Below are 56,614 nucleotides of genomic sequence, written 5' to 3'. Positions count from 1 at the left end.
GGCCGGCCGCGACGCCGTCGGAGCCCCGCGTCGTGCTCTACGGGCGGGCCGGCTGCCACCTGTGCGCGGACGCGCGCGAGGTGGTCGCGGCCGTCGCCGCCCGCACGGGCGCCGGCGTCCGCGAGGTCGACGTCGACGCGCCGGGGCCGGGGGAGGAGCCCGGCGGCCGCCCCGGCGCCCTCGCGGCCCGGTACGGCGAGCTCGTCCCGGTCGTCGTCGTGGACGGCGTCCAGCACGCCGTCTACCACGTGGACGCCGGCCGGCTGGAGGCGGTCCTGCTCGCGCCGCCGCGCTGAGGCGCCGCCCGCACCGCTCTCGACTTTGTGCGTGCGTTCACAAGTGCCTACTCTGGGGGGGTCCGCAGCGCCCTGGCCCCCGCGCGCGACATCCCCTGCCGCACGCGAAGGAGCCGGCTGACGCCGTGAGCACCCCCCGACACGACTCCGGGCAGGTCTCGGGCCGCGCCCCCGACACGGGAGCCGACGGCCCGCGGCACGCCGTGGCGGCCCCCGGCCCGGTCGCCGCGCGGCTCATCGCCGAGCGCGGCATCCCCGAGGCGACGGTCGGCCGGCTGCCCGTGTACCTGCGCGCGCTCACCGCCCTCGTCGAGCGGGGCGTCCCCACGGTGTCCTCCGAGGAGCTCGCGGCCGCGGCCGGCGTCGGCTCGGCGAAGCTCCGCAAGGACCTCAGCCACCTCGGCTCCTACGGCGTCCGCGGCGTGGGCTACGAGGTGAGCCCCCTGGTGACCCACATCTCCCGCGAGCTCGGCCTCACCCAGGAGTGGGGCGTCGTCATCGTCGGCCTCGGCAACCTGGGCCGGGCGCTCGCCAGCTACGGCGGCTTCGCCGAGCGCGGCATGGGGGTCACCGCCCTGTTCGACGCGGACCCGGCCGTCGTCGGCCGCGAGGTGGCCGGCCTGCCGGTCCGCCCGATGTCCGAGCTCGCCGAGGTCGTCCGGCGCGAGGGCGTCGTCATCGGCGTCCTCGCCGTGCCGGGGGCCGCCGCCCAGAGCGCCTGCGACGACCTCGTCGCCGCCGGCGTGACGGGCGTCCTGACGTTCGCGCCGGCCGTGCTGTCGGTGCCCGAGGGAGTGGACGTGCGCAAGGTCGACCTGGCCAGCGAGCTGCAGATCCTGGCCTTCCACGAGCAGCGCAAGGCCGCCGGCGACGCCGTGCGCGCCGCGGCGGTGCCCGGCCCCGCCGCCGTGCCGGCCGACGGCCACGGCCACGGCCGCGCCGGAGCGGTCGGCGGTGCGCCCGCCGCGCGCCCCGCGCCGGTCTCCCGGCCCGCCCGCCGCCGGGTGGGGGTGGCCCGGTGACCGCCCTCGTCGTGGGCCTGTCCCACCGCACCGCGCCGCTCGAGGTCCTCGAGCGCGCCACCCTGGACGCCGGCGCGGCCCGCGCGCTGGCGGTCGGCGCCTGCACCGCCGACGACGTCACCGAGGCCGTCGTGCTGTCCACGTGCAACCGGCTCGAGGTCTACAGCGAGGTCGCCACCTTCCACGGCGGCCTGGCCGACGTCGGGGCCGCGCTCGTCGAGGCCACGGGCGTGCCGCTGGCCGAGCTCACCGACCACCTCTACGTGCACTTCGCCGAGAGCGCGGTCGAGCACCTCTTCACGGTCGTCTGCGGCCTGGACTCCATGGCCGTCGGCGAGTCGCAGGTGCTCGGCCAGGTGCGCTCGGCGCTGCGCCGCGGCCAGGAGGACGGCAGCGTCGGCAGCGCCCTGGACGGCCTGCTGCAGCGCGCCCTGCGCGTCGGCAAGCGCGCCCACTCCGAGACGGGCCTGGACCACGCGGGCCACTCCCTGGTGGAGGCCGGGCTCGCCCACGCGGACGAGGTCGTGGGTCCCCTGGTCGACGCCCGCGTCCTGGTCGTCGGCGCCGGGGCCATGAGCGCCCTCGCCGCGACGACGGCCCACCGCCTCGGCGCGCGCGACATCACGGTCCTCAACCGCACCGCCGCCCGGGCGCAGCGCCTGGCCGAGGCGGTCGGCGGTCGCTGGGGCGCGCTGGGGGAGAGCGGCGGCCTGGAGCACGCCCTCGCCGAGGCCGACGTCGTCCTGTCCTGCACCGGCGCCGTGGGCCACGTCGTCGACGCCGCCACCGTCGGCGCCGCACGAGCCCTGCGGGGCGCCGGCGCGCCCGGCGGCTCCGGGGCGGCCGCACCCCAGCTCCTCGTCGACCTCGCCCTGCCGCGCGACGTCGCCCCCGAGGTGGGGCGCCTGCCCGGCGTCGTCGTGGTGGGCCTCGCCGAGCTCGGGGCGCAGCTGGCCGCCGAGGTGGGGGGAGCGGGGTCCGGCGTCGCCGCGGACCTGCGGGACGCCCGCGCGATCGTCGCCGAGGAGTCCGCCGCCTACCTGGCCGAGCGGCGCGCCGCCGCCGTCGCGCCGACCGTCGTCGCGCTGCGCACCCAGGCGCGCGAGGTCGCCGACGCCGAGCTCGACCGGCTGCGCCACCGCCTCGGCCCGGACCTCGACGCCCGCGTCGAGGCCGAGGTCGCCCAGACGCTCCACCGGGTCGTCTCCACCCTGCTGCACACGCCCACCGTGCGCATGAAGCACCTCGCCGCGGACGCCTCCAGCGGTCCCGCCTACGTCGAGGCGGTGCGCGAGCTCTTCGACCTCGACCCGGCCGGCACGCGGGCGCCCGAGGCCGTCACCGAGGCGCTGCGGGCGGTCCCGGAGGCGCGAGGGCAGGCCCCGACCGGTGGGGCCGCCGCGACGGCCGACGCGCTGCGCGACCTGCTCACCGGCGCCGTCGTCCCGCCCCGGCGGCCGCGGCCCGGCGACGCGGGGACCCGCTCGTGAGCGCCGACGAGCCGCTGCGGCTCGGCACGCGACGCAGCGCCCTCGCCCGCGCCCAGTCCGAGGTCGTCGCGCAGCGGCTGCGCGAGACGAGCGGCCGCGAGGTCGTCCTCGTGGAGGTCACCACGCGCGGCGACGTCGACCGGGCCCCCCTGGCCCAGATCGGCGGCACGGGCGTCTTCGTCACGGCGCTGCGGGAGGCGCTGCTCGAGGGCCGGGTCGACCTCGCCGTGCACTCCATGAAGGACCTGCCCACGGCGGCGGCAGAGGGCCTCGTGCTGGCCGCCGTGCCGCCGCGCGAGGACCCCCGCGACGTGCTCGTCGCCGCCGGCGGCGCCGGGCTCGGCGACCTGCCCCCGGGCGCGCGCATCGGGACCGGGTCGCCCCGCCGGGCCGCCCAGCTGCGCGCCCTCGGGCTGGGCCTGGAGGTCGTGGAGGTGCGCGGCAACGTCGACACGCGCGTCGGCATGGTGACCTCCGGGCGGCTCGACGCCGTCGTCCTGGCCGCTGCGGGCCTGCGGCGGCTCGGGCGCGCCGACGAGATCACCGAGGTGGTGGACGTCGAGCAGATGGTGCCGGCGCCCGCCCAGGGCGCGCTGGCCCTCGAGTGCCGGGCCGACGACCTGGTGACGGCGCAGGCCTGCGCCGCCCTCGACGACCCGCTGACCCGCTCGGCCACCACCGCCGAGCGCGCCCTCCTGGGCGCGCTCGAGGCGGGCTGCAGCGCCCCCGTGGGCGCCCTCGCGCGGACCGACGGCGGCGAGGGCGGCGGCGAGCTCGTGCTGCAGGCCGTCGCCGCGGCCGTCGACGGCTCGCGCGTGCTGCGCCGCTCGGCCCGCGGCGACGACACCGACCCGATCGGCCTCGGACGGCGCCTGGCCGCCGAGCTCCTGGCCGAGGGGGCCGCCGACCTCGTCGCCGTCGGCCCCGCCTCGCCCGCCGCCGCGCGGCGCGAGGAGCAGCTCCCGCTGCCCGGCAGCACCCCTCCCGCGCCCTCGCAGGGCGCACCCGCACCCGGGGCGGACGGGCTCGCGCCCGCCGCCGCCGACCCCTCCGCGTCGACCCCGGCGCCGTCCCCGGCCCTGCCTCCCGCCGGCTCCCCGACCTCGTCCGCGCAGCCCTCGCAGGCCGCGCCGCACGAGGACGGCCGTGAGTCCCCCGTGTCCGCACCGACCGGTCCGTCCGCGCCCGCGCGGCGGACCAGCTCTCAGGAGAGTGAAGCGTGACCGCGCGCACCGGCCTCGAGCTCGACCAGCGACCCGCCAGCGGCGGGCTGGACGTCCCCGTCCCCGCCGACCCGGCTCCGGGGGACGACGTCCCGCGCCACGACGAGGGCGACCTCGTCGCGGCCCCCGACCCCCTGCCCGCGCCGCCGCCCCCCGGTGCGACGGCCGAGGGCGCAGGCGCCGCCCCCCGGCGGCGCGCCTCGACGCCGCTCGGCTCGGTGGCCTTCGTCGGCGCCGGCCCGGGCGACCCGGGGCTGCTCACCGTGCGGGCCGCCGAGCTGCTCGCCCGCGCGGAGGTCGTCGTCGTCGACGGCCCCGTCGGGGCGGCCCTCGTCGGGAGCCTGCCGACCGAGGGCCCGGAGGTGCTCGACGCCCGCCAGGTGCAGGAGGCGAGCGACCCGACGCCGTCGGCGCGCGCCCGGGCCACCACCCGCCTGCTCACCCGCGCCGCCCGCGCGGGGCGCCGCGTCGTCCGCGTGCTGCCCGGCGACGCGGCGACGTTCGAGGGGCTCGCCGAGGAGCTGCTGGCGTGCCACCGCGCGTCGGTGCCCTTCGAGGTCGTCCCCGGCGTGTCCCCGGCCGTCGCGGTGCCCGTCTACGCGGGCGTGCCCGTCACCACGGCCGGCGTCGACCGCGTCCACGTCGTCGACACGGCGACGGAGTCGCCCGACGCGGCCGGCCTCGCCGCGGCGCGGGAGACGGTCGTGCTGCTGGGCTCGCGCGAGGGCCTGGCCGCCGCGGCGCGCGCCCTCGTGGCGGCGGGCCGCAGCGCCTCGTCGGCCGTCGCCGTCACCTCCGGGGGGACGACGACCGCGCAGCGCACGGCCACGGCGTCCCTCGCCGAGCTGCCGGGCCTGCTCGAGGGCAGCGGGGACGACGCGTGGCCGAGCCCGCTCGTCGCCGTCACCGGCCCGGGCGTCGCGCTGCGCGAGCGCGCCTCCTGGTACGAGAACCGCCCGCTGTTCGGCTGGCGCGTGCTCGTCCCCCGCACGCAGGCCCAAGCGGCTGGCATGGGCGCGCTGCTCGCCGAGGCCGGCGCGGTGGGCGAGGTCGTCCCGACCATCTCCGTCGAGCCGCCGCGGACCCCGCACCAGATGGAGAAGGCCGTCACCGGCCTCGTGACCGGCCGCTACGAGTGGATCGGCTTCACCTCCGCGAACGCCGTCCGCGCCGTGCGCGAGAAGTTCGTCGAGTACGGCCTGGACGCCCGCGCCTTCGCCGGGCTGAAGGTCGCCGCCGTCGGCGGCGTGACGGCGCAGGCGCTGCGGGAGTGGGGCATCGAGCCCGACCTGGTGCCGAGCGGCGAGGAGTCCGCCAAGGGGCTGCTGGCCGACTGGCCGGCCTACGACGACGTGCTCGACCCGATCAACCGGGTCCTGCTGCCGCGGGCCGACATCGCCACCGACACCCTGGTGGCGGGCCTCACCGAGCTGGGCTGGGAGGTCGACGACGTCACCGCCTACCGGACCGTGCGGGCGGCGCCGCCGGCCGCCCCGGTGCGCGACGCCATCAAGAACGGCGCCTTCGACGCGGTCGTGTTCACCTCGTCCTCCACGGTGCGCAACCTCGTCGGCATCGCGGGCAAGCCCAACCCCAGCACCGTGGTGGCGTGCATCGGCCCGGCGACGGCCCAGACCGCGGTGGAGCACGGCCTGCGCGTCGACGTGCTGGCGCCCGAGCCCAGCGCGGCCTCGCTCGTGAGCGCGCTGGCCGACCACGGGAGCGGGCTCGCCGCGGCCGCGGCGCAGGCGGGCGAGCCGCTCCAGCGCCCCAGCGAGCGCCGCGTGCCGGCGCGCCGCCGGGCCCGCTGAGGCGCCCCCGCGAGACGACCAGCACGGCACCACCAGCACGGCACCGCCCGAACGGCACCGCCGGAACGGCGCCACCAGCACGGCACCACCAGCACGGCACCATCCGAACGGCGCCCGGCCCCTCACCGAGGGCCGGGCGCCGGCCTGCGAGAGGACCTGCCCCGTGCCCTTCCCGATCGAGCGCCCCCGCCGCCTGCGCGCCACCCCCGCTCTGCGCTCCCTCGTGCGCGAGCAGCGGCTGCACCCCTCCCAGCTCGTGCTGCCGATGTTCGTCAAGGAGGGCCTGGACTCCCCGCGCGAGGTCACGAGCCTGCCCGGCGTCGTCCAGCACTCGCGGGCCTCGCTCGTCGACGCCGCGCACGAGGCGGTCGAGGCGGGCGTCGGCGGCCTCATGCTCTTCGGCGTCCCCGCCGAGCGCGACGCCCGGGGCAGCGGCGCCGACGACCCCGAGGGGATCCTCAACCTCGGGCTGCGCGACCTCGCCGACGCCGTCGGGGACCGCACCGTCGTCATGGCGGACCTGTGCCTGGACGAGTTCACCGACCACGGCCACTGCGGCGTCCTGGTGCCCGACGGCCCCCGGGCCGGGACCGTCGACAACGACGCGACGCTCGCGCGCTACACCGCCATGGCGCTGGCGCAGGCCGAGGCCGGGGCCACCGTGCTCGGCCTCTCGGGGATGATGGACGGCCAGGTCGGCGTCGTGCGCGCCGCCCTCGACGAGGCGGGGCGCGACGACGTCGTGCTGCTCGCCTACGCGGCGAAGTACGCCTCCGCCTTCTTCGGCCCCTTCCGCGAGGCCGTGGAGTCGACCCTCGTCGGGGACCGCCGCGGCTACCAGCAGGACCCGGCGAACCGGCGCGAGGCGCTGCGTGAGGTGCGCCTGGACGTCGAGGAGGGCGCCGACGTCGTCATGGTCAAGCCGGCGCTGCCGTACCTGGACGTCCTCTCCGACGTGGCGCAGGCCGTCGACGTGCCGGTGTGGGCCTACCAGGTCTCCGGCGAGATGGCGATGGTCGAGGCCGCCGCCGCCAACGGCTGGCTCGACCGGGAGCGGACGATCCTCGAGACGCTGGCGTCGGTGCAGCGCGCCGGGGCGGACGCCGTCCTCACCTACTGGGCCGTGGAGGCCGCGCGCTGGCTGCGCCGGGGCTGACCGGCGGACGCCGCGGACGACGCGGCGGAGCCGGCCAGGTGCTCGGAGCACCCGTTCGGGGGTCTCGGCGGGGCCCGGCGGAGTAAGGTCACCCTCATGAGCACCGCGCCTGTCGACGTCGACGGGGCAGCGACTCCGGCCGCGGTCGGGGGGCTGTCCTGGCTGGACCCGCGGGAGCAGCGGGTCTGGCGCAGCTACCTCGAGGGCACCCAGCGCCTGTGGGAGCACCTGGGCACCGTGCTGGACGCCGACGGCGACGTCCCGCTCCAGGAGTACGAGGTGCTGGTGCGCCTGTCCGAGGCGCCGGGCGGCTCCCTGCGCATGTCCGAGCTGGCGCACGCCCTCGTGCACTCCCGCAGCCGGCTCACGCACACGGTCGGCCGGATGGAGGCCCGGGGCCTCGTCGAGCGGCGCGCCTGCCCCGACGACGGCCGCGGCGTCCTGTGCGTGGTCACCGAGGACGGGCGCGACGCGCTGGCCCGCCAGGCACCGGCGCACGTGGCCAGCGTCCGCGCCGCGCTGTTCGACCTCCTCGAGCCCGCGGAGGTCGACGCCCTCGGCAGCGCCCTGGAGAAGGTCGCGGCCAACCTCCGCGGCTGAGGGCCCGCGCCGCGCCGCGCCGCGCCGCGGCCGCGGCCCGTGGTCGCCGGGGCCCGGGCCGCCCGGGCCGTCGTCGGTCCCGGGCGGCAGGATGGCGGGCATGAGCACCTCCCCGTCCGACCCCTCCGCAGCAGCGGGCCCCGTCGCGCCGCCCTACCCCTTCGAGGCCCCCGCCTCCGAGGAGCTGTTCGCCCACGCCCGCGCCGTGACGCCGGGCGGGGTCAACTCCCCGGTCCGCGCCTTCGGCGCCGTCGGCGGCACGCCCCGCTTCATGACCTCGGCCCGGGGTCCCTACCTGCGCGACGCGGACGGCCGCGAGTACGTCGACCTGGTGTGCTCCTGGGGGCCGATGATCCTCGGGCACGCCCACCCGGAGGTCCTCGAGGCCGTGACGCGCGCCGCGTCGCTCGGCTTCTCCTTCGGCACGCCGACGCCGCGCGAGTACGAGCTGGCGCAGGAGATCATCGACCGGGTCGAGCCGGTCGAGCGGGTGCGCCTCGTCAGCTCGGGCACGGAGGCCGTCATGAGCGCCGTGCGCCTGGCGCGCGGCGCGACCGGCCGCTCCCTGGTCGTGAAGTTCTCGGGGCACTACCACGGCCACGTCGACGCCCTGCTGGCCTCGGCGGGCTCCGGACTGGCCACCTTCGCCCTGCCGGACACCCCGGGGGTCACGGGCGCGACCGCCGCGGACACGCTCGTCGTCCCCTACAACGACCCCGAGGCCCTCGAGGCCGTCTTCGCCGAGCACGGCGACCGGGTCGCGGCGCTGGTCACCGAGGCCGCGGCGGGCAACATGGGCGTCGTCGCCCCGCGGCCGGGCTTCACCGCGCTCATGCGCCGGCTGACGCGCGAGCACGGCGCGCTGCTCGTCAGCGACGAGGTGATGACGGGCTTCCGCGTCTCCGCCGCCGGCTGGTACGGCCTCGAGGGCCCCCAGGGCGCGGACGGCGACGACGACGTCCACGCGGGCGCGCCCGACCTCATGACGTTCGGCAAGGTGATGGGCGGCGGCTTCCCGGCCGCGGCCTTCGGCGGTCGCGCCGACGTCATGGCCCAGCTCGCCCCGGAGGGGCCCGTCTACCAGGCGGGCACGCTCTCGGGGAACCCCGTCGCCACGGCGGCCGGGCTGGCGACCCTGCAGCGCTGCACCCCCGAGGTGTACGCCCACCTGGACGCGACGGCCGCCCGCCTGTCGTCCGCGGCGTCGCAGGCGCTCACCGACGCGGGGGTGCCGCACACCGTCTCCAGCGCGGGGTCGATGTTCACCGTCTTCTTCGGGCCCGACCCGGTGCACGACTACGCCGGAGCCCGCAGCCAGGACCTGGGCGCGTACGCCGCCTTCTTCCAGTCGATGCTCTCCTCGGGCGTGCACCTGCCCCCGAGCGCCTTCGAGGCGTGGTTCGTCTCGGCGGCCCACGACGACGAGGCCGTCGGCCGGGTGCTCGAGGCGCTCCCGGCCGCCGCGGAGGCGGCGGCGCGCGCCCAGAGCAGCCTGTCCGGCCAGACCGGCACCTGACCGAGCGGGCGCGGGGACGGGTGGGGGAGCGGGTGCCGCGGCGCGAGGCGCCCCGCGGCGGGGCGGACGAGCGCCCCTCGCCGTGGGGCCTGCCCGTGCGCCGGGTCGAGGAGCACCCCGAGCACCCCGCCGACCGGGCCTCGTGGCCGGCGATCCTCGCGCCCGTCCGCCAGGTCCTCGACGAGGGGCTCGACCTCGGACCGGCCACCGTGCTGGTGGGGGAGAACGGCTCGGGGAAGTCGACGCTCGTCGAGGCGCTGGCCCGGGCCTTCGGCCTGCCGCCGGAGGGCGGCACCACGAACACCGCGCACTGGGCCGACGACGCGGCGCGGGACGCCTCGCCGCTGCACGGCTCGCTGCGGCTGGTGCGGGGCGCGGGCGCCTCGCGGTGGGGCTACTTCCTGCGCGCCGAGACGATGCACGCCACCTTCGGCGCGCTGCTCGAGCAGGTCCAGGGCAGCCCCGACCGGCTGACGGTGTCGCACGGGGAGTCCTACCTGTCCGTGCTCGAGGACCACTTCGACGACTCCGGCCTCTACCTGCTCGACGAGCCCGAGTCGGCGCTGTCCTTCACGAGCCAGCTCGCGCTCGTCGGCGTGCTCGCGGCGCAGGTGGCCACCGGCCGCGCCCAGGTCGTCGTCGCGACGCACTCGCCCCTGGTCGCCGCGCTGCCGGGCGCCCGGCTGCTCGAGGTCTCCGAGGACGGCCTCGTCGAGCGGGCGTGGGAGGACCTCGACGTCGTCGGGCACTGGCGCGCCTTCCTCGACGCCCCTGAGCGCTACCTGCGGCACGTCCGACCCTCCTAGCCGGGGCCGGCCCCCGCCGGCGCGGCTGCGCCCGGGGCCCGCGGCGGGCTCGGGCAGGATGGGCGCCATGGCGCAGCCCCCGTCCTCCTCCGACCGACCCAGCCGGCAGGAGCAGGAGCAGACCGGGCGCCCCGGCCCGGCACGGCTGCCCGACCCGTCGGTGCGCACGGTGGTGCACCTGCTGCGCCACGGCGAGGTGCACAACCCCGAGGGGCTGCTCTACGGGCGGCTGCCGGGCTACCACCTGTCCGAGCGCGGCCGGGCCATGGCCGACCGCGTCGCCGAGCACCTGCTGGACGTCGGGGCGGACATCGCGCTCGTCGTCGCCTCCCCGCTCGAGCGGGCGCAGGAGACGGCGAGGGCGTCCGCCGACGTCCTGGGCCTCGAGGTCGGCACGGACGAGCGGCTGATCGAGTCGGGCAACCAGTTCCAGGGCCTCACGGTCGGCGTGGGCGACGGCGCCCTCCGGCGTCCCGAGCACTGGTGGAAGATGCGCAACCCGTTCCGGCCCAGCTGGGGGGAGCCCTACGCCGAGCAGGCGGCGCGCATGCACGCCGCCGCCGACGAGGCGCGCGTGCGCGCCGAGGGGCGCGAGGCCCTGCTCGTCAGCCACCAGCTGCCGGTCTGGGTGGCGCGCCTGGCCGCGGAGGGCCGCCGCTACGTCCACGACCCGCGCCGGCGGCAGTGCTCGCTCGCGAGCCTCACCTCCCTGCACTACGTCGGCCACCGGCTCGAGGGCGTCACCTACCGCGAGCCCGCCGCCGACCTGCTGCCCGGCGCGAACCAGGTGTCCGGGGCCTGACACCCCGCCCGTCCGCCGGGAGCCGGGGGAGCGCGGGCGGCTCCCAGCGGCCTGCCAGGTTGCGTGTGGAACCCTGGAGGCTGTGGGAGACGGCAGCAGGACCAGCAGCCGGGTGCGCGCGGGACGCGCGGCCCGGGCCGCCCTCGCGACCGCCGCCCTCGTCGGCGCGGCCGCCCTGGCCGGGTGCTCCACCAGCGGCGCCCAGACCGAGGTGGTGGACTCCGGCTACGTGGCGGGGGACGGCAGCGTCGTCCAGCTGCCGCCGGACGAGCGCGGTGAGCCGGTCGAGCTCTCCGGCACCACGCTCGAGGGCGAGGAGGTCGACGTCACCGAGTGGCGCGGTGCCCCCGTCGTGCTGAACACCTGGTACGCCGCTTGCGGCCCGTGCCGGGTGGAGGCCCCCGACCTCGCGGAGATCTCCGCCGAGACCGCCGCCGACGGCGTGCGCTTCCTCGGCATCAACACGCGCGACGGCGCCGCGCAGGCCCTGGCCTTCGAGGAGGAGTTCGGCATCGACTACCCCTCGCTGCTGGACCGCGACGGCGAGGGCGTCCTGGCGCTGCGCGGCGACCTGCCGCCGTCGGCGACCCCCACGACGCTCGTCCTGGACGCGCAGGGGCGCGTGGCGGCGCGCTTCCTCGGCGCCGTCGAGCCGTCCACGCTGCGCACGGTCGTCGGCGACGCCGTCGCCGAGGGCGCATGACCACCCGCTCCCGAGGTCCCCGACCGTGACGACCGCCCCCGTCCTGCTGGCGGCGCCGGTGCCGGCCGCGACCGACGCGCTCGGCGCCGTGGCCTTCGCCGGCCCGGTGCTCCTGGCGCTGCCGGTGGCCGCCCTCGCGGGCCTGGTCTCCTTCGCCTCGCCGTGCGTGCTGCCGCTCGTGCCCGGCTACCTGGGGTACGTCACCGGCCTGACGGGCGTTGCCCTGGAGCGCCAGCGCCGCGGGCGCGTGCTGCTGGGGGCCGTGCTCTTCGTCCTCGGCTTCAGCGCCGTCTTCGTCGTCGTCGGCTTCACCGCGGGCGTGCTCGGCGGGCTGCTGCAGCAGTGGGGCGACGAGGTGGCGCGCGTGCTGGGCGTCGTCGTCGTCCTCCTGGGCCTGTCCTTCGCGGGCGTGCTGCCCGGGCTGCGCCGCGAGGTGGCGGTTCGCCGGCGCCCGCCCCCGGGGCTCGCGGGAGCGCCGCTGCTCGGGGTCGTCTTCGGACTGGGGTGGACCCCGTGCATGGGGCCCACGCTGGCGGCGATCTCCTCGCTGGCCCTCGTCTCGGGCTCGGGCCCGCGCAGCGTCGTGCTCGCGCTGGCCTACTGCCTGGGCCTGGGCGTGCCGTTCGTCCTCGTGGCGCTGGCCGCCAGCCGCGGAGCGCGCGGCCTCGACGTGCTGCGCCGCCACCGCACGGCCCTGGCCCGCGCCGGCGGGGGGATGCTCGTCGTCGTCGGCGTGCTGCTCGTGACGGGGGTCTGGACCCAGTGGACCAGCGCCGTCGGCGCCCGCTTCTCCGACTGGGCGCTGCTGTGAGCGCGCCGGCCCGGGCCCCGCAGGACCGCGCGCCCGTCCAGCCGCGCCTGGGCGCCGTGGGCACCGCGCGCTTCGTCTGGCGCCAGCTCACGAGCATGCGCACGGCGCTGCTGCTCCTGCTGCTGCTCGCCGTGGGGGCCGTGCCCGGGTCCGTCGTCCCCCAGGAGGACGTCGACCCCGCCGCGGTGGTGACCTTCCGCGAGGAGCACCCGGTGCTCGCGCCGTGGCTGGACCGGTTGAGCTTCTTCGACGTCTACGCCTCGCCGTGGTTCTCGGCGGTGTACCTCCTGCTCTTCGTCTCGCTCGTCGGCTGCGTGCTCCCGCGCAGCCGCCAGCAGTGGACGGCGTGGCGCTCGCGCCCGCCGCGCACGCCCTCGCGCCTGGAGCGCCTCCCCGAGCACCGCGTCGTCACCGCACCGACCGAGCCCTCGCCGCTGGTCGCGGCGGGAGGGGCGCTGCGCCGACGTCGCTACCGGGTGGACGTGCGCCCCGACGCGCCCGGTGCGGCCACCGGCTCGGTGGCCGCCGAGCGCGGGCACCTGCGCGAGACGGGCAACCTCGTCTTCCACCTCGCCCTCGTGGGCCTGCTCCTGGCGCTCGCCGCCTCGAGCCTCCTGAGCTACCGCGCGCAGGTCGTCGTCCCGGTCGGCCAGGGCTTCTCCAACACGGTCGCCCGCTACGACACCTTCGACCCGGGGGCGTGGGTGGCCCCCGACGACCTGCCCCCCTTCGCCGTCGGCCTCGACGGCCTCGACGTCGAGTTCGAGGAGGCCCCGGGCAGCCAGCTCGGCGCCCCGCGGGACTTCGAGGCGCAGGTGCAGGTCGTCTCGCCGGGGGAGGAGACGCGCGAGGACGTCATCCGCGTCAACGAGCCCCTGCACGCCGGCGGTGCGGAGGTCTACCTCGCCGGCAACGGGTACGCGCCCGTCATCACCGTCACCGACGCCCAGGGCCGGGTCGTCTACTCCGAGCCGACGCCGTTCCTCGCCCAGGACGCGGCCTACACCTCGACGGGGGTCGTCAAGGTGCTCGGGTCGCTGCCGGAGCAGCTGGGCTTCACCGGCGCGTTCCTGCCGACCGCCGTCATCGACGAGCGCGGCCCGCGCTCGATCTTCCCCGACGCCCGGGACCCGCTGCTGCTGCTCACCGGCTACCGCGGCGACCTCGGCGCCGTCAACGACGGGCTGCCGGTCAACGTCTACGAGCTCGACACGACGTCGATGGATCAGCTCACGACGGACGAGGGCGCGCCCTGGTCGGTGGCGCTGCGCCCGGGCGACGCCGTGGACCTGCCGGGCGGGCTCGGCGAGCTGCGCTTCGGGTACCCGCCCGGGGCGGCCGCCCCGGGCGGTGCCGCGACCGCGGCGGAGGGCGACCCGCTGCCCCGCTTCGCCGGGCTGACGGTGCGCCACGACCCGGGCCGCGTCCCCGCCCTCGTCTTCTCCGTGCTCGCCATGCTCGGCCTCGTCGCGTCGCTGTTCACGGCGCGGCGCCGGGTGTTCGTCCGCGTGGGCCCGGGCGAGGGCGGCGCCGCCCGCGTGGAGGTCGCCGGCCTCACCCGCGGGGAGGACGCCGGCCTGGCGGCGGAGGTCGACGCGCTCGCCCGTACCCTCGGGAGCAGCGCGCAGGACCAGGCCCGGCACCCCGCCGCGTCCGACCGCACGACGTCCCAGCCCGCGGTGCCCCAGCCCGCGGCACCCCAGCCCACGGCCTCCCAGCCCGCTGCGTCCGAGCCCGCGGCGGACGCGGCGCCCGACGCCGACGGGTCGCCGGCGGGGAGCCCGACCTCCACCAGCACCACGACCACCAGGAGCTGAAGCCATGGGCGAGTCGCTCGCCGCGACGAGCAACCTGCTCGTCTACTCCGCGATGACGGTGTACGCCGTCGCGCTCCTCGCCTTCGCGCTCGACCTCTCGGGCCGCGGCCGCACGGCCGCGGCGCCGGCGCGGCAGGAGGCCCTCGTCGGCGCCGGGGCCGGGCGCGGCAGCGCCCCGGTGCGGGACGACGCCGAGACGGGCGTGCGGCGTCGGGCCGCCGCGGTCGGCGTCTCCACGACGTGGCTCGCGCTGGCGCTGCACACCGCGGCGGTCGTCACGCGCGGGGTGTCCGCGGGGCGCGTGCCCTGGGGCAACATGTACGAGTTCACGCTGACGGGCGCCGCCGTGGTCACGGCCGTGTTCTGCGTCGTGCTCCTGCGCCGGGACCTGCGGTACCTGGGCGTCTTCGTCGTGGGCCCCGTGCTGCTGACGCTCGGCATCGCGCTGTCGGTCCTGTACACCGAGTCGGCCCAGCTGGTGCCCGCGCTCCAGAGCTACTGGCTCGTCATCCACGTCTCGGTGGCGACGGTCAGCTCGGCCCTGTTCGTCATCGCCTTCTCGCTCAACGTGCTCCAGCTCGTGCAGGACCGCCGCGAGCGCCTGGCCGCCGCCGGCCGCCCGCCCCGGCGCGGGCGCTTCATGGAGCGGCTGCCCGGCTCGGAGGAGCTCGAGCGGGCCGCCTACCGCCTCATCGCGGTGTCCTTCCCGCTGTGGTCCTTCACCCTGGTCGCGGGGGCCATCTGGGCCGAGCGCGCGTGGGGTCGCTACTGGGGCTGGGACCCCAAGGAGGTCTGGACCTTCGTCATCTGGGTCGTCTACGCGGCCTACCTGCACGCCCGCGCGACCCGCGGGTGGGACGGGCGCCGGTCGGCCTACGTGGCCATCGCCGGGTTCGCCTGCATCCTCGTCAACTGGGGCGTCGTCAACGTCTTCTTCCCCGGCAACCACTCCTACGCCGGCATCGGCTGACCGCCGCGCCGCGCCGAGCGCAGCGCAGAGGTCGACGCGACGAGGCCCCCACCCCCGCCGGGGGACGGGGGCCTCGTCGCGTCGGGCACGGGCCATCCCGTCAGGAGGACCGGTCCGGGACGTCGAGGGCGAAGCGCTCCTCCAGCCAGCTCGCGCAGAGCCCGAACCACGCCGCCGCGCGCGGCTCGAGGTCCGCGGGCGACCCGGCGCTGGCGCGGGTGGCGAGGGAGAGGCCGTGGGTCCCCTCCTCGAAGACGTGCAGCTCGAAGGGCACCCCCACCGCGGCCAGCCGGAGCGCGACCGCGAGGCTGTGACGGGGCGGGACGACCCGGTCGCCCGCGGTGGCCCAGACGAAGGCGGGCGGCGCGTCCGCGTCGAGGACCCGCGCGGGGCTGACCCGGACGAGCACCTCCTCGTCGACGTCGGTGCCGCCGAGGTGGGCGGTGACGAGGGCCGAGTGGTCGGTGCCCCCCGGCTCGGAGGAGTCGCGAAGGGACGCCACGACGTCCACGAGGTCCGTCACGGCGTAGCCGAGGACCATCGCCGCCGGACGGAGCTGCTCGGCGGGCACGCCGACGGCGTCGGTCACCAGCGGCTTGCTCCAGTACGCCCCGTACAGGGCGGCGACGTGGCCGCCGGCCGAGAAGCCGCACACGGCGATGCGGTCGACGTCGACGCGCCAGTCGCCGGCGCGCGCCCGGACCTCCCGCATCGCCAGGCCCACCTCGACGAGCGGCCCGGGGAACTGCGAGTGCTCCCGCGGCTCGACCGCGCCCGCGGTCGGGCTGCCGTGCACGGAGTACCGGAGCACGAAGGCGTGGTACCCGAGGGAGGCGAAGGCCATCGCCACCGGCTCGCCCTCGCGGTCGGAGACGAACCGGTAGCCCCCGCCGGGCAGGACGAGCACGGCCGGTCGCGGCCGCCGGTCGAGCATCACCGCCGAGTCGTCCAGGACGTAGGTCGTCAGGGTGACGTCGTCGCGCCCCTCGCGCAGGGGGATGGTCTCGACCCTCATGTCGTGCTCCTCGCCGTCGTGCTGGGCTCCGCGCGCAGAGGTCCGGCCCCCGGCGCAGGTGGGTCAGGCGGCGCGGTGGGTCAGGCGCGGGTGCCGTCGTCGCGCCGACCGCGGAGGTCGCGCAGGAAGCCCGGGTCGTCGTCGGGACCGAGGGGACCGGGCGGTCGCCCGCCGCCGCCGCCGCCACCGCCGGCGCGCTGGCGGCCGACGGTGATCCACAGGACGGGCCCGAGGACGGGCAGCACCACCGAGATCACCACCCAGGAGGTGCGGCCGAGCACGCTGATCTCCTCGTCCCGGCTGCGCAGGACGTCGAGGACGGCGTAGACGGCTAGTCCGACAGCCAGGAGGACGACGACGGCGCGCAGCATCTCCTGATGGTACGGACCTCGCGCCCGGGAGGCAGGGGCAGGCCTGCGGCGCCGGGCACGTGCCCGGCGGCCGAGGGGCGGGGCAGGGGGCGGGGCGGGGCCGGTCGCCGGCGCGTCGGGCGGTGGCGCGGGACGCCGGGGGCCCCGCCTACCCTGGAGGGGTGTCGGTCGTCCTGCGCTACAGCCTCCTGCGGCTCTCCCTGCTCGCCGCCGTCGGGCTCGTCCTGTACGCCGTGGGCCTCAGCGGCCTCTGGTGGCTGGTGCTCACGGCCGTCCTGTCGATCCTGCTCTCGCTCGTGCTCCTGCGCGGGCCGCGGGAGCAGATGACGCAGGCGATCATCGACCGGCAGCAGCAGCGCCAGCAGGGCGGTGCGCGGACCTCCGGGCGGCCGGCGCGGCGGGGGGTCGCCGACGAGGACGTCGAGGACGCCGCCGACGACGCGCGGCGCGAGGGGCGCTCGGGGCCCGGCCCCCAGGTCTGAGCCCCACAGCTCGGAGCCCCACAGGTCGGACCCCGCAGCTCTGAGCCCTCTGGTCTGAGCTGTCCGGCCCGAGCTCGCTCCGGTCCTGAGCCCTCCGGTGCAGGCGCGCCGGCGCGCGCGGGCAGCAGGCGCCGGGGACGCCGTCGCGGGTGCCGGCCGGCTCAGCGTCCGGCGAGGTGCCGGACGCGCTCGAGGAAGCCGGGGCGGTCGCGGTCGAGGTCGACGAGGGAGACCTCGTCGGGGACGTGCTGCCACGCGCGGTCGGAGGCGAGGAGGTCCGCAGCCGCGCGCGCGAGGAAGGGCCCGTCGACGGCCCGCAGGCCCATCCCCTCGAGCAGCTCCGCCGGGACGAGGAGGCGCAGCCTCCGGTCACCCGCGCCCGCCTCACCGGGCTCGGCGAGGGCGTCGGCGCCCTCCTGCGTCGTCACCGCGGCGAGGTACGCGCCGTCGCCGTCCGCCCGCACGTCCACGTCTGCCATGGGTCGATGGTCGCAGCCGCGACGGCCCGGGTCGTCGCGGGCGCGCCGGGCGAGACGGCCGCGGAGGAGCCGGGTGCGCCTACGCGGCGAGCGCCAGGCCGAGGGCCAGGAGGGCGGCGTGCACGAGCTCCAGGCGACCGGTGTCGCGCAGGACCGGCACGAGGGCCCGCCCCGCCGCGCCCCCGCCGACGACGCGCGCGGGCGGCACGGCCAGCGCCAGGGCCGCCAGCGCCAGCAGGGGCCACGCCGAGCCGACCAGCAGAGCCGTCAGCGCCGAGAGCAGCGGCGGTGCGAGCACCAGGACGGCGTACAGGCGCCGGGTGCGCGGAGCGCCGAGGCGCACGGCGAGCGTGCGCTTGCCCGCGACGGCGTCGGTGGGGACGTCGCGCAGGTTGTTCGCCACGAGGATCGCGCAGGCGTGCAGGCCCACCCCGACCGCGGCGAGCACGGCGACCAGGTCGACCCGCCCCGCCTGCACCAGCGTCGTGCCGAGCACGGCCACGAGGCCGAAGAAGACGAAGACGAAGACCTCGCCCAGGCCGAGGTAGCCGTAGGGGCGCCGGCCACCGGTGTAGGTCCAGGCCGCGACGACGCACGCGGCGCCCACGAGCAGCAGCCACCAGATCCCGGTCAGCGCGACGAGGAGCACGCCCGCGACGCCCGCGACCCCGAAGGCGACGAGGGCCGCGCGCTTCACCGCGCCGGGGCTCGCGGCGCCCGATCCCACCAGGCGCAGCGGGCCGACGCGGTCGGCGTCCGTGCCGCGCACGCCGTCGGAGTAGTCGTTCGCGTAGTTGACGGCCACCTGCAGCGCCAGCGCCACGACGAGCGCGAGCAGCGCCCGTCCGAGGTGCACCTGGCCCAGCGCAGCGGCGGCTCCCGTGCCCGCCAGCACCGGCGAGACCGCCGCCGGGAGCGTCCTGGGGCGCGCGCCCTCCACCCACTGAGCCCGCGTCGCCACGATCGTCGAACCTACCCGCCGGCCGGCGCGGGCCCGCCGCCCGCCTCCCTGCCGCCCGCCTCCCTGCCGCCCGCCTCCTCGCCGCTCGCGTCCTCGCCGCCCGCCTCCTCGGGCAGCGCTCCCGCGTCGCCCGATCCGGCGGGGGCGACCCCCGGGCTCTCGGGCGCCGACGGCGCACCCCGCTCGCGGCGGGCCAGGGCGGCGGCGGCGCGGCGGTCGGGCTTGCCGAGCGCCCGGCGGGGGAGGTCCTCGACGAGCACCAGCGCGCGCGGCGCGGCGGCGCGGCCCAGCGCCGCGGCCGCGGCCGCTCGCAGGTCCTCCAGCGCGGGAGGAGCGGAGGGCGACGCCCGCACCACCGCGACGACGGCGGCGCCCCACCGCTCGTCGGGCACGCCGACGACGAGGACCTCGGCGACCCCGACGACGTCGGCGAGCACCGCCTCGACGGCCGCCGGGGCGACCTTCTCCCCGCCCGTCACGACGACGTCGTCGAGGCGCCCGAGCACGCGCAGGCGACGCCCGCCCGGGGCCGCCGGGTCGTCCTCGAGGACCCCGGCGTCCGCGGTCTCGACCCAGCGCACCCCGACCGCGTCAGGGGCGAAGGGGGCGGATCCGACGTACCCGCGGGCCAGGACGTCCCCGCCCAGCACCACGCGGTCGCCGGACAGCCGCACCCGCGCACCCGGCAGCGGGACGCCGTCGTAGACGCACCCCCCGCACGTCTCCGTGGCGCCGTAGGTGGTGACCACGCGCACCCCCGCCGCGGCCGCGCGGGCCAGCAGGGCCGGCGCCGCCGCGGCGCCGCCGAGCAGGACGGCGTCGAGGTCGGCCAGCGCCGTCGTGGCGTCCTGGTCCTCCAGCAGCCGCACGAGCTGGGTCGGCACGAGGGCCGTGCGCGCCGCTCCGGCGCCAGCCCGCCGCCGCACCCGCCGGGCGGCCGCCGTGAACGCCGCCGCGGTGAAGGGCCGCCCGGGCGGCAGGGCCGTCGGGGCCGTGCCGGCCACCGCGCCGCGGGCCAGGACGTTCCACCCGGCCACGTGGGCCAGCGGCAGGGCCAGGAGCCAGTGCGCCGGTCCGCCGAGGAGGGTCTCGCCGCCCCGGGCGCTCGCGGCGACGGCGCCCGCGCCCAGGGCGACCAGCCGAGGGGCGCCGGTGCTGCCCGAGGTGGGCACGAGCAGGGCCGCCGCGGCCAGGGCGTCGTCGTCCCCCGGGACGGGGGCGACCTGGTCCCGCAGGGCGTCGTCACCCGGCCCGCCCGGCAGGGGCAGGAGGGCCGGGGGCAGGAGGGGCGGGGGCAGGAGGGACGGCGGCGTCCCCGCCCCGGCGGGGCGTCCGACGGCCAGCCGCTCGGCCAGCAGCTCCTGGAGCCCTGCGGCCCAGCGGTCGGGGTCCGCGGCGGCCCCGGGCGGCGCCGCCGCGTCCACGGGCACCTCGAGGGGCGCGGGAGACGCCCCCGACCCCTCCGGGAGGGGCTGCTCCGGGGTCGGGGACGACCCGCCGTGCGCGCTCCAGCTGGACACCGGGTGAACGCTACGCAGCGGCCGGTCGCGGTGCGGCGCCACGGCCGGCGCCGGGCTACCGTGGAGGAGACGGGTCCGGGCACCGGGCTCCAGGGAACCGGCGACGCCTGTGGTGGGGAGGCTCGCGAGCACTGGAGCGCGCCCTGATGAGCACCCGGCCCACGACGCGGCCCTCGTCCCGGCCGGCGGAGCCCGTCCCGCCCGGCACCGCCTCGACCCCCGGCGCGGTGGTCCGCGGACGCTGGCGGACCTTCACGTCCTCCTTCGCCCAGTACCGCGACCTGCCGCAGGTCGCCGGGCGCACCTACCTGCCGATCACCTTCCTCGCCCGGCTGCCGATCACGATGGTGCCGATCGCGGTGCTGACGCTCGGCGAGGTCGCCACCGGGTCGACCGCCGTGGCAGGGGTGGCGGCGGCGTCGGCGGCCCTCGGCGAGGCCGTGGGGGCGCCCGTCAGCGGGGCGCTGGCCGACCGCCGGGGCCAGCGGCCGGTGCTGCTGTCGGTCGCGGGGCTGCACGTCGTCGCCCTCGTCGCGCTGCTGCTCGCGGCGGCCTCCGCCGACCCCGTCGCGCTCGTGGCGGCCGCGGCGGGCGTGGGCCTGACCGTCCCGCAGATCGGCCCGATGTCGCGCGTGCGGTGGATGGCGATGTCGCCGCGCCACGTGCGCACCGCCTTCGCCTTCGAGGGGACGGCGGACGAGGTCGGCTTCGCGCTCGGCCCCGCGGTCGTCGGCATCACCGCGACCCTGGTGGGCGGCTCGGCGCCCGTCGTCGTCGCGGCCGCCCTGGTCGCGGTGCTGGTGACGGCCTTCGCGCTGCACCCCTCGGTGCGCTCCGTCCCGTCCCGGTCGGCCGAGGACCGCGCGCGGGAGCGCGACGCGCGCCGGGCCGCCACGGCCGCCGGCCGTCGCCGGGAGCCCCTGGTGCTCGTCCCGCTCGTCGGCATGCTCGCGATCGGCACCTTCTTCGGCGGCAGCAACACCGCGCTGACGGCGTCGGCCGCCGACGCCGGCGTCCCGACGGCGGGCGGCCTGCTGGCCGCGGCCATGGCCGTCGGGTCGGCCATCACCGCGCTCGCCGTCGTCGCCCTGCCCGCCTCGCTCGGGCCGTGGCGCCGCTGGGCCGGCGCGGCCGTCCTGCTCGTCGTCGGGTCCTCGCTGATGCTCTGGGCCGCCCCGGGCATCCCGCTGCTGGTGGCCACGACCGTCCTGGCCGGCTTCGCCGTCGGGCCGCTGCTCGTGACCATCACCGACGTCGCCGGCCGCCTGGCCCCGGAGGGCGGCGCCGGGCTGGCCCTGACGCTCCTGACCAGCGGCATCGTGCTGGGCGTGGCGCTCGGGTCGGCGCTCGCGGGGCTCCTCGCCGAGAGCGTGAGCACGTCGGCCGGCTTCGGCGTCGGCGTGGTCGCGGCGGTCGTCCTGCTGGTGCTCGTCCTGGTCGCGGCGGCCACCCGCCGACCGCTCCCCGCGCCCGCGGGCGACTAGCGCCTCGCTGGCGGCCCCCCAGCGGGCGAACAGCCCACGACCCGCCCTCCGGGGGCCTCGTCCGGGGGCGAGCAGGCGACGACTCGCCCCGGTGGGGCGGGCGGGCGGTCAGTAGTACCAGGGGTAGGGCGACCAGTCGGGGGAGCGCTTCTCCAGGAAGGCGTCGCGACCTTCGACGGCCTCGTCGGTCATGTACGCCAGCCGCGTGGCCTCCCCGGCGAACAGCTGCTGGCCGACGAGCCCGTCGTCGGGCAGGTTCATGGCGAACTTCAGCATCCGCTGCGCCGTCGGCGACTTGGAGTTGACCTCCGCGGCGACGACGAGCGCCTCCTCCTCCAGGTGGGCGTGGTCGACGACGAGGTTCACCGCGCCCATGCGCTGCATGGTCTCGGCGTCGTAGGTGCGCCCCAGGAAGAAGATCTCGCGGGCGTTCTTCTGCCCGACCATCCGCGCGAGGTAGGCGGAGCCGTAGCCGGCGTCGAAGCTGCCGACGTCGGCGTCGGTCTGCTTGAAGCGGGCGTGCTCGCGGCTGGCGACCGTGAGGTCGCACACGACGTGGAGGCTGTGCCCCCCGCCGGCGGCCCAGCCGGGCACGACGGCGACGACGACCTTCGGCATCGTCCGGATCATCCGCTGCACCTCCAAGATGTGCAGCCGCCCGCCCTCGGCGCGGGTGCGCACCGCGTCGACGGTGTCCGCGGTGTCGCCCTCGGCGTACTGGTAGCCCGAGCGGCCGCGGATGCGCTGGTCGCCCCCGGAGCAGAAGGCCCAGCCGCCGTCGCGCGGGCTCGGGCCGTTGCCGGTGAGCAGCACGCAGCCCACGTCGGAGGTGCGCCGCGCGTGGTCCAGGACGGCGAGCAGCTCGTCCACCGTCCCGGGGCGGAAGGCGTTGCGGACCTCGGGGCGGTCCAGGGCCACCCGGACGGTGCCGCTCTCGGGGCCGGGCCGCACGCACCGGTGGTAGGTGACGTCGACGAGGTCCTCGAAGCCCGGCACGGGAGCCCAGGAGTCGTCGTCGAAGAGGTCGGAGACGCGGCGCTGGCCGGCCTCGGGGCGGTCGTCGGCGTCCACCCGCGGAGGATCGCACGCGCGGGCGCGCGACGGCCCCGCCCCGGCGGGTGCTGCGCGCGAGCGCGGGCGCGGCGCAGCACCGGCGAGGATGTCCCCATGTCACTGGGCTGGGAGATCGTCCTCGTCGTCGCCTTCGTGCTCGTGGGCGGCGTCTTCGCGATGTCCGAGCTCGCGCTGGTGTCGCTGCGCGACGGCCAGGTGCGGGCGATGGTGGGGGACAGGCTGCGCGGTGCCGCGGCCGTCGAGCGCCTGCGGGCCTCCACGAACCGCTTCCTGTCGGCCGTCCAGATCGGCGTCACGGCCGCCGGCTTCTTCGCCTCGGCCTACGGCGGCGCGACCATCGCCGCGCGGCTGACACCCGTCCTCGTGGAGCGGGGCGTGCCGCAGGGGCTGGCCACGACGATCTCGCTCGTCGTCATCACGGCGCTGGTCTCCTACGTCTCCCTCGTCCTCGGCGAGCTGGTGCCCAAGCGCATCGCGCTGCAGAAGCCCGAGGCCGTCTCCCGCCTCGTGGCGCCGATGCTTGAGTGGGTCGCCAAGCTGGCCACGCCCGTCATCTGGCTGCTCGGCAAGTCGACCGACCTCGTCGTCCGCCTGCTGGGGATGGACCCGGACGAGGAGCGCGACGAGGTCAGCGAGGAGGAGCTGCGCGAGATGGTCTCGACGCACGAGGACCTCGACGACGACGAGCGCCGCCTCATCGACGACGTCTTCGCGGCGGCCGACCGCCGCGTGGCCGAGGTGATGATCCCGCGCACGGAGGTGGAGTTCCTCGACAGCGGGCTCACCCTCGAGGAGGCCGCGGGGCAGATCGAGCACCACGCGCACTCGCGGTACCCCGTCACGGGGGAGGGCGTCGACGACATCATCGGCTTCGTCCACGTCCGCGACGTCCTCACCGCCCTGCGGCACGAGGATCCCGGCGCGCTGCTGACGACCGTCATGCGGCCCGTGACCCTGGTGACGGGCACGCAGTCGGTCCTGCCGGCCCTGTCCGAGATGCGGCGGGCGCGCCGGCACATCGCCGTCGTCGTCGACGAGTACGGCGGCACGGACGGGATCGTCACGCTCGAGGACCTCGTCGAGGAGCTCGTGGGCGACATCCAGGACGAGCACGACCGGGCGGAGGCGGGTGCCGGGGACGCCGACCGCGGCCAGGTCGAGCTCTCCGGTCTGCTGCACCGCGACGAGGTCGTCGACGAGACCGGCGTCCAGCTGCCCGAGGGCAGCTTCGAGACCCTCGGCGGCTACGTCATGGCCGAGCTGGGGCGCGTGCCCGCCGAGGGCGACGCCGTCGAGGCGCTGGGGCACCGCTTCACCGTGCTGCGCCTGGACGGGCGCCGCGCCGACCGGATCTGCGTCGAGCGGCTCCAGGACGAGGACGGCGGGTCGGAGGAGGGCGACGACGGCCGGGTGCCGGTCGGCCGCTCGGGCAGCGGCGACGTCGCCACCGGGGCCACGGCCGGCCCGGCCCGCGAGGACGGGGACCACCCCCGGTGAGCCGCTGGACGGGGGGCACGCGCGCGGCGGCGGCGTGGCCGCCGCCGGGCGTCGAGCACCCGCCACCGCTGCCGTCGGCCGCGGAGCTCCTCGACGGGGCGCTCGCCGTCGTGCTGCCGCTGCGCACCCGCTTCCGCGGCCTGGTCGAGCGCGAGGCGCTGCTGCTGCGCGGCCCGGCCGGGTGGGCCGAGCTCGCGCCCTTCGTCGAGTACGACGACGACGAGGCCGCCTGGTGGCTCGCCGCGGCGCTCGAGGCGGCGTGGGTCGGGCTGCCCGCGCCGGTGCGCGAGGTCGTGCCCGTCAACGCCACCGTCCCCGCGGTGCGCGCCGACGAGGTCGCGGGCGTGCTCGCCCGCACGCCCGGTGCCCGCACGGCCAAGGTGAAGGTCGCCGAGCCCGGTCTGCCCCCGCAGGAGTCGCTGGCCCGCGACCTCGACCGGCTGGCGGCCGTCCGGGCCGAGCTCGGCCCCGCCGGTCTCGTGCGCGTGGACGCCAACGGCGCCTGGAGCGCGGAGGAGGCGCAGCGCGCCCTGACGGCGATGCGCGCCCAGGGGCCCCTGGAGTACGCCGAGCAGCCCTGCGCCGACGTCGCCGGGCTGGTGGACCTGCGCGCGCGGCTGGCCGCGGCCGGCGTCGACGTGCCGGTGGCCGCCGACGAGAGCGTCCGGCGCGCCGAGGACCCCCTCGCCGTCGTGCGCGCCGGCGCGGCCGACGTCGCCGTCCTCAAGGTGCCGCCGCTCGGGGGCGCGCGCGCCGTCGTGGCCCTGGCGCAGCGGCTGGAGCGCGAGCACGGCGTCCCCGTCGTCGTCTCCAGCGCCCTGGACACCGGCGTCGGCCTGGCCGCGGGCGTGCGGGCGGCCGCCGCCGTGCCCGGGCTCCGGCACGCCTGCGGGCTGGCCACCGGGTCGCTGCTGGCGCGCGACGTCACGACGACCATGCCGGTCCGCGACGGGGCGGTCGCCGTCGCGGACGCCGACCGGGCCCTCGCCGCGGTGAGCCCCGAGCGCCTGGCCGCGGTGGCCGCCCCGCCGGAGCGGCAGCGCTGGTGGCGCGAGCGGTGCGCCCGCGCGCTCAGCCGCCTCGCCGCCGTGCCAGGGCGGCCAGGCCCCGGCTGAGCGCGGGCGCCGCGAGGAGCATGACGAGCAGGCGCAGGACCTGGACGGCGAGCACGAAGGTGACGTCGGAGCCGGTCGACAGGGAGGCGGCGAGGACGGCGTAGATGCCGCCGGGCGTCGTCGCGAGGTACCCGTCGAGCGCGCTCGCGCCCGTCAGCGCCGACAGCAGCACCCCCAGGCCGGCGCACGCGACGATCACGCCGACGATGAGCAGGAGCGCCACGGGGAGCACCCGCCGGAGCACGGACACCGTCTCCCGCGTGAAGGACACCCCGGCCTGCAGCCCGATGACGCCGTAGGAGACGTGCACCAGGGCGGCGGGCACCTGCGCCCCGGCGGACAGCCCGAGGGCCCCGACGACGGCCGCCAGCACGAGCGGGCCCAGCAGCGAGCCGGCCGGCACGCGCGAGAGGCGGCCCAGGACCGTGCCGAGCGGCCCGACGACGGCGACGAGGACCAGGCCCGTCCACCACGGGGCCCCACCACCGGACGGTCCCCCCGCCCCGGTGCCGGAGCCGCCCGTGTCGACCCCGGTGGCCAGCAGGACGAGCGGCAGCGTCGCGGTGATCACCAGGACGCGCAGGTACTGCACGACGGCGACCAGGCGCTGGTCGGCGTGCAGCTCGGCCGCGATGGCGACGAGCCCGGAGGCGCCCCCGGCGGTCAGCGCGAAGCACCCGGTGAGCAGGTCGACGTCGCGGTGGCGCCCCAGCAGCAGCCCGGCGCCGACGCTGACGGCCAGCGTGAGCACCGTGATGACGAGCACGGGCAGCCAGTCGGCGGCCAGGCCCGCCAGCGTCGACGGCTGCACGAGCGTCCCGATGAGCACCCCGAGCACGGCCTGGGCCGCCAGCGCCGCCGGCCGCGGGACGGCGCCGGGCCCGCGCGGGGAGGTGCCCACCAGCCCCGTCAGGGCCGCGGCGACGCCGACCACGAGCCCGGCGAACAGGACGCCGGAGGGCACGCCGACCAGCTCGAGCGCGGCGCCCAGCGCGGCGGTCAGCGCGACGACGGCGGCCCACCGCCACCAGGGGACCGACGCGAGGACCCGCAGCACCCGCCGCGGACGGCCGGGGCGGCGCTCGTCGCCCGGACCCGGCTCTCGCACGCCGGGGATGCTGCCACCCCGCCGGAGCCCGCTCGCTGCGCGGTGACCGGCCCGACCCGCCACGATGAGCGGGTGCCCCACCCCGCCCAGACCTGCGCCGCCGCCGTGGTGGCCGCGCTCGTCGCCCGCGGCGTCCGGCACGTCGTGCTCTGCCCGGGCTCGCGCTCGGCGCCCCTGGCCTACGCGCTCGCCGACGCCGAGCGCGCCGGGGACCTCGTCGTCCACGTGCGCACCGACGAGCGCGCCGCGGGCTTCACCGCGCTCGGGGCGGGCCGCGCCACGGGCGTCCCGGCGGCCGTGGTGACGACGTCGGGCACGGCCGTGGCCAACCTGCACCCCGCCGTCCTCGAGGCCCACCACGGCGGCGTGCCGCTGCTCGTGCTGACGGCCGACCGACCGCACGCGCTGCGCGGCACGTGGGCCAACCAGACCAGCGAGCTGCAGGCCGGCCTCTTCGGCGCCGCCGTGCGCCTCGCGCTGGACCTGCGCGCGCCCGAGGGCGAGGACGCCGCGGCGCTGGAGGAGACCGCCCGCTCCTGGGCCGGGGCCGTGGCCGACGCGGCGGACGCCGCCCGCGGGCTGGCGCCGCGGGGGACCGGCGCGCAGGAGCCGGGCCCGGCGGGGCGGCCCGGACCGGCGCACGTCGACCTGGCCTTCGCCGACCCGCTCGTCCCGACGCCGGACGCCGCGCCGCGCCCCCCGGTGCTCCCGCGCCGGCTGGCCCCGCCCGCGCGCGGCGAGGAGGTGCTGGAGCTTCCCCTCGGCCCGCGCACCGTCGTCGTCGCGGGCGACGCCCCGGCGCGCACCGGGTGGACGGCGCGCTGGCTCGCCGAGGCGGGCGGCTGGCCGCTGCTCGCCGAGCCCAGCTCGGGCGCCCGCTCGGGACCGTGCGCCATCGGCCCCTACCGGCTGCTCCTCGGGCGCCCCGAGCTCGGCGGGCGGGTCGAGCGGGCCGTCGTCGTCGGGCGCCCGACGCTCTCGCGCCCCGTGACCGCGCTGCTCGCCGACCCCGCGGTCGAGGTGGTCCAGCTCGTCGAGCACGCGGGCGACCCGGGCCCCGCGGCGCGCCCGGGGCTGCGCCGCGTCGTCGGCGCCGCGGTGCCGGCCGACCTCACGGGCGCGCCCCGCGGGTGGCACGCCCGGCGGGCGCTGGCCCCCGACGCGTGGCTCGCCGCGTGGCAGCGCGCCGGGGCGCTCGCGGCGCAGGCGCTCGACGGCGTGCTCGACGCGGGCCCCGAGACGGACGACGCGGGGGGCGGTGCGGGGGATGGCGCCGTGCTGAGCGGGCCCCTGCTGGCCCGCGAGGTGGTCGCGGCCACGCGACCGGAGGACCTCCTCGTCCTCGCGGCGTCCAACGCCGTGCGGGACGCCGACCTGGCCGGCGCCCCGGTGGCCGAGCCCGCGCTGGACGCCCAGCGGGCGACGTCCCCACCGCCCCTGCGCGTCCCCGAGGACGTGCGCCTGGTCCTCGCCGGGCGCGGCCTCGCCGGCATCGACGGCACCCTCTCCGGGGCGGTCGGCGCCGCGCTCGCCACCGGGCGCCGCGCCCGGGCGCTCGTCGGGGACCTGGCGGCCCTGCACGACCTCGCCGGTCTCGTGGTGCCCGCCGACGAGCGGGCGCGGCGGACCCCCTGGTCGTCCCCGCTGCAGCTGCAGGTCGTCGTCCTCGACGACGGCGGCGGCGGGATCTTCGGCCTGCTCGAGCACGGCGGCCTCGCGGGCAGCTCGCCCGGGCGCGCCGCCGACGTCGAGCGGCTGTTCGGGACGCCGACCGGCGCCGACCTCGTCGCGCTGGCGCGGGGCCTCGGGGTGCCGGCCCGCCGGGTCACCGGCGTCGGCGACCTGCGCGCGGCCCTGCGCGCCCCGGAGCCCGGCCTCTCGGTGCTCGTCGTGCCCGCCGACCGCGCCGCCCTGCGCGCCCTGCACGCCCGGGTCCGCGGGGCCGTCGACGAGGCCCTCGACGGCCTCGCCTGACGGCGCGCCGCGCAGACCAGCACCGCAGCCCGACCCCGCCGGACCGCCGCTGCAGCCCGACCCGCCCGACCAGCACCGCAGACCGACCCGAGCGCCCGGCGTCCGCCGAGCCTCGTCCGCACCCCGAGGAGGACGGCCGTGACCGCACGCACGCACGAGAGCCAGGGCACGGGCGCGTCCGACCCCGGGAGCGACACCGACCCCTCGGCCCGCGCGGAGCTCGGCGAGGGCGACTCGCCGCTGGAGGACGAGCTCGACGAGGAGGTGGACGAGCTCGTCAGCGAGGGGGCGCAGCGGCTGCACCGCACCTGGGTGGAGCTGCTGGTCACGGGCTTCTTCGGCGGCCTCGAGGTGGGGCTCGGCGTGCTCGCGCTGCTGGCCGTCTACGAGGCGACCGGCAGCCACCTGCTGGCGGGGATCGCCTTCGGCATCGGCTTCCTGGCGCTGATGCTCGCGCACTCGGAGCTGTTCACCGAGGGCTTCCTCGTCCCCGTCACCGCGGTGGCGGCCAAGCGCGCCTCCGGGCGCCAGCTGCTGCGCTTCTGGGGCGGCACCCTCGTCACCAACCTCCTGGGCGGGGCGCTGTTCATGGCGCTCGCGATGACGGCCTTCCCGGCGCTGCGCTCGACGGCCGTCGAGTCCGGCGCCCACTTCGTGAACTCCTCCTGGTCGGCCGAGACCGTCGTCCTCGCGGTGCTCGCGGGCAGCACCATCACGCTGATGACGCGCATGCAGCACGGCGCGACCTCGGAGGTGGGCAAGGTCGCCGCCGCCTTCGCCGGCGCCTTCCTGCTCGCCGGGCTCCAGATGTGGCACTCGGTCCTGGACTCCCTGCTCGCCTTCGGGGCCCTCTTCGCGGGCGCGCCCTTCGGCTGGGTGGACTGGCTCCTGTGGTTCGTCCCGACGGCGCTGCTCAACGTGGCGGGCGGGCTCCTGCTGGTCACCGCCCTGCGGCTGCTGCGCACCAAGGTGGCCCTCGACGAGGAGCGCGAGGAGGTCGAGCGGGAGCAGGCGGCGTGAGCCGCAGCCGGCGCGGCGAGCCCGCCGCGCCGGCGTGCTGGCAGACTCCCCGACCGTGACGCGCGCCGACCTCGACAAGCTCCCCTCCGAGGTGGCGGCCATGTTCGACGCCGTGGCGCTGCGCTACGACCTCACGAACGACGTGCTGTCCCTCGGCCAGGACCGCCGCTGGCGCCGGGCCGTGGTGCGCGCCCTCGACGTGCGACCGGGGGAGCGGGTCCTCGACCTCGCGGCCGGCACCGGCACGAGCAGCGAGCCGCTGGCCGCGCTGGGGGCGCACGTCGTGGCCTGCGACTTCTCCCTCGGGATGCTGCGCGCGGGCGCCGCCCGGCGGACCCTGCCCTTCGCCGCGGGGGACGCGACCCGGCTGCCCTTCGCCGACGGCGCCTTCGACGCCGCGACGATCTCCTTCGGCCTGCGCAACGTGAGCGATCCGGACGCCGGGCTGGCGGAGATGCTGCGGGTCGTGCGCCCCGGCGGGCGGCTGGTGGTCTGCGAGTTCTCCGCGCCGACCTGGCGCCTCTTCCGGACCCTCTACACCGAGTACCTCATGCGCGCGCTGCCGGCGGTCGCCCGGCGCACCAGCTCCAACCCCGAGGCGTACGTCTACCTCGCCGAGTCGATCCGGGCCTGGCCCGACCAGCGCGCGCTCGCGGGGCGCCTCGAGGCGGCCGGCTGGTCGCAGGTGGTCTGGCGCGACCTCACCGGCGGCGTCGTGGCGCTGCACCGGGCGGTCCGCCCGCAGGACTGAGGTGCCGCCGGTCCCTCGTCCGCCCATGGGCCCCCCGTGGCCGAGGAGACCCGGCCCGCTCGTAGGATCGACCCCTGGGGCACCGCTTCCCGGTGGCCCCCCACCCGACCTGCGAGGCGACGTGCCGACACCTGCCGACCGCTCCGCCGACGTCCTCGTCGTGGGAGCCGGTCCCGCCGGCGCCACGGCCGCGCGGCACCTGGCCGCCGCCGGCGTCGACGTGCTCGTCCTGGAGAAGACGTCCTTCCCCCGCGAGAAGGTCTGCGGCGACGGCCTGACGCCGCGCGCGGTGCGCGAGCTGCTGGCGCTGGGCCTGGACCTGTCCGCCGACGCGGGCTGGGTGCGCAACAAGGGCCTGCGGATCATCGGCGGCGGCATGCGCGTCGAGCTGCCGTGGCCGGAGCTGGCGTCCTTCCCCTCCTACGGCCTGGTGCGGCCGCGGCTCGACATGGACCAGGTCCTCGTCGAGCACGCCCGCGCCGCCGGCGCCCGCGTGCAGGAGCGCACCGCCGTCGTCGGCGCCGTGGTGGACGAGGCCAGCGGCCGCGTGGTCGGCGTGCGCGCGCACCCGGTCGACGAGCGCGGGCGGCGCAGCGGCGAGGACGTCGAGCACCGCGCGCGCGTCGTGCTCGCCGCGGACGGCGTCTCCGCCCGCCTGGCGCTCTCGGTCGGCCTCGCCCGCCGCGAGGAGCGCCCCATGGGCGTCGCGGTGCGCACGTACTACCGCTCGCCGCGGCACGACGACGACTGGATGGAGAGCTGGCTGGAGCTCTGGGACGGCGAGCCCGGGCGCTCGCGCCTGCTCCCGGGCTACGGCTGGGTCTTCGGCGTCGGGGACGGCACGAGCAACGTCGGCCTCGGCGTCCTGAACTCCTCCACCGCCTACGGCAAGGTCGACTACCGCGACCTGCTGCGCCGCTGGACGGCCACGATGCCGGGCGAGTGGCAGTTCGACGAGGAGCACCGCGAGGGGCCCGTGCGCAGCGCGGCGCTGCCCATGGGCTTCAACCGCACGCCCCACCACCACGCCGGGATGCTGCTGCTCGGCGACTCCGGCGGCATGGTCAACCCCTTCAACGGCGAGGGCATCGCCTACGCCATGGAGTCCGCGCGCATCGCCTCCGACGTCGTCGTCCAGGCGCTCGGACGCCCGGACGCCGCGTCGCGGCTGCGGGCCCTGGACGCCTACCCGGAGGCGCTGCGGTCGGCGTGGGGCGGCTACTTCACCCTCGGCGCCGTCTTCGTGAAGATGATCGGCCACCCCGCCGTGATGGAGATGGCCACCCGCCACGGGCTGCCGCGGCCGCTGGTCATGCGCCTGGTCGTCAAGCTGCTGGCCAACCTCACCGACCCCCGCGGCGGGGACGCGCTGGACCGGGTCGTCAACGGCCTGCAGCGCCTGGCCCCGGCGGCCTGAGGTGCCCGTGCACCAGGCGCCGGCGGCGTCCGCGACACTGGGGGGCGTGAGCCCGCGCAGACCCCTCCAGAGCACGCCCTCGGCCGGGGCGGGCGCGGGGTGGGGCGTCCCGGGTCCCTCCGGGGCCCTGGCCGAGCGCGTCGGCGCCCGGATGGAGCGCGTCGAGGCGCTGCTGCGCACCGCCGTCGCGCACTCCGACCGGCTGGCCGACAGCACCTCCCGCCACCTCGTCGAGGCCGGGGGCAAGCGGGTGCGCCCGCTGCTCGTGCTGCTGGCGGGGGAGCTGGGGGACGGCGCGGCGCCCGAGGTGGTGGAGGCGGCCGTCGTCGTCGAGCTGACGCACCTCGCCACGCTCTACCACGACGACGTCATGGACTCGGCCCCGCTGCGCCGAGGAGCGCCTGCGGCGCAGCAGGTCTGGGGCAACAACGTCGCGATCCTCACGGGCGACCTCCTCTTCGCGCGCGCCTCGCGGCTCGTGGCGGCCCTCGGGCCCGAGGCCGTGGAGATCCAGGCGGCGACCTTCGAGCGCCTGTGCCTGGGCCAGCTGCACGAGACCGTCGGGCCCGAGGACGACGAGGACCCGGTCGCCCACTACCTGCAGGTCCTCTCGGACAAGACCGGCTCGCTCATCGCCACCTCGGCGCTCTTCGGCGCCATGTTCGGCGGCTGCGACCAGCAGGTCCGGGACGTGGTCGTCGCCTACGGCGAGCGCGTCGGCGTCGCCTTCCAGCTGGCCGACGACGTGCTAGACCTCCTGGGCGACGACAGCGGCAAGCGCGCCGGCACCGACCTGCGCGAGCGCGTGCCCACGCTGCCCGTGCTGCTGGCGCGCGACGCCGCCGCGTCGGGCGACGAGCGCGCCGCGGCCGCCGTCGCGCTGCTGGACGGGCCCCTGGACGCCGACGAGGAGCTCGCCCGCGCGGTCGACGCGCTGCGCACCCTGCCGTCGACCGACGTCGCCCGCGCCCGCGCCCAGCACTGCGCCCAGGAGGCGGTCGACGCCCTGGCGCCGCTGCCCGACGGCGAGGCGAAGCAGGCGCTGGCGGCCTTCGCCGGGGCGATCGCCGACCGCACGCGCTGAGCAGCTCCGGCGCGAGGAGGGGGACCCCCGGGTCTCCTCCGGGGCCGGCGTCCTCACCGCAGCGCGACCACCTGCGGTCGACCCGCTGCGAGGACGGCGAGGGCGTCTCGGCCCTGGCCGTGCCAGTCCCCGGCGGCGACGCGCGCGCCGGCGGGCACGGTCGCCCGCCGGGCGCCGGTCGCCGGCGAGGGGGACCCGACCGGGCTGTCGGTGACGACGACGCGGCCGTCCGGGGCCACGACGCCGAGCGTGTCGCGCCCGTCGCCGTCCCAGTCGCCGGCGAGCACCTGGTCACGGCTGCCGCCGAGGTCCTGCACCCACGAGGAGGTGCCGGTCCGCAGCTCCCGGGCGAGGAAGGTCCGCGTCCCGCGCCGCAGCCCGGGGGTGTCCCGGCCGTCGCCGTCCCAGTCCCCGGCCAGGGGGACGTCCCCGGGCGAGCCGTAGCGCACGACCACCTGGGCCGGCCCGGCGGTGGCCGTCTGCCGGAGGTGGAGGACGCCGCGGCGGGCGACGCCGATGCCGTCCCGGCCGTCGCCGTCCCAGTCGCCGACCAGCGGTGCGTCACCGGCGGTCCCGTGCGAGACGAGCACGGGGAGCCCCGTCCGGGAGCTGAGGAAGGACCAGCGGCCGGCGCTGAAGAGCCCTGGGTCGTCACGCCCGTCGCCGTCGACGTCAGCGGCCACCGGCACCTCGGGCGCCGCCGGGCGCGGGCTCGGGAAGGGGCGGCCGTCGGGCGTCGTGAAGCGGTGCCCGCGCGCGGTGTAGGCGTCGATGATCCTCGGCAGGGCGGCGACCGTGCTCCCGCGGTGGGCCTCGGGGTCCTGCCGCGCGGTCGCCTGGCCGTCGTGCAGGAGCACGACGGGCCGGCTGCCCCCGCCCGTGGTCGCCGCCCGCACGACGGCGTCGACGGCCCCGCGCGACGGCCCTGCGGGCTGCTCCCAGTCCCGGGAGTCCACGGTCCAGTGGACGTTGCCCAGACGGCGCTCGCGCAGCAGCGCACGGGTCGTGGCGCTGCTCTGGTGGCCGCCCGGCCCGCGGAACAGGCACGGCACGACCCCGGTGACGTCGCGGACGGCGCGCGTCGCGCGGTCCAGCTGGTCGCGCTGCGCCGAGGCCGGCAGCTGGTCGAAGCGCCCCCGCGGCACCGACCCCGGGACGTCCTGCGGGTGCGTCTGCGTGTGGTTGGCGATGACGTGGCCCTCGGCGACGATCCGTCGCGCGACGTCGGGGTGGCGCGCCACGTGGTCACCGGTCACGAAGAACGTCGCCCGCACGCCCTTCGACCGCAGCACGTCGAGGACCTGCGGCGTCCAGGTCGAGGGGCCGTCGTCGAACGTCAGCGCGACGGCCCGACCGCTGCCCGGGACGCCGTGCAGCACCTCGCCGCTGGACGCGGGGCACGTCGCGGCCGCAGCCGCCGGAGCCCCGCCGGCGCTCACGGGGACGAGCGCGACGGCGGCGACGAGCGCGGCGAGCAGGCCCCCCGCCGCGGTCCGGCGGCGGGCGGTCGTCCGGGAGGGCGAGCAGGGCGGGCGCGGCGGCATGCGAGCCCCTCGGTCGCCGTGGCCGGTCGCTGCAGCGCCCGGCGCCCGGCGCACCCCGACGCCCGGCGCGGTCGCCCGGCCGGCCCAGCGCGCGCGGCCGAGGGCGCCTCAGCCCTGCGCCGAGGCGACCGCCGAGCGCGCGAGGGCGGAGCGGCGCCGGGCCGCCCGCAGCGTGTCGGCGGACAGGACGACGAGGGCGAGCCACACCAGCGCGAACCCGACCCAGCGCGTGGGGGGCATCTCCTCGCCGAGCAGCAGCACCCCGCAGAGGAGCTGCAGGACGGGGGTGAGGTACTGCAGCAGCCCGATGGTCGTCAGCGGGATCCGCCGGGCGGCGGCCCCGAAGAGCAGCAGCGGGACCGTCGTGGCGACGCCGGTCGTCACGAGCAGCGCGGTGTGGAGGGGCCCGGCCGTGGTGAACGTGCCGTCACCCGCGAGCTCGAGGACGACGAGCGCGACGAGGGCGAAGGGCGCCAGCACGAGCGTCTCGCCGGTGAGGGAGACCAGGGCCGGCGTCCCGCGCCCGACGCGGTTCTTGGCCAGCCCGTACGTGGCGAAGGTGAGCGCGAGCACCAGGGCGATCCAGGGCACCCGGCCGTAGTCGGCGGTGATGACGCCCACGGCCACGACGCCGATGCCGACGGCGGCCCACTGCGCCCGGCGCAGGCGCTCGCGCAGCAGCACGACGCCGAGCAGCACGGTCACGAGCGGGTTCACGAAGTACCCCAGCGACGCCTCGATGACGTTGCCGGACTGCACGCCGTAGATGTAGACGCCCCAGTTCGCCGCGATGGTGACCGAGGCCACCGCCAGCCACCCGGTGCGCTGCCGGTCCCCGAGCAGGGCGCGCAGCTGCGGCAGGCCCCGCAGGGCGACCAGCACCACGGCGCACAGCACCAGCGACCAGAGCACCCGGTGCACGAGCACCTCGAGGGAGCCGGCGGGCGCGAGCGCCGTGAAGTAGAGCGGGAAGGACCCCCACAGCGCGTACGCCGCGGCACCCATGAGGGTGCCGCGGCGGACGTCGGCGGGGTCGGCCGTCCCCGCACCGGGGGGTGCCGGCGCGGGGGGCGCGCTCAGCGGACGACCCAGGTGTCGCCGCCGGCGATGAGCGCGTCGAGGTCGGCGTCGGAGGCGGGGCCACCGGACTCCTCGCGCGCGGAGTCGACCTGGTCGCGCACGAGGTCGTCGTAGGTCGGCCGCGAGACGGAGCGGAAGACGCCGACCGGCACGTGCGCCATCGACGGGCCGTCCAGGCGCGAGAGGGAGAACGCCTGCGACGGGTCGAGGGCGCCGGTGTCGTGGACGACGACCTCGCGGCCGCCGGCCTCCGCCGCGGGGACCGCCTCGACGCCGCCCCCGGCGGTGCGGACGACGACCTTCTCCTCGCCCTCGCGGCCGAAGCGGACCTGCTCGCCGTCGGTGAGGCGGACCAGGCGCGCCTGGGCCTCGTCGCGGTCCTTGAGGACGTCGAAGGCGCCGTCGTTGAAGATCGGGCAGTTCTGGTAGATCTCCACCAGCGAGGTGCCGCGGTGCTCGGCCGCGGCGCGCAGCACCGAGGTGAGGTGCTTGCGGTCGGAGTCCAGGGTGCGGGCCACGAACGTCGCCTCGGCGCCCAGCGCCAGCGACACCGGGTTGAACGGCGCGTCCACGGAGCCGGCCGGCGTGGACTTGGTGACCTTGCCGACCTCGGACGTGGGGGAGTACTGCCCCTTGGTCAGGCCGTAGATGCGGTTGTTGAACAGCAGGATCGTCATGTTCACGTTGCGGCGCATCGCGTGGATGAGGTGGTTGCCGCCGATGGACAGCGCGTCGCCGTCGCCGGTGACGACCCAGACCGACAGGTCGGCCCGCGAGGTGGCCAGGCCCGTCGCGATGGCCGGGGCGCGCCCGTGGATCGAGTGCATCCCGTAGGTGTCCAGGTAGTACGGGAAGCGGGAGGAGCACCCGATCCCGGAGACGCAGACGATGTTCTCCTTGCGCAGCCCGAGCTCGGGCATGAACCCCTGCACCGCCGCGAGCACGGCGTAGTCGCCGCAGCCGGGGCACCAGCGCACCTCGTTGGCGGCCGTGAAGTCCTTCTTGGTGAGGTTCGTGCCCTCGGGGAGGCGGGGGACGCCCTCGGTGCCGGTGCGGACGCCGGGCAGGCCGAGGGACGTCGTGCGGGTCGGGGTGGTGGTCATCGACGGGCCTCCTGGGGGCTCTCCGTGACGCCGCCCGCGGACGGGGCGGCGGCAGAGGCGGGGCGAGGGTCGGGCAGCTGGGGGTCGGGCAGCTGGGTGACGGCGTCGCGGACGACGTCGGTGAGCTCACCGGCGGTGAAGGGCCGGCCGCGCACGCGGCCGTGGCTCTGGACGTCGACGAGGTAGCGCGCGCGCAGGAGCAGGGCGAGCTGGCCGCCGTTCATCTCCGGCAGGACGACGCGGTCGTAGGAGCGCAGGACGTCGCCCAGGCCGGGGGGGAAGGGGTTGAGGTGCCGCAGGTGGGCGCGGGCGACCTGGAGCCCCTCGGCGCGGGCGTCGCGGACGGCCGCGGCGATGGGCCCGTACGTCGAGCCCCAGCCGAGGACGAGCACGCGGGCGCGGCTGCCGTCGGGGGCGACCGGGTCGTCCACCTCGAGCGGCGGGACCGAGACGCCGTCGACCTTGGCCTGGCGCAGGCCCGTCATGCGCTCGTGGTTCTCGGGCTCGTAGGAGATCTCACCGGTGATGTCGGCCTTCTCCAGCCCGCCGATGCGGTGGGCCAGGCCGGGCGTGCCGGGCACCGCCCACGGGCGGGCGAGCGTCTCGGGGTCGCGCAGGTACGGGCGGAAGGCCGGCGTCCCGTCGTCGCCCGCGCCGTTGTGCGCGGTCGCGAAGGCCGGGTCGATGGCGGGCAGGTCGGCCACCTTCGGCAGCGCCCACGGCTCGGAGCCGTTGGCCAGGTACCCGTCGGAGAGCAGGATGACCGGCGTCCGGTAGGTCACCGCGATGCGCACGGCCTCGACGGCGGCGGTGAAGCAGTCCGTCGGCGAGCTGGCCGCCACGACCGGCAGCGGCGACTCGCCGTTGCGGCCGTACATCGCCTGCAGCAGGTCGGCCTGCTCGGTCTTGGTGGGAAGGCCCGTGGACGGGCCCCCGCGCTGGACGTCGACGACGACGAGCGGCAGCTCGAGCATCACGGCGAGGCCGATGGTCTCGGCCTTGAGCGCCAGGCCCGGGCCCGACGTCGTCGTGACGCCGAGGGAGCCGCCGAACGAGGCGCCCAGGGCGATGCCGACCCCGGCGATCTCGTCCTCCGCCTGCAGCGTCGTGACGCCGAAGCGCTTCATGCCCGACAGCGCGTGGAGGATGTCGCTCGCCGGGGTGATCGGGTAGGAGCCCAGGACCAGCGGCAGCCCCGCCTTGTGCGCGGCCGAGGCCAGGCCGTAGGCGAGCGCCGTGCTGCCGGTGATGTTGCGGTAGGTGCCGGCGGGGTGCTCGGCCGGCGCCACCTCGTAGCGGACGGCGAAGCCCTCGGTGGTCTCCCCGAAGGCCCAGCCGGCGCGGAAGGCCGTGAGGTTGGCGTCGCGCACCGCGGGCTTCTTCGCGAACTTCGTCGCGATGAACTTCTCGGTCGCCTGGGTCGGGCGGTCGTACAGCCACGACAGCATCCCGAGGGCGAACATGTTCTTGGCGCGCTCGGAGTCCTTGCGCGACAGGCCCGAGTCCTTCAGCGCCTCCACCGTCATGGAGGTGAGCGGGAGGGCGTGCACCTGGAAGGACTCCAGGCTGCCGTCCTCGAGCGGGCTGACCGTGTAGCCGACCTTCTGCAGGCTCCGCTTCGTGAACTCGTCGGAGTCCGCGATGATGACGCCGCCGCGGGGCAGGTCGGCGATGTTGGCGCGCAGCGCGGCCGGGTTCATCGCCACGAGCACGTCGGGGGAGTCGCCCGGGGTGAGCACGACGTGGTCGGCGAACTGCAGCTGGAAGCTGGAGACGCCGAGCAGGGTCCCCTGGGGGGCGCGGATCTCCGCGGGGAAGCTCGGCAGGGTGGCCAGGGCGTTGCCCATCGTGGCCGTCTCCGCGGTGAAGCGGTCCCCCGTCAGCTGCATGCCGTCGCCGGAGTCGCCGGCGAAGCGGATGACGACGCCGGAGACCCGCTGGACCGGCTTGCCCCCGCTGCCGGTGGCGTGCGGGGCCTCGGACTCGTCGGCGCGCGGGGCGGTCGGGGCGTCGGGCGTGGGCGACTCGAGACGCATAGGAGCGGCAACACCTCGGGGGTCGGAGTCCATCCCGGCTTCCCGACTCATCCGCTCGGGAGACTTCTGCGGCGGACGGGGGAGTGCGGGCCTGGGCCCATGCTAGGCGGGGAACGAGGGGTCGCCCGACGGCGTTGTGCCCCGTGAGACGCAGCCGGGGGGCGACCCGCCGGCCGTCGTCGTGGACGCACCGGCCCGGCCGGTGCCCGTGCGAGGAAGGCACCGACCCAGATGGGGCACCAGCACTTCAACGGCGTCAAGACCGCCGTCCTGTTCGGCGCCTTCGGCGCCCTGATCCTCTTCGCCTCGTGGCTGGTCTTCGGGCAGAGCCTCGGCGGGCTGCTCCTCGGCCTGGTGATCGCGCTCGTCGTCAACGGCATCACGTACTGGAAGAGCGACACCCTCGCCATCAGGGCGATGCGCGCCCGACCGGTGAGCGAGGCCGAGCAGCCGGCGATGCACCGCATCGTGCGCGAGCTCTCGGTGGCCGCCGGCCAGCCGATGCCGCGGCTGTACGTGTCCCCGACGCGCGCGCCCAACGCCTTCGCCACCGGGCGCAACCCGCAGAACTCGGCCGTCTGCTGCACCCAGGGGATCCTCGAGATCCTCGACGAGCGCGAGCTGCGCGGCGTCCTCGGGCACGAGCTCATGCACGTCTACAACCGCGACATCCTCACGTCGTCGCTGGCCGCGGCGATGGCGAGCGTCATCACGTTCCTCGGCTACGCCGCCCTCTTCTTCGGCGGCGGCAACCGCGAGAACGGCGGCGGCAACCCGATGGCCGGGATGCTCCTGCTCTTCCTCGGCCCGCTGGCCTCCGGGCTGATCCAGATGGGCATCAGCCGCACCCGCGAGTACGACGCCGACGAGGACGGCGCCCGCCTCACGGGCGACCCCCTGGCCCTGGCCAGGGCCCTGCGCAAGCTCGAGCGCGGCACCGCGGCGGCGCCGCTGCCGCCCGAGCGCGACCTCGTGAGCTCGAGCCACATGATGATCGCCAACCCGTTCCGGGCGAAGGACGCGCGCTCGCTGTTCGCGACGCACCCGCCCATGGACGAGCGCGTCGCCCGCCTCGAGGCGATGGCCGGCTACCGCGGCTGACCTACGAGCACGAGCGAGGACGGCCCCGGACCCGACGAGGTCCGGGGCCGTCGTGCGTCTCGGCGGGGCTCAGGTGGCCGGGGCGACGGCGAGGCGCCGGAGGACCTCGTCCCGCGCCACGGCCCAGCAGCGCGAGCGGGGGTCGAGGTGGGCCGAGTGGTCCTCGCCGGGGACGAGCTCGACGCGGACGTCGTCGCCCGCCGCACGGGCGGCGGCGTCGTAGCGCTCGGCCTGGTCGGGCGGGACGACGTCGTCCTGGTCCCCGGTCACGCACAGCACGGGGACCCCGGTCGGCACCAGGGCCGCGGGGGAGGCGAGCGCGTACCGGTCGGGCACGACCGCGGGCCCGCCGCCGAGCAGCTCGGCGGCGGCTCCGCGGCCGAGGTCGGCCTCGGCGGCGGCGACGAGGTCGAGCACGCCCGCCTGGCTCACGACGGCGATCGGGCGCAGCCTCGGCCCGGCCCCCGGCGCCCCCGCGGGCAGGAGGTGCCGCGAGGCCGCCCAGGCGGCGAGGTGCCCGCCGGCCGAGTGACCGACGACGACGGCCCGCGAGGCGTCGAGCCCGGCGCCCGGGGCGACCTCGGTGAGCAGGTCCAGCGCCGCGGCCGCGTCCTCCGGCGTCGCCGGCCATCCGCCGCCGTCCCCGACGGCCCGGTAGTCCACGAGCCACACCGGCACCCCGTGCCCGAGCAGGTCCGCGGCGACGTGGTCCTCGAGCCTTCGGTCGTAGGCGAGGGAGCCGTCGGCCGCGCCGGGGCGCCAGAAGCCGCCGTGCACGAGCACCGCGACGCCGTCCGTGCGCCGGGCCGCCGGCAGGTGCAGCTCGGCCACCTGGCGCGGGGCCGACCCGTAGCGGTGCTCCGACGCCGGACCGGCCCCGCCGGCGAGGGCGGGGCCGGTGCCGTCGGCCGAGGTCACCGGTAGTTGGTGAACTGCAGCGCGACGTCGAGGTCGGCGTCCTTGAGCAGGGCGATGACCGCCTGCAGGTCGTCGCGGCTCTTGGCGCTGACCCGCAGCTCGTCGCCGGTGATCTGCGGCTTGACGCCCTTGGGGCCCTGGTCGCGGATGAGCTTGGAGATCTTCTTCGCGTCCTCCGAGGACAGCCCCTCCTTCAGGGTCGCCTCCTGGCGGTGCTCCTTCCCGGACTGCTGCACGTCGCCGAGGTCGAGGACCTTCAGCGAGACGCCGCGGCGGATCAGCTTGGTCTGCAGCACGTCGAGGACGGCGGCGACGCGCTCCTCGCTGTTGGCGACGAGCAGCACGTCCTCCCCGCTCCAGCGGACGTCGGCGCCGATCCCCTTGAAGTCGTAGCGCTGCGAGATCTCCTTCGCGGCCTGGTTGATCGCGTTGTCGACCTCCTGGCGGTCGACCTTGCTGACGACGTCGAACGACGAGTCGGCGGCCATGGCGTGCTCCTTCGGGCCCGTCGCGCGCGGCGGCCGGCGGGCCGGGTCGTGTCGTCGCGGGCCCGTCGGTCGCCGGCCCTGGCGGGGTGGCCGCCGAGGGCGGCGACGGGGACCGCTGGTCCTTGCTATCCTCGCTCACCGCACGACCGGCCGTCCGCGGCCGGCGTGCTCGCGCGGCAGGTTGCCCGAGCGGCCAATGGGAGCTGACTGTAAATCAGCCGGCACAGCCTTCGCAGGTTCGAATCCTGCACCTGCCACGTCACGCGACGAGGGCGCTCCGCACACCGGGGCGCCCTCGTCCGCGTCCGGGCCCGACTCGTCGGGTCCCGGTCGCGCGGCGGTCGGCCGCCGGTTTCGGGACCGGCCCGGGAGCCGTGTACGCTCCCTGCTCGTGCCCGCCAGCGGGTGCCGCCCCAGTAGCTCAGTCGGTAGAGCGTCTCCATGGTAAGGAGAAGGTCTAGGGTTCGATTCCCTACTGGGGCTCTGCGGCTCCGCCCGGCGACCCTCCGGGGCCGCCGGGCGGGGCGCTCGGCGAGGTAGCTCAGTGGTAGAGCAAACGGCTCATAATCGTTGTGTCGCGGGTTCGATCCCCGCCCTCGCTACGCCTGGCGCTCGCCGCCGACGACGGGTGCCCGCCCGGCTCGCCGTCGGAAGGACGCGGGCTCTCCGGGTGTTGGACCCGGTACCGACGCAGGAGCGGGCGGCACCGCTCGACCGCAGCACCGCCGCACGCCCGCACCGACGACACACCGAGAGGCTCCCGCCGTGGCCAGCAAGTCCGCTGACGTCCGCCCGAAGATCACGCTCGCCTGCACCGTGTGCAAGGAGCGCAACTACATCACCACGAAGAACCGCCGGAACGACCCCGACCGCATCGAGCTCGGGAAGTTCTGCCCGCGCTGCGGCAACCACACGGCGCACCGCGAGACCCGCTGAGCCGCGGGGCCGGAGAGGCCCCGCCGCGCTCGCGCGCACGACCCCGGACGGCGGGGCCGCCACTGGCGGCCCCGCCGTCGTCGTCCCACCCCCCGTCGACCACCGACGGTCGACCGCACGGGGGAGCACCACCAGCTGCAGCGGAGGAGCGACGTGGCCGTCGACCAGAGCTTCGTGGGGCGGACGTACCCGCCCGAGGACGTCTACGAGGTGAGCGCGGAGAAGATCCGCGAGTTCGCCACCGCGGTCGCGGGGGCCGGCTCGGCCTCGGCGACGGGCGGACCGCTCGCGACGGCGCCCGTGCCGGCCGTCCACGTCGACCCGGCGGCCGCGCGCGCCCTCGGCCACGCGGACGTGGTCGCGCCGCCGACCTTCGCCGTCGTGCTCGCCCAGCGCAGCGACGCCCGCTTCCTCGCCGACCCGGCGGCCGGGGTCGACTTCAGCCGCGTCGTCCACGGCGAGCAGTCCTTCACCCACCACCGCGCGGTCGTGGCGGGGGACAGGCTCGTGACGACGCTGCACGTCGACGGCGTGCGCGTGGCGGCCGGGAACGCCGTCGTCACCACGCGCAACGAGATCGCCACGGAGGGCGGCGAGCCGGTCTGCACCGCCACGTCGGTCCTCGTCGTGCGCGCACCGGAGGGAGAGGGCGCATGAGCACCCCGGAGAAAGGCCCGGCGATCGGCGCCGAGAGCCTCGAGGTCGGCCAGGAGGTCGCCCGTCGCACCTTCCCCGTGCACCGCGCCGACCTGGTCCGCTACGCCGGCGCCAGCGGCGACTTCAACCCGATCCACTGGAGCGAGCCCACCGCGCGGGGCGTGGGCCTCCCGGGCGTCATCGCCCACGGCATGCTGACGATGGCGCTCGCGGGCCGGCTCGTGCAGGACTGGTGCGAGGACCCGGGCCGGATCACGAGCTTCGGCGTCCGCTTCACCAAGCCCGTCGTGGTGCCGGACGAGGGCACCGAGGTGGAGGTCGTCGCCGTCGTGGGGGCGCTCGACGACGGCGCGCCGGCCGACGGCGACGCGCCGGCTCGCCCGGCCACGGTCCGCCTCGACCTGACGGCCACCTGCGCCGGCGTCTCGGTGCTCACGAAGGCCCGGGCGGTCGTCCGGCGCTGAGCGGTGACGGGCCGCGAGGCGCTCCTCGCGGCCCGTCACCGCCTCCGGGGCGAGGAGGCCCGCGCCGCTCAGGGGGAGGCGGCGAGCTCCGGCACCTGACCGGCCCGCACCGTGCGGCGCCGCGCGACCGCGAGCGTGGACACGACCAGAGCTCCTGCGAGCCACAGGACGACCAGGGCGAACGACCAGCCCGGAGCGCTGCTGGTGAGCACCGCCCGCGTCGCCTCGAGGGCCGGGGTCACCGGGCTCAGCGGCGCCAGCGCGGTCAGCGCGGGCGGAGTCGTGGAGATCAGCGAGGCCGCCGCGCCGAGCGCCACGAGGGCGACCCCCACGAGGCGACCGGCGCCCCCCAGGACCGCGACGAGCGCCTGGACGACGGCCACCAGCGAGAGCGCGCACAGGACCAGCACCACGCCGGCGGCCACGGCCGTGAGGACGCCGAGGTCGAGCAGCGCGGCCATGGCCAGCGTGACGGCGACCCCCTGCACGGCGGCGACGGCCGCCGCCGGTGCGTAGGCGCGCAGGGCCAGCGAGACCGAGCGCCGCGGGGACGTGAGGAGCCCGACCGGGACGGCGCGCAGGACGGTCGACGTCGCCAGGGCGCCGATGGCCAGCGCCAGCGCCGCGAGCAGGGCCGCCGCGGCGCGGTCGACCTCCCCGCCCTGCAGGGACACCGTCTCGACGGGGTCGGAGGCGACGTCGACCGCCGCCGCCCGCTCGTCGTCGGACAGGTCGGGCACCTGCTCGGCGCCCTGCTGGAGCCCGTCGGCCAGGTCGCCGGCGCCGCCGGCGAGCTCGCCCGCCCCGCCGGCCAGCTGCTCGGTGCCGTCGGCCAGCTCGGCCGCCCCGTCCCGCGCCTGCTCGGCGCCGCCGGGGAGCTGCTGGGCGCCGTCGGCGAGCTGGTCGGCGCCGTCGGCGAGGCCCCGGGCGCCGGTGGCGCTCTGGTCGGCGCCGTCGGCGAGGTCCTGGGCGCCGGTGGCGCTCTGGTCGAGCCCTCCGGCGAGGGCGTCGGCTCCGGTGGCGCTCTGGTCGAGACCGCCGGCCAGGTCCTGGGCGCCCGAGGCGCTCTGGTCGAGCCCTCCGGCGAGGGCGTCGGCTCCGGTGGCGCTCTGGTCGAGACCGCCGGCGAGCCCGTCCGCGCCCTCGGCGAGGGCCTGCGCGCCTGCGGCGGTCTCGTCGAGGCCGTCCGCCACCGCACCCGTGCCGGTGGCGACCCCGGCCGCGCCGGCGCTGAGGTCCCGCCCGCCGGCAGCGAGGTCGCCGAGGCCGGTCGCCAGGTCTCGGGTGCCACCGGCGACGCCCGAGGCGCCCGCGGTGAGGTCGTCGGCGCCCGCGGCGAGGTCCGCCGCTCCCGCGGACAGAGGAGCGATCCCGGTGGCCAGCTCCTCGGCGCCGTCGGCGGACGCCGAGAGGCCGCTCGACAGGGCGAGGACCGACTCGGAGAGGGGGCCCGCGACGTCGTCGACCGTCGAGGCCGCCACGAGGGCGGGGCCGGTGGCGGCGACCGCCGTCGTCGCGCCGCTCTCGACCTCGCGCGCCTGGTCGAGGAGGCTCTGCAGGTCGGCGCAGTCACCCGCTTCTGCCAGGCACGAGGTCACCTGCGCCTCGAGGCCGGTGACGAGCGACGAGGCGGCCTCGGGCAGGGGGGCGAGGGCCTCGTCCGCCGCCGCCACCCCCGTGGCCGATCCTCGAGCGGCTGCCGCCAGCGCGTCGGCGCCCTCGGCGAGCTCCGGCGCGCCGGGGGCGAGCTCGCCGAGCCCCCCTGCGAGGTCCTCGGCGCCCCCGGCGAGCTGCGCGACACCGGTCGAGAGGGCCGCGGCGCCGTCGCTGATCTCGACCGCCCCGCCGGCGACCTGCTCGCCGGCACCGGCGAGCTCGTCGGCGCCGTCCGCTGCGGCGGCGATCGCCTGCGTGAGAGACGCCGTCCCCTCGGCGACGGCCCCGCTCCCCTCGGCCAGCTCCGCTGCTCCGCCGGACAGGTCGTCCAGGCCGCCCGCGAGCCCGTCCGCCCCGCCGGCGAGCTGCTGGGCGCCGGGGGCGAGCTGGCCGAGGCCGCCGGCGAGCTGCTGGGCGCCGGGGGCGAGCTGGCCGAGGCCCCCGGCGAGCTGCTGGGCGCCGGGGGCGAGCTGGCCGAGGCCCCCGGCGAGCTGGTCGGCGCCGCCCGCGAGGTCCTGCGTGCCGTCGGCCAGCTGGGCGCTGCCGTCGGCGAGGTCGCCGAGCCCGACGACGAGCTCGTCGGTGCCGTCCGCGGCCGCGGTGAGGCCGTCCTCGAGCTGGCCGGCGCCGTCGCCGAGCTGGTCGGCGCCGTCGGCCGCCTGGCCCAGCTGGTCGCCGAGGGTGGAGAAGCCCACGTAGAGGCCGTCCAGGACGCCGCCCGTCAGCTGGGTGTCCAGCACGCCCGCGGCCGTGTCGGCCACGAAGGAGCCGATGAAGCCGTCCGCCACGCCCGCGCTGTCGCTGGAGCGGACCTCCAGGACGGCGCGGCGCGGCTCGCCGCTCGTGTCCGACAGGGAGGTCGCGGCCGCCGAGAAGGACGGCGGGATGGTGAGCACCGTCGCGTAGGTGCCGTCCTCGAGGCCCTCCTGGGCGCCCTCGGCGTCCGCGAGGGCCCAGGAGAGGTTGTCGTCCTCCGTGCCGACGAGCTGGGCGACGAGCTGGCGCCCCAGGGGCACGGTCTGCCCGTCGATCTCGACGGGCTCGTCCTCGTTGACCACGGCCGCCTGCACGCGGTCGAGGTTCTCGGTCGGCTTCCACAGCGCCGTCACGAAGGCCACGGCGATGAGCACCGGCACGAGCACGAGTCCCAGGAGGCTCCAGAGCCCCACGGCGGGGCGGCCGTCGGGGGTGCTGCGGTCGGCGGCCAGCAGCGGGCGGCGACCGGTCCCGGTGGGTGCGGCGGCGGGGCGGGCCATCAGCGGACCTCTTCCAGGCGGGGGTCGGAGGGTGCGTCGGGGGCGCGTCCTGCGTCGTCGGGGGAGTCGCCCCCGGCGGTCGGGCCGGGGGCGGGCGCGTCGTGGCCGGACGGCGGCAGCGGCGCGTGCGGCGCGGGGAGCACGAGCGCGTCCACGGGCACGGCGCCGCCCGCGTGCGCGCCCGCCGCGGACGTCGCGGCGTCGAGCCCGGCGGGCGACGTCGTCACCACGGCGGCGAGGCCGGTGTCGCGGCAGGCGTCCACGACGTCCGCCAGCACCCCGTCCTGCTGGGCGGCCGGCACGAGCTCCAGGCCGTCGAGCACGAGGACGGCCGCGCTGCCCCGGGCGGCGGCGCGCACGTGCTCCGCCGCGTCGGCGACGTCGGCGGCCCGCACGAGCGCGACGCGCCGACGAGCGCTGCGCGCCTGCTCCGGGAGCACGAGCCCGTCGGCGACGAGGCGGCCCGTGCTGGGCGCCGCGCGCCCGGAGAGCAGCAGCGCCAGGGCGGTCCGCGTGCCGGGGGAGGGGCTGGTCACCAGCAGGAGGGCGCCCGGCTCCACGTGGACCTCGGCCCCCGCGACGAGCGCCGGCTCCTGCTCGCGGGCCGCCGCCAGCCCGAGGTCCTGCGCGTGCACGCCGCGTGCGCCCGGGTGCGGCCAGTCGCGCAGGGCCACCTGGTGCGCGAGCCCCTCGCCCTCGACGTCGAGGACGGGCAGGCGTCGCGCGAGCCAGCCCGGCAGCCACCAGGCGCGCTCGCCGAGCAGGGCCATGACCGCCGGGACGAGGGTCATGCGCACGACGAAGGCGTCGATGAAGACGCCCACCGCGAGGCCGAAGGCGATGGGCTGCAGCGTGGCGTCGCCCTCGGGCACGAAGGCCGCGAAGACGGAGACCATGATCACCGCCGCGGCCACGACGACGCGGCTCGAGGCCGCGAAGCCGGACCGCACGGCCTCCTGCGCCGGCGCGCCGTGGGCGTGGTCCTCGCGCATCCGCGAGACGAGGAAGACCTCGTAGTCCATGGCCAGGCCGAAGAGCAGCCCCATGAGGATGATCGGCAGGAAGCTGATGATGGGGCCGGTGGCCGAGGTGTGCAGGGGACCGGCCAGCCACCCCCACTGGTACACCGCGACGATGGCGCCGAAGGCGGCGACCACCGAGAGCAGGTAGCCGGCCGTGGCCTTCAGCGGCACGAGGACCGAGCGGAACACCATGGTGAGCAGCACGACCGACAGGCCGACGACGAGCAGGGCGAACGGCAGCAGCGAGCTCGAGAGCTGGTCGGAGACGTCGATGCCGACGGCCGTCTGCCCCGTGACGGCGATCGAGACGCCGAGCTCGTCCTCCAGCTCGGGCGCCCGGTCGCGGATGTCCGCCACGAGCTGCTCGGTGGACTCCGAGGACGGCCCCTCCTCGGGGACGACCTGCACGATCATCGTGTCCGCCCCCGGGTTCGGGGTGGCGAGCGGGATGTCGGCGACGTCGGGCAGCGCGCGCAGCGCGTCCGCGACGTCCTCCACCAGCCCGAGGGGGTCGGTGCTCGTGACGATGTCGCCGGTCACGATGAGGGGCCCGTTGAAGCCGGCGCCGAACTCCTCGCTGACGAGGTCGTAGGCCTGCCGCTGCGTCGTCTCCTCGGGGGAGGACCCGTTGTCGGGCAGCGCCAGGCGCAGGTCGAGGGCGGGCAGCGCCACGGCGCCCAGCCCGAGCACCACGAGGAGCGTCGTCACCAGCGGACGCCGGGTGACCAGCCCCGTCCAGCGGTCGGCGACCGGGTGGGCCGGCCGCGGGGCGGCGTGGCCGCCGGCGCCCTCGGCCTCCGCGCCGGCCGCGCCGCGGCCGGACCGCGACCGGCGGGGACGGCGCGGGCGGGGGGTGAGGCGGGCGCCGAGCGCTCCCGCGACGGCCGGCAGCAGCGTCAGCGCGACGCAGACGGCGACGGCGACGGCGACGGCCGACGCCAGTCCCATCGTCGTGAGGAAGGGGATGCCCACGACGGACAGGCCGGCCAGCGCGATCATCACCGTGAGGCCGGCGAAGACGACGGCCGAGCCGGCCGTGGCGACGGCGCGCCCGGCGGCCTCGACGGGCTCGACGCCGTCGGCCAGGTGGTCGCGGTGGCGGGTGAGGACGAACAGCGCGTAGTCGATGCCGACGGCCAGCCCGATCATCAGCGCGAGCAGCGGGGCGGTCGAGGAGACCTCCACGACGGCGGTGCTGGCGAGCAGCAGCGACATCGCGACGCCCACGCCGACGAGCGCGGTGAGGATCGGCATCCCGGCGGCCACGAGCGAGCCCAGGGTGAGGACCAGGACGACGAGCGCCACGACGAGCCCGAGGACCTCGGTGAGGGTGATGCCCGGTGTGCCGCCGCCGAAGACGCCGCCGCCGGCGACCACGTCGACCGCCTCGCCGGAGGCGGAGGCGGCCGTGGCGACGAGGGCGTCGAGGGTCTCGGGAGCCACCTCGTCGGCGCCCACCTCCATCTGCACCGGCACGATCACCGCGGTGCGGTCCGGCGACGTGCTGCCCCCGCCGACGTCGGCGAAGGGCGAGGAGACGGCGGCGACCTGGGGGAGGTCCTCCGCGGCGGTGACGAGGTCGGCGACCGCCCGCCGGACGTCCTCGTCGTCGACGTCGCGCCCGTCGCGGGCCACGACGACGAGCTGGGCGCTGCCGCCGCTGACCTCGGGGAAGGTCTGGGACAGGCGGTCCAGCGCCTCCTGGGACTCCGTCCCGGGGATCGAGAACGTGTTCGTCAGGCCCTTGGACAGCGTGAGGGCGCCGGTGCCCGCCACGGCGAGGACGAGCAGCCAGACCACCACGACGACGCGCCACCGGCGCGCGGCCAGGGAGCCGAGGGCGTACAGAGAGGTGGACACGGGAGCCTTCCGAGGTGGTGGAGCGGGGTCAGCCGTCGAGCCCGAGGACGCCGGCGGCGAGCTCGGTGACGAGCTCGACGAGCTCGTCGGGGGGCAGGGAGGCGTCGAGGTCGCCGCGCTGGGCGAGCACGGCGTTGACGACGAGCTGGAGGGCGAGGACGACGCGCAGGCGCCGCCGGGGTCCGCCGTCCGGGCCGAGCGCGTCCAGCAGCTCGAGCGCGAGCTCCTGCAGGGAGGTCGTCGGCAGCCCCTGGGGCGGGGCCTGGAGGTGGCGCACGAGGAGGTCGACCAGGCCGGGGCGCTCGACCGCCCGCCGCGTGATGCGCGCGAGGGCGTCGCGCGGGCAGGAGCCCCCGGGGCCGCGGACCTCGGCCAGGACCTCGCGCAGGACCCGCTCCGCCTCGCCGAGCACGGCCGCGTGCAGGCCCTGCTTGCTGCCGAAGCGGTGCAGCAGACCGGTCTTGGAGTACCCGACCGCGTCGGCCACCTGCTGGACGGAGGTCCCCTCGAGGCCGTGGGTCGCGAAGAGCTCGGCGGCGACGTCGAGGATGCGGGCGTCGATCTGCTCCCGCGTCGGGCGTGCGCCCTCGCGCAGCCCCACCACCCTCGTGCTCACGCGCCCCCCGTCCCGGGCCGGCTGGCGCCGACCTCCGCGGACCATGATGGACCACGTTGGTCCGCAACGGACCACGGGGGTCCGCGCCCGCGGTCAGGCGGTCGGCGGGCTCGCCACGGCGCTGCGGCCGGAGGCGCGCAGGTACTCGCGCAGCACGGGCACCGCCTCGGCGAGGCGGCCCTCCTCGACCAGCTCGGCGAGCAGCGCGTTCGCGGGCAGCCAGGGCTCGTGGACGGCGCGCGGGTCCGGCGCCGCGGAGAACGCGAGGCGCACCTCGGCCAGCAGGCGGCGCACGGCCGCGTCGGTGCGGGGGCTGCCGGCGAGCGCCGCGAGGGCGGCGTGCAGGGCCATGTTCGCCGTCCCGACGGTGCGCCAGTCGCCCGCGGTCGCCGCCTCCTCGCCCCGTCTCCGGGCGGTGCGCACGGCGCCCACGGCCTCCGGCGGCGGAGGCGTCCCGGCGGCCGCCCGCTCCAGGGCGCCGCACTCCAGCACCTCGCGCAGGGCCCAGAGGTCGCGCAGGTCGTCGGCGCGCAGGAGCCGCACGAAGACGCCGCGGTGCGGCTGGTGCTCCACCAGGCCCTCCTCGCCCAGCGTCCGGAACGCCTCGCGGAGCGTGTTGCGGGAGACGCCGAGGGCGGCGCCGAGGGCCTGCTCGGACAGCTGCTCGCCCGGGCGCAGCCCTCCCTCGAGCGCGAGGGCGCGCAGGACCGCGGCGACCTGCTCCGCTGCCGTGGCGCCGGGGGCGCTCGCCGCGCCGTCCCCCGGGACGACGCCGTGCCAGCGCCCGGCCCCGGGGAGCCCCCGCCCGGGGGACGTCGCCCCGGTGGTCGAGGTCGGGGCGGTGCTCACCCGACCGAGCGTAGGAGCCGGGTCGACGGCCCCCTCGGGTGGTCGCCGTCGGCGGAGGGGAGGCGGATGTCGCGAAGACCCCTTGTGCGAGTTGTTGAACAATGCCAGCGTCCTCCCCCATGACCCCCGTCTCCTCCCGTCTGCGCCGCACCGACGCCGGCCTCGCCACCGCGGTCGTGCTGGCCTCCCTGGCCCCGGTGAGCGCACTCGCCGCCGCCGGTCCCTCCTCCGGCGCCCCGGCCGCGGGCGCCGCCCGCCCGGGGTCCCCGGCGTGCGGGGCCCCGGCCGACCTCGGCGTGGAGGACGCCCGGCTCGACCTGGCCCTGCCCGGCCAGGAGTCGTCCGTCGCCGCCCAGGTGCTGGCGGCGAGCGGCCTCGACCGGCCCGTCGCCCGCTTCGGCCGGACGCTGTGCCGGGTCGGCCCGTCGGGGTCGGACGCCGCGTCGGCCTCGTCCGCGGTGGCCGGTCTGGCGGGGCGCGCGGGCGCCGACCTCTGGCGCCTGGCCGTGGACCGCGCCCAGGCCCCGCCCGCGGCGGGGATCGCCCGGCGCAGCGGCGACCGCACCGACGACCGCGGGCTCTACTGGGCGCGGATCGCGATGAGGGTGGCGCTGCAGGAGTGGGCCGCCGCGTCGCCCGGGCGTGACGCCGAGCCCGCGCTCGCCGCGCTCGAGCGCACGTCCCGGGGCCTGGACGACGCGCGGTTCCCCGCGGGGGAGGGCGCCACCCGCGTCCTGGTCAGCGGCTTCGACCCCTTCCAGCTCGACGCCGAGCCGCGGCGCTCGAACCCGTCCGGCGCCGCCGCCCTCGCGCTCGACGGCACCCGCGTCCAGACGCCCGACGGGCCGGCGGTCGTCCAGGCGGTCGTCCTCCCCGTCACCTGGGGCGGGTTCGACGACGGCGTCGTGGAGGACGCCTACGGGCCGCACCTGGTGCGCTCCGAGCGCGACGCCGACGTCGTCATGACGATCAGCCAGGGCTCGCCCGGCATCTTCTCGGTCGAGGAGTGGGCCGGGGCCTGGCGCGGCGGCTACCCCGACAACGCCCGCGCCAGCGCGCGCGAGGAGATCCCGCTCGCCCCGCGCTGGCCGCAGCCGGACCCGTCGGAGCCGGCGCAGCAGTTCATCCGGACGACGCTGCCGGCGCCGCAGATGCTCGCCGCGGGCACCGGGCCCTTCCCCGTGGAGCTGCGCGAGCGGATCTCCGCGTGGACGGGCGGCACGCGCGAGGGCGCCCCGGTGACCACGACGGAGGACCCGCAGCCGGGCTGGCTGGCCGCCGCCGGCGGGGGCGGGGACTACCTGTCCAACGAGTCGATGTACCGGGCCAACCGGCTCCGCCTGGCGATGGGCCGCGACGACGTGCTCGGCGGCCACCTGCACACGCCGACCCTCGTCTACCCCTGGGAGGGCGCCGAGATCTCGAACGCCGCCTTCGAGGCGCACCGCCGCGCGGTCGTCGACCAGGTCGTGGCGCTCACCGGTGCCGCGGCGCGCGCAGCCGCCGCGGACGTCCGGAGCGGCGCGTGAGCGCGGCTCCCGCGGAGGGGTCGGCCCGGGGCGGGCGGGCTCCCGGCGCCGGGGCGCTGAGCTCCTCGCGCCGCAGCACGCTGCTCGGGGCGCTGTTCCTCATGGCCACCTCGGCCATCGGGCCGGGCTTCATCGTCCAGACGACCACGTTCACGGCGGCGCTCGGCGCGGCCTTCGCCTTCGCCATCCTGATCTCCGTCCTGCTCGACATCGCCGTGCAGATGAACGTGTGGCGCGTCATCGGCGTCTCGGGCCTGCGGGCGCAGGACCTCGGCAACCGGCTGCTGCCCGGCGTGGGGCACGCGCTCGCGGCGCTCGTCGTCCTCGGCGGGCTGGTGTTCAACGTGGGCAACGTCGCCGGCGGCGGCCTGGGCCTCGACGCCCTGCTGGGCCTGGACCCGCGCCTCGGCGGGGCCCTGACGGCGCTGGTGGCCGTGGGCATCTTCCTCTCCCGCCGGGCCGGGATGGCGCTGGACCGCGTGGTCGTCGTCCTCGGCGTCGTCATGATCGCGCTGACGGGCTACGTGGCCGTCGTCTCCGACCCGCCGGTCGGCGACGCGCTGCGCCAGACCGTGCTGCCGGAGCAGGTCGACGTGCTGGCCATCACCACCCTCGTCGGCGGGACGGTCGGCGGCTACATCGTCTACGCGGGCGCCCACCGGCTGCTCGACTCCGGCGTGAGCGGCGTGGGGGCGGTGCACGAGATCACGCGGACGTCGGTCGTGGGCATCGTGGTGACCGCGGTCATGCGCGCGCTGCTCTTCCTGGCGGTGCTCGGGGTCGTCGCGGGCGGGGCCGCGCTCGCCGAGGACAACCCCGCGGCGTCGGCGTTCTCGGCGGCCGCCGGTGAGGTGGGGCTGCGGCTGTTCGGCGTGGTCCTGTGGGCCGCCGCGGTGACGAGCGTCATCGGCGCCTCGTACACGTCCGTCTCCTTCCTCACGACCTCCTCGGCGTCGATGGCGCGCCGTCGCGGGGTGCTCACCGCCGGCTTCATCGCGGTCAGCACGACCGTCTACCTGCTGGCGGGCCAGGCCCCGGTGTCCCTGCTCGTGTTCGCCGGCGCCTTCAACGGCGTGGTCCTCCCGCTCGGCTTCACCGTCGTCCTGTGGGTGGCCTGGCGCCGCCGCGACCTCCTCGGTGGCTACTCCTACCCGCGGTGGCTGCTGGCCGTCGGCGTGCTCGCCTGGGGGGTCGCCCTGTTCCTCGGGGCGAGCTCGCTGAGCCGCCTGGGCGAGCTGTGGTGACGGGCGCCGTCGAGGGCCCCGTCGTCGACCTCAACGCCGACCTCGGGGAGTCCTTCGGGCGCTGGGTCCTCGGCGACGACGCCGCGCTGCTGCCGCTGCTGAGCAGCGCCAACGTGGCCTGCGGGTTCCACGCGGGGGACCCGCTCACGCTGCGCCGCACGTGCGAGGGGGCGGCGGCGCACGGCGTCGCGGTGGGGGCTCAGGTCGGCTACCGCGACCTCGCCGGGTTCGGGCGCCGCTTCCTCGACGCCTCGCCGGACGAGCTCGCCGCCGACGTGCTCTACCAGCTCGGAGCCCTGGACGCGATGGCCCGCGCGGCCGGGACGCGGGTGACCTACCTGAAGCCCCACGGCGCGCTCTACCACGCGAGCGTCGAGGACGAGGGGCAGGCGAGCGCGGTGGTCGAGGCCGTGCGCGCCTTCGACGCCTCGCTGCCGGTCCTCGGGCTGCCGGGGTCGCGGCTGCTCGCGCTCGCCGAGGACGCCGGCCTGCGGGCGGTGCCGGAGGCGTTCGCCGACCGGGCGTACACGCCGCAGGGCCGGCTCGTGGACCGCCGGCAGCCCGGCGCGGTGCTCTCCGACCCCGACGCCGTGGCCGCCCGGGTCGTCCGGCTCGCCGTCGACGGGGAGGTCGAGGCGGTGGACGGGTCGGTGGTGGCCGTCGGCGCGGCGTCGGTCTGCGTGCACGGGGACTCCCCGGGCGCCGTCGCGATGGCGCGGGCGGTGCGCGCGGCGCTCGAGGCGGCCGGCGTCGCCGTCCGGGCCTTCGCCCCGCCCCCCGCCGGGCCCGGCGGTGCCTGAGCCGGCTGCCGCGCCCGGGCCGGCCGGCGCGGGGGTGCCCGTGCGGCTGCGGGCCTGCGGCGACGCGGCGCTGCTCGTGGACGTCGCGTCGCCGACCCCGGGGCCGGCCGGCGGGCGCGCCGACGCGCTCGGGTCGGTGCTGGCCCTGCACGCCGCGCTGCGGGCCGACCCGCCTCCGGGGGCGGTCGACCTCGTCCCCGCGGCGACCACCGTGCTCGTGCGCCTGCGGCCGGGAGCGGACCCGGCGCCGGCGTCGGCCCACGTGCTCGGCGTCGCGGCGCGGACCGCGCGCCCCGCGGACGGGGGCGGCCCCGCGGAGGCGGGCGCGGTGCTCGAGGTGCCCGTCGTCTACGACGGCCCCGACCTGGAGGAGGCCGCCGCGGCGCTCGGCACCGACCCCTCCGGGCTCGTCGCCCGCCACACGGCGCGGCCCTGGACCGCGGCCTTCGCGGGCTTCGCGCCCGGGTTCGCCTACTGCGTGCAGGACGGCCCGCCGGCGCCGGGCAGCGGTCCGGCCCAGGGCGGGGACGGGGCCGGGGACGGGCCCGGGGACGGGCCCGGGGCGGACGGCGCCGGCTGGGACGTGCCCCGTCGCGCCTCGCCCCGCACGGCCGTGCCCGCCGGCTCGGTGGCCCTCGCCGGCCCCTTCAGCGGGGTCTACCCGCGCCGCGCGCCCGGCGGCTGGCAGCTCGTCGGGCGCACGGACGCCCGGCTGTGGGACGCCGACCGCGAGCCCCCGGCGCTGCTGCCGCCCGGGGCCCGCGTGCGCTTCGTGGACGTCGGGGGCGGCCCCCGCCCGGCAGGGGCCTCGTGAGCCCCTCGCGCAGGGCCCGGCGGTGAGCGGTCGGAGGGCGCGGGGGCCGCGGCCGCGCGCGCTGGAGGTCCTCGCGCCCGGTCCCTCGACGACGGTCCAGGACCTGGGCCGCCCCGGCCTCGCGCACCTGGGCGTCGGGGAGTCGGGAGCCGCCGACCGGGCGGCGCACCGGCTCGCCCAGCGCCTCGTGGGCAACCCGGAGGGTGCGGCGGGCCTGGAGGTCGTGCTGGGCGGCCTGCGGGTCCGCGCCCGGGGCGCGCTGCTCGTCGCCGCCGCGGGCGCTCCCGTCGCGCTGCGCGTCGACGGCCGGGCGGCCTGGTCGGGGTGCCCGGTCGTGGTGCCCGACGGCGCCGTCCTGGAGGTCGGGGCCCCCGCCGCGGGGGTGCGCACGCTGCTCGCCGTCCGCGGCGGCGTGCAGGTGCCGGCCGTGCTCGGCAGCCGCGCGACCGACGTGCTCGCCGGTCTCGGGCCGGCGGCGGTGGCGGCCGGGGACGTCCTGCCGGTGGGGGAGCCGGGGGACTCGGGCTGCACCGCACCGGTCGTCGACCTGGCGCCGCCCGCGCGGGTCGAGCGCGGGGGGCCGGCTGTCCTGCGCGTCGTGCCCGGCCCGCGGGAGGACTGGTTCGCGCCGGGCGCCCTGGAGGCGCTGGTGGGCACGCCCTGGACGGCGGGCAGCGAGGGCGACCGCGTGGGCCTGCGCCTCGCGGGGGAGCCCCTGGTGCGGGAGCGCACCGGCGAGCTGCCGAGCGAGGGCGTCGTGCGTGGGTCCCTGCAGGTGCCCCCCTCGGGTCTGCCGACCCTGCTGCTCGCCGACCACCCCGTCACGGGCGGCTACCCGGTGGTCGCGGTCGTCGTGGACGCCGACGTCGACCGCGCCGCCCAGCTGCGCCCGGGGGACGCCGTGCGGTTCGTCCTCGCGCCGCCCCCGGGCAGCGCGCACCCGGGCGGGGCACGGGCCGGGGCCGGCGGGTCCGCCCCGCCTACGCTGGCCCGGTGACCACGCGCGAGCAGAGCACCTCCGGCGCCGCGGCGGGCCCGGGAGCCCCGCGTCCGGACCTCGCCCGCCCCGGCGCCCCCCTCGCCGAGCGCACGACCTTCCGCGTCGGGGGCCGGCCGGCCGCCGAGGCGGTGGCCCGCAGCGCGGACGAGCTGGTCGACGCCGTGCGGGGCGCCGACGACCGCGGCGAGCCGGTGCTCCTGGTCGCCGGCGGCTCCAACCTGCTGGTCGGCGACGACGACCTGCCCGCCACGGCCGTCGTCGTGGCCAGCCGCGGCCTGCGGCGCGAGCCCGTGGACGCCTGCGGCGGGGTGTGGGTCACCGCCGAGGCGGGGCACCCCTGGGAGGACCTCGTCGCCGAGACGACGGCGAACGGCTGGCTCGGTCTGGAGGCCCTGTCGGGCATCCCCGGCTCGACCGGGGCGACGCCGGTCCAGAACGTGGGCGCCTACGGCACCGACGTCGCCGCGACGCTGGCGCAGGTGCGCACGTGGGACCGCCGCGAGGGGCGCGTGGCCACCCTGCGGGTCGGCGACCTGGGCCTGGGCTACCGCACGTCCGTGCTCAAGGAGGACGCCGACCGCTACGTCGTCCTCGACGTCACCTTCCAGCTGCGCGAGGGGGAGCTCGGGGGGCCGGTGCGCTACGCCGAGCTCGCGGAGCGCCTGGGCGTGGCCGTGGGGGGGCGGGCCCCGGCGGCGGACGTGCGCACCGCGGTGCTGGAGCTGCGCCGCGGCAAGGGGATGGTGCTCGACGACCCCGCCGCGGGCGTCGTCGACCACGACACCTGGAGCGCCGGCTCGTTCTTCACCAACCCCGTGCTCACCGCGGACGCCGCAGCCCGGCTGCCCGAGGGGGCGCCGCGGTACCCGGCCGACGGCGGGGTGAAGACGAGCGCCGCGTGGCTCATCGCCGCGGCCGGGTTCGAGCGGGGCCACGGCCTCCCGGGGCCGGCGTCGCTGTCCACCAAGCACACCCTCGCGGTGACCAACCGCGGCAGCGCCACCGCCGCCGACCTGCTGGCGCTGGCGCGGCAGGTGCGCGACGGCGTCGCCGACCGCCTCGGGGTGCGCCTCGAGCCCGAGCCCCGCCTCGTCGGCTGCACGCTCGGCTGACTCGGCTGAGCCGGCCCTCCGGAGCGGCGCGTCGTCGCGAGCAGGGAGCCGCAGGTCCACGAGCTCGGACGGGCAGGGGCGGATCCTGGCGGTCATCGCAACAGCAGCGGTCCGATCTTCTCGATCGGCTTCGCGAACCCTAAGCGTTTCCGTG

The 56,614-nt window shown here is 77.9% G+C and carries 49 protein-coding genes, 3 tRNA genes and 1 pseudogene (1 of these 53 cut by a window edge); 36 read left to right on the top strand and 17 right to left on the bottom strand.

Annotation, left to right across the window (positions count from 1 at the left end; translation table 11 throughout):
- The 14 genes and pseudogenes from Q0848_RS12825 to ccsB form a co-directional block, all read left to right on the top strand.
- Positions 1-296 carry the 3' portion of a glutaredoxin family protein gene (locus Q0848_RS12825; RefSeq protein ID WP_299038149.1) on the top strand. 112 nt of this gene lie to the left of the window's left edge, so the window shows 296 of its 408 coding nt (coding positions 113-408); the start codon falls outside the window, past its left edge; it ends in the stop codon at positions 294-296.
- 236 nt (positions 297-532) lie between these two features.
- Positions 533-1,318 (top strand): redox-sensing transcriptional repressor Rex, encoded by a 786-nt coding sequence (locus Q0848_RS12820; protein ID WP_366146597.1) that lies wholly within the window; start codon positions 533-535, stop codon positions 1,316-1,318.
- Positions 1,315-2,808, top strand: coding sequence for a glutamyl-tRNA reductase (locus Q0848_RS12815; RefSeq protein ID WP_299038146.1), 1,494 nt, complete (start codon positions 1,315-1,317; stop codon positions 2,806-2,808). Before Q0848_RS12820 ends, Q0848_RS12815 begins: the two co-directional genes overlap by 4 nt.
- Positions 2,805-3,722 (top strand): annotated as a pseudogene (gene hemC, locus Q0848_RS12810) (hydroxymethylbilane synthase); the annotation flags it as partial. The gene Q0848_RS12815 and the pseudogene hemC, both read left to right, overlap by 4 nt.
- 527 nt (positions 3,723-4,249) lie before the next feature.
- The gene (locus tag Q0848_RS12805; protein WP_366146596.1) at positions 4,250-5,842 is read left to right on the top strand and encodes a uroporphyrinogen-III synthase; all 1,593 of its coding nucleotides are present in this window, start codon (positions 4,250-4,252) and stop codon (positions 5,840-5,842) included.
- 163 nt (positions 5,843-6,005) lie between these two features.
- Positions 6,006-6,998, top strand: a complete 993-nt coding sequence (gene hemB, locus Q0848_RS12800) for a porphobilinogen synthase (RefSeq protein ID WP_299038138.1) — start codon at positions 6,006-6,008, stop codon at positions 6,996-6,998.
- Between the two features lie 96 nt (positions 6,999-7,094).
- Positions 7,095-7,598, top strand: coding sequence for a MarR family winged helix-turn-helix transcriptional regulator (locus tag Q0848_RS12795; RefSeq protein WP_299038136.1), 504 nt, complete (start codon positions 7,095-7,097; stop codon positions 7,596-7,598).
- A 100-nt stretch (positions 7,599-7,698) separates the two neighbouring features.
- Complete coding sequence (hemL, locus tag Q0848_RS12790) at positions 7,699-9,114, top strand: glutamate-1-semialdehyde 2,1-aminomutase (RefSeq protein ID WP_299038134.1); 1,416 nt, start codon at positions 7,699-7,701, stop codon at positions 9,112-9,114.
- A 32-nt stretch (positions 9,115-9,146) separates the two neighbouring features.
- Positions 9,147-9,920: an AAA family ATPase gene (locus Q0848_RS12785; RefSeq protein WP_299038132.1), complete on the top strand. Its 774-nt coding sequence runs from the start codon at positions 9,147-9,149 to the stop codon at positions 9,918-9,920.
- Between the two features lie 67 nt (positions 9,921-9,987).
- Positions 9,988-10,722 carry a histidine phosphatase family protein gene (locus tag Q0848_RS12780; RefSeq protein WP_299038130.1) on the top strand — a complete coding sequence of 245 codons (735 nt, stop codon included), beginning with the start codon at positions 9,988-9,990 and terminating at the stop codon, positions 10,720-10,722.
- An 82-nt stretch (positions 10,723-10,804) separates the two neighbouring features.
- Complete coding sequence (locus tag Q0848_RS12775) at positions 10,805-11,425, top strand: TlpA disulfide reductase family protein (RefSeq protein WP_299038127.1); 621 nt, start codon at positions 10,805-10,807, stop codon at positions 11,423-11,425.
- Positions 11,426-11,450: 25 nt separating this feature from the next.
- On the top strand, positions 11,451-12,236 hold the full coding sequence (locus Q0848_RS12770) for a cytochrome c biogenesis CcdA family protein (RefSeq protein ID WP_299038125.1): 786 nt from the start codon (positions 11,451-11,453) through the stop codon (positions 12,234-12,236).
- The gene (locus Q0848_RS12765) at positions 12,233-14,053 is read left to right on the top strand and encodes a cytochrome c biogenesis protein ResB (protein WP_299038123.1); all 1,821 of its coding nucleotides are present in this window, start codon (positions 12,233-12,235) and stop codon (positions 14,051-14,053) included. The genes Q0848_RS12770 and Q0848_RS12765 overlap by 4 nt, the downstream gene beginning before the upstream one ends.
- A 4-nt stretch (positions 14,054-14,057) precedes the next feature.
- Positions 14,058-15,023, top strand: a complete 966-nt coding sequence (gene ccsB / locus Q0848_RS12760) for a c-type cytochrome biogenesis protein CcsB (protein ID WP_299038120.1) — start codon at positions 14,058-14,060, stop codon at positions 15,021-15,023.
- 100 nt (positions 15,024-15,123) lie between these two features.
- Here ccsB and Q0848_RS12755 read toward each other — a convergent pair whose 3' ends face one another.
- Positions 15,124-16,038 carry an alpha/beta hydrolase gene (locus Q0848_RS12755; RefSeq protein ID WP_299038119.1) on the bottom strand — a complete coding sequence of 305 codons (915 nt, stop codon included), beginning with the start codon at positions 16,036-16,038 and terminating at the stop codon, positions 15,124-15,126.
- 80 nt (positions 16,039-16,118) lie between these two features.
- Positions 16,119-16,409, bottom strand: a complete 291-nt coding sequence (locus Q0848_RS12750) for a PLD nuclease N-terminal domain-containing protein (RefSeq protein ID WP_299038117.1) — start codon at positions 16,407-16,409, stop codon at positions 16,119-16,121.
- Between the two features lie 161 nt (positions 16,410-16,570).
- Between Q0848_RS12750 and Q0848_RS12745 the strand changes: the two genes are divergently transcribed.
- Positions 16,571-16,891, top strand: a complete 321-nt coding sequence (locus Q0848_RS12745) for a DUF4229 domain-containing protein (RefSeq protein ID WP_299038114.1) — start codon at positions 16,571-16,573, stop codon at positions 16,889-16,891.
- A 161-nt stretch (positions 16,892-17,052) separates the two neighbouring features.
- Here Q0848_RS12745 and Q0848_RS12740 read toward each other — a convergent pair whose 3' ends face one another.
- The 3 genes from Q0848_RS12740 to Q0848_RS12730 all read right to left on the bottom strand — a co-directional run bounded on the left by Q0848_RS12740 (position 17,053) and on the right by Q0848_RS12730 (position 19,851).
- On the bottom strand, positions 17,053-17,370 hold the full coding sequence (locus Q0848_RS12740; RefSeq protein ID WP_299038111.1) for a hypothetical protein: 318 nt from the start codon (positions 17,368-17,370) through the stop codon (positions 17,053-17,055).
- 79 nt (positions 17,371-17,449) lie between these two features.
- The gene (locus Q0848_RS12735) at positions 17,450-18,331 is read right to left on the bottom strand and encodes a 1,4-dihydroxy-2-naphthoate polyprenyltransferase (protein WP_299038108.1); all 882 of its coding nucleotides are present in this window, start codon (positions 18,329-18,331) and stop codon (positions 17,450-17,452) included.
- A gap of 11 nt (positions 18,332-18,342) precedes the next feature.
- Entirely contained in the window at positions 18,343-19,851 is a 1,509-nt protein-coding gene (locus tag Q0848_RS12730; RefSeq protein ID WP_299038106.1) for an AMP-binding protein, read from the bottom strand.
- Positions 19,852-19,997: 146 nt separating this feature from the next.
- Between Q0848_RS12730 and Q0848_RS12725 the strand changes: the two genes are divergently transcribed.
- Positions 19,998-21,335 (top strand): MFS transporter, encoded by a 1,338-nt coding sequence (locus tag Q0848_RS12725; protein WP_299038104.1) that lies wholly within the window; start codon positions 19,998-20,000, stop codon positions 21,333-21,335.
- 108 nt (positions 21,336-21,443) lie between these two features.
- Here Q0848_RS12725 and Q0848_RS12720 read toward each other — a convergent pair whose 3' ends face one another.
- A complete protein-coding gene (locus tag Q0848_RS12720; RefSeq protein ID WP_366146595.1) occupies positions 21,444-22,331 on the bottom strand; it encodes a 1,4-dihydroxy-2-naphthoyl-CoA synthase in 888 nt (295 codons plus the stop codon).
- A 171-nt stretch (positions 22,332-22,502) separates the two neighbouring features.
- Between Q0848_RS12720 and Q0848_RS12715 the strand changes: the two genes are divergently transcribed.
- A complete protein-coding gene (locus tag Q0848_RS12715) occupies positions 22,503-23,906 on the top strand; it encodes a hemolysin family protein (protein ID WP_299038099.1) in 1,404 nt (467 codons plus the stop codon).
- A gap of 68 nt (positions 23,907-23,974) precedes the next feature.
- Positions 23,975-25,021 carry an o-succinylbenzoate synthase gene (locus Q0848_RS12710; RefSeq protein ID WP_366146594.1) on the top strand — a complete coding sequence of 349 codons (1,047 nt, stop codon included), beginning with the start codon at positions 23,975-23,977 and terminating at the stop codon, positions 25,019-25,021.
- Here the strand turns inward: Q0848_RS12710 and Q0848_RS12705 are convergent.
- A complete protein-coding gene (locus tag Q0848_RS12705; protein WP_299038095.1) occupies positions 24,978-26,129 on the bottom strand; it encodes an AbrB family transcriptional regulator in 1,152 nt (383 codons plus the stop codon). The genes Q0848_RS12710 and Q0848_RS12705 overlap by 44 nt on opposite strands.
- Before the next feature lie 72 nt (positions 26,130-26,201).
- Between Q0848_RS12705 and menD the strand changes: the two genes are divergently transcribed.
- The 5 genes from menD to Q0848_RS12680 all read left to right on the top strand — a co-directional run bounded on the left by menD (position 26,202) and on the right by Q0848_RS12680 (position 32,375).
- On the top strand, positions 26,202-28,103 hold the full coding sequence (gene menD / locus Q0848_RS12700; protein ID WP_299038093.1) for a 2-succinyl-5-enolpyruvyl-6-hydroxy-3-cyclohexene-1-carboxylic-acid synthase: 1,902 nt from the start codon (positions 26,202-26,204) through the stop codon (positions 28,101-28,103).
- 240 nt (positions 28,104-28,343) lie between these two features.
- Entirely contained in the window at positions 28,344-29,123 is a 780-nt protein-coding gene (locus tag Q0848_RS12695; RefSeq protein ID WP_366146593.1) for a formate/nitrite transporter family protein, read from the top strand.
- A gap of 55 nt (positions 29,124-29,178) precedes the next feature.
- Positions 29,179-29,874, top strand: a complete 696-nt coding sequence (locus Q0848_RS12690; protein WP_299038089.1) for a demethylmenaquinone methyltransferase — start codon at positions 29,179-29,181, stop codon at positions 29,872-29,874.
- Positions 29,875-29,995: 121 nt separating this feature from the next.
- Complete coding sequence (locus Q0848_RS12685; RefSeq protein WP_299038088.1) at positions 29,996-31,291, top strand: geranylgeranyl reductase family protein; 1,296 nt, start codon at positions 29,996-29,998, stop codon at positions 31,289-31,291.
- A gap of 151 nt (positions 31,292-31,442) precedes the next feature.
- Positions 31,443-32,375: a polyprenyl synthetase family protein gene (locus Q0848_RS12680; RefSeq protein ID WP_366146592.1), complete on the top strand. Its 933-nt coding sequence runs from the start codon at positions 31,443-31,445 to the stop codon at positions 32,373-32,375.
- Between the two features lie 53 nt (positions 32,376-32,428).
- Here Q0848_RS12680 and Q0848_RS12675 read toward each other — a convergent pair whose 3' ends face one another.
- The 4 genes from Q0848_RS12675 to Q0848_RS12660 all read right to left on the bottom strand — a co-directional run bounded on the left by Q0848_RS12675 (position 32,429) and on the right by Q0848_RS12660 (position 38,138).
- A complete protein-coding gene (locus Q0848_RS12675; RefSeq protein WP_299038086.1) occupies positions 32,429-33,919 on the bottom strand; it encodes a polysaccharide deacetylase family protein in 1,491 nt (496 codons plus the stop codon).
- A 108-nt stretch (positions 33,920-34,027) separates the two neighbouring features.
- A complete protein-coding gene (gene rarD / locus Q0848_RS12670) occupies positions 34,028-34,924 on the bottom strand; it encodes an EamA family transporter RarD (protein WP_299038085.1) in 897 nt (298 codons plus the stop codon).
- 71 nt (positions 34,925-34,995) lie between these two features.
- On the bottom strand, positions 34,996-36,102 hold the full coding sequence (locus tag Q0848_RS12665; RefSeq protein WP_299038084.1) for a 2-oxoacid:ferredoxin oxidoreductase subunit beta: 1,107 nt from the start codon (positions 36,100-36,102) through the stop codon (positions 34,996-34,998).
- Positions 36,099-38,138, bottom strand: a complete 2,040-nt coding sequence (locus Q0848_RS12660; RefSeq protein ID WP_299038083.1) for a 2-oxoacid:acceptor oxidoreductase subunit alpha — start codon at positions 38,136-38,138, stop codon at positions 36,099-36,101. Before Q0848_RS12660 ends, Q0848_RS12665 begins: the two co-directional genes overlap by 4 nt.
- Before the next feature lie 231 nt (positions 38,139-38,369).
- Here Q0848_RS12660 and htpX point away from each other — a divergent pair, with 231 nt between their 5' ends.
- Positions 38,370-39,239 carry a zinc metalloprotease HtpX gene (htpX, locus tag Q0848_RS12655; protein ID WP_299038082.1) on the top strand — a complete coding sequence of 290 codons (870 nt, stop codon included), beginning with the start codon at positions 38,370-38,372 and terminating at the stop codon, positions 39,237-39,239.
- Positions 39,240-39,308: 69 nt separating this feature from the next.
- On the opposite strand, the gene Q0848_RS12650 is transcribed toward htpX, so the two are convergent.
- Entirely contained in the window at positions 39,309-40,157 is an 849-nt protein-coding gene (locus tag Q0848_RS12650; protein WP_299038080.1) for a S9 family peptidase, read from the bottom strand.
- Positions 40,154-40,645 carry a YajQ family cyclic di-GMP-binding protein gene (locus Q0848_RS12645; RefSeq protein ID WP_299038078.1) on the bottom strand — a complete coding sequence of 164 codons (492 nt, stop codon included), beginning with the start codon at positions 40,643-40,645 and terminating at the stop codon, positions 40,154-40,156. The genes Q0848_RS12650 and Q0848_RS12645 overlap by 4 nt, the downstream gene beginning before the upstream one ends.
- A gap of 175 nt (positions 40,646-40,820) precedes the next feature.
- Between Q0848_RS12645 and Q0848_RS12640 the strand changes: the two genes are divergently transcribed.
- From Q0848_RS12640 to Q0848_RS12615, 6 genes are all read left to right on the top strand, one after another.
- Positions 40,821-40,902, top strand: a tRNA-Tyr gene (locus Q0848_RS12640).
- A gap of 153 nt (positions 40,903-41,055) precedes the next feature.
- Positions 41,056-41,128, top strand: a tRNA-Thr gene (locus Q0848_RS12635).
- Between the two features lie 47 nt (positions 41,129-41,175).
- A tRNA-Met gene (locus tag Q0848_RS12630) sits at positions 41,176-41,247 on the top strand.
- A gap of 163 nt (positions 41,248-41,410) precedes the next feature.
- Positions 41,411-41,581, top strand: coding sequence for a 50S ribosomal protein L33 (gene rpmG / locus Q0848_RS12625; protein ID WP_299038077.1), 171 nt, complete (start codon positions 41,411-41,413; stop codon positions 41,579-41,581).
- A 153-nt stretch (positions 41,582-41,734) separates the two neighbouring features.
- Positions 41,735-42,238 carry a MaoC family dehydratase N-terminal domain-containing protein gene (locus Q0848_RS12620; RefSeq protein WP_299038075.1) on the top strand — a complete coding sequence of 168 codons (504 nt, stop codon included), beginning with the start codon at positions 41,735-41,737 and terminating at the stop codon, positions 42,236-42,238.
- Positions 42,235-42,702 (top strand): MaoC family dehydratase, encoded by a 468-nt coding sequence (locus Q0848_RS12615; protein ID WP_299038073.1) that lies wholly within the window; start codon positions 42,235-42,237, stop codon positions 42,700-42,702. The genes Q0848_RS12620 and Q0848_RS12615 overlap by 4 nt, the downstream gene beginning before the upstream one ends.
- 68 nt (positions 42,703-42,770) lie before the next feature.
- On the opposite strand, the gene Q0848_RS12610 is transcribed toward Q0848_RS12615, so the two are convergent.
- The 4 genes from Q0848_RS12610 to Q0848_RS12595 form a co-directional block, all read right to left on the bottom strand.
- Positions 42,771-45,614 (bottom strand): YhgE/Pip family protein, encoded by a 2,844-nt coding sequence (locus tag Q0848_RS12610; protein WP_299038071.1) that lies wholly within the window; start codon positions 45,612-45,614, stop codon positions 42,771-42,773.
- On the bottom strand, positions 45,614-48,496 hold the full coding sequence (locus Q0848_RS12605) for an MMPL family transporter (protein WP_299038069.1): 2,883 nt from the start codon (positions 48,494-48,496) through the stop codon (positions 45,614-45,616). The genes Q0848_RS12610 and Q0848_RS12605 overlap by 1 nt, the downstream gene beginning before the upstream one ends.
- Before the next feature lie 28 nt (positions 48,497-48,524).
- Complete coding sequence (locus Q0848_RS12600) at positions 48,525-49,112, bottom strand: TetR/AcrR family transcriptional regulator (protein ID WP_299038068.1); 588 nt, start codon at positions 49,110-49,112, stop codon at positions 48,525-48,527.
- Positions 49,113-49,205: 93 nt separating this feature from the next.
- A complete protein-coding gene (locus Q0848_RS12595) occupies positions 49,206-49,961 on the bottom strand; it encodes a GntR family transcriptional regulator (RefSeq protein ID WP_299038066.1) in 756 nt (251 codons plus the stop codon).
- Positions 49,962-50,080: 119 nt separating this feature from the next.
- Here Q0848_RS12595 and Q0848_RS12590 point away from each other — a divergent pair, with 119 nt between their 5' ends.
- From Q0848_RS12590 to Q0848_RS12565, 6 genes are all read left to right on the top strand, one after another.
- Positions 50,081-51,490 carry a hypothetical protein gene (locus Q0848_RS12590; protein WP_299038063.1) on the top strand — a complete coding sequence of 470 codons (1,410 nt, stop codon included), beginning with the start codon at positions 50,081-50,083 and terminating at the stop codon, positions 51,488-51,490.
- 56 nt (positions 51,491-51,546) lie between these two features.
- Positions 51,547-52,734, top strand: coding sequence for an NRAMP family divalent metal transporter (locus Q0848_RS12585; protein ID WP_366146591.1), 1,188 nt, complete (start codon positions 51,547-51,549; stop codon positions 52,732-52,734).
- Positions 52,731-53,534, top strand: coding sequence for a LamB/YcsF family protein (locus Q0848_RS12580; RefSeq protein WP_299038059.1), 804 nt, complete (start codon positions 52,731-52,733; stop codon positions 53,532-53,534). The genes Q0848_RS12585 and Q0848_RS12580 overlap by 4 nt, the downstream gene beginning before the upstream one ends.
- 40 nt (positions 53,535-53,574) lie before the next feature.
- On the top strand, positions 53,575-54,348 hold the full coding sequence (locus Q0848_RS12575) for an allophanate hydrolase subunit 1 (protein ID WP_366146590.1): 774 nt from the start codon (positions 53,575-53,577) through the stop codon (positions 54,346-54,348).
- 22 nt (positions 54,349-54,370) lie between these two features.
- Positions 54,371-55,345, top strand: a complete 975-nt coding sequence (locus Q0848_RS12570) for a biotin-dependent carboxyltransferase family protein (protein ID WP_299038055.1) — start codon at positions 54,371-54,373, stop codon at positions 55,343-55,345.
- A gap of 131 nt (positions 55,346-55,476) precedes the next feature.
- Complete coding sequence (locus Q0848_RS12565) at positions 55,477-56,460, top strand: UDP-N-acetylmuramate dehydrogenase (RefSeq protein WP_366146589.1); 984 nt, start codon at positions 55,477-55,479, stop codon at positions 56,458-56,460.
- The last annotated feature ends 154 nt before the right edge of the window (positions 56,461-56,614 follow it).

It is taken from the genome of uncultured Pseudokineococcus sp. (assembly GCF_947495735.1).
GTDB lineage: Bacteria > Actinomycetota > Actinomycetes > Actinomycetales > Quadrisphaeraceae > Pseudokineococcus.
The sequence above is the reverse complement of the archived record's forward strand: the minus strand, read 5'-3'. Positions and strand labels throughout refer to the sequence as shown.

Bases quoted from the DNA above. Each gene is read 5' to 3' on its own strand.
- Q0848_RS12795 (WP_299038136.1), top strand. From the start codon at position 7,095: ATGAGCACCGCGCCTGTCGACGTCGACGGGGCAGCGACTCCGGCCGCG.
- hemL (WP_299038134.1), top strand. From the start codon at position 7,699: ATGAGCACCTCCCCGTCCGACCCCTCCGCAGCAGCGGGCCCCGTCGCG.
- Q0848_RS12780 (WP_299038130.1), top strand. From the start codon at position 9,988: ATGGCGCAGCCCCCGTCCTCCTCCGACCGACCCAGCCGGCAGGAGCAG.
- ccsB (WP_299038120.1), top strand. From the start codon at position 14,058: ATGGGCGAGTCGCTCGCCGCGACGAGCAACCTGCTCGTCTACTCCGCG.
- Q0848_RS12755 (WP_299038119.1), bottom strand. From the start codon at position 16,038: ATGAGGGTCGAGACCATCCCCCTGCGCGAGGGGCGCGACGACGTCACC.
- Q0848_RS12750 (WP_299038117.1), bottom strand. From the start codon at position 16,409: ATGCTGCGCGCCGTCGTCGTCCTCCTGGCTGTCGGACTAGCCGTCTAC.
- Q0848_RS12740 (WP_299038111.1), bottom strand. From the start codon at position 17,370: ATGGCAGACGTGGACGTGCGGGCGGACGGCGACGGCGCGTACCTCGCC.
- Q0848_RS12725 (WP_299038104.1), top strand. From the start codon at position 19,998: ATGAGCACCCGGCCCACGACGCGGCCCTCGTCCCGGCCGGCGGAGCCC.
- Q0848_RS12715 (WP_299038099.1), top strand. From the start codon at position 22,503: ATGTCACTGGGCTGGGAGATCGTCCTCGTCGTCGCCTTCGTGCTCGTG.
- Q0848_RS12680 (WP_366146592.1), top strand. From the start codon at position 31,443: ATGGAGCGCGTCGAGGCGCTGCTGCGCACCGCCGTCGCGCACTCCGAC.
- Q0848_RS12675 (WP_299038086.1), bottom strand. From the start codon at position 33,919: ATGCCGCCGCGCCCGCCCTGCTCGCCCTCCCGGACGACCGCCCGCCGC.
- rarD (WP_299038085.1), bottom strand. From the start codon at position 34,924: ATGGGTGCCGCGGCGTACGCGCTGTGGGGGTCCTTCCCGCTCTACTTC.
- Q0848_RS12665 (WP_299038084.1), bottom strand. From the start codon at position 36,102: ATGACCACCACCCCGACCCGCACGACGTCCCTCGGCCTGCCCGGCGTC.
- Q0848_RS12660 (WP_299038083.1), bottom strand. From the start codon at position 38,138: ATGCGTCTCGAGTCGCCCACGCCCGACGCCCCGACCGCCCCGCGCGCC.
- htpX (WP_299038082.1), top strand. From the start codon at position 38,370: ATGGGGCACCAGCACTTCAACGGCGTCAAGACCGCCGTCCTGTTCGGC.
- Q0848_RS12645 (WP_299038078.1), bottom strand. From the start codon at position 40,645: ATGGCCGCCGACTCGTCGTTCGACGTCGTCAGCAAGGTCGACCGCCAG.
- Q0848_RS12615 (WP_299038073.1), top strand. From the start codon at position 42,235: ATGAGCACCCCGGAGAAAGGCCCGGCGATCGGCGCCGAGAGCCTCGAG.
- Q0848_RS12610 (WP_299038071.1), bottom strand. From the start codon at position 45,614: ATGGCCCGCCCCGCCGCCGCACCCACCGGGACCGGTCGCCGCCCGCTG.
- Q0848_RS12590 (WP_299038063.1), top strand. From the start codon at position 50,081: ATGACCCCCGTCTCCTCCCGTCTGCGCCGCACCGACGCCGGCCTCGCC.